Source organism: Marinitoga sp. 1137, from assembly GCF_001941525.1.
In the GTDB taxonomy this organism is placed as follows: domain Bacteria; phylum Thermotogota; class Thermotogae; order Petrotogales; family Petrotogaceae; genus Marinitoga; species Marinitoga piezophila.
In genome coordinates this window covers 2,017,115-2,074,785 of record NZ_CP009471.1, presented here as the reverse complement: position 1 = coordinate 2,074,785, position 57,671 = coordinate 2,017,115, and the positions used below count along the sequence as shown (strand labels likewise).

The following is a 57,671-nucleotide window of genomic DNA, read 5'->3' as shown; positions in this document are numbered from 1 at the left end:
CAGAAGAAATTGCAAATATACTTGGAAAAATACAAAACAGCGCTTCAGAAGTTGATAAAGAAACAGAAAATGTTGTTGAAAGTATAAATGAAGCAAACAAGATGGTATTTGAAATTGCAGAACAATTTGAAAGTATCACACAGGAAATTGAAGGTATTTCAATGATGATTGACAGCACTGCATCATCAGCAGAAGAGCAAACAGCATCAACAGAGGAAATTGCAGCTGCTGTAGATACTGCAAATAAAGCTGTTACAAGCGTTGCTGAAGATGTAATTAACTTCAAGAATGAAATAAAAGCACAGAACGAAGACTTTGCAAAGATTACAAAGGTTGCTAATAGACTTGAAGATTTAAGTGAAGAACTTAATACTCTTATTAAACAATTTAAAATTTAAACGTTATAAAAATAAATCCCCTGTTTAACAGGGGATTTATTTTTATTATTTTGCGTATAAATGACAGCTTACTTCATGTTGATCATCAATCTTTATTACTGGTGGTTCTTCTGTTCTACATTTTTCTGTTGCATATGGGCATCTTGGATGAAATCTACAACCTTTTGGCGGATTTACAGCATTTGGCACTTCACCTTTTGGTATAATCTTTTCTTTGTTTAATTTTGGATCTGGTTCTGGCACCGCTGAAATTAACGCTTTTGTGTAAGGATGCGCAGGATTTCTATAAATATCCTCAAATGTTCCTATCTCTACGATTTTTCCAAGATACATAACAGCAATCCTATCACAAATATATTTTGTAGTTGCTAAATCATGTGTAATGAATAAATATGTGAGATTAAATTCTTCTTTAAGATCTATCATTAATTTTAAAAGCTGTGATCTAACAGAAACATCAAGCATGGCAATTGCTTCATCTGCAACAACAAATTCAGGCTTTAATGCCAATGCCCTTGCAATAACAACTCTCTGTCTTTGACCACCTGATAAATCACGAGGATATCTGTCATAATATTCCTCAGCTGGCTTTAAATTAACCCTTTCCATTATATTATATACAATTTCTTTCTGTTCTTTATATGTTTTTCCTATTTTATGTATTTGCAATCCATGCCGTATTGCTTCACCTATTTTCATATACGGATTTAATGCTGCCATTGGATCCTGAAAAATTATCTGAATTTTTTTTCTGAATTTTCTTAATTCTTCCTGAGATAATGATGTGATATCAACACCATCTATTTTTATTATTCCATCTGTTGGATCGAGCAATCTTAAAACTAAACGCCCTGTGGTTGTTTTTCCAGAACCGGACTCACCAACTAATCCCAATGTCTCTCCTTTATTTATAACAAAAGAAATATCATCAACAGCCTTTACAAATTTCTGCGGTTTTCTCGTTATAACCTCTGATATAGACCGTTTTAATGGAAAATATTTTTTTAAATTCTTTACTTCTATTAATGGAGTACTCATGCTTTCACCTTCTCATATAACCAACATTTTACTCTTGTTCCATCAACTTCAAAATCTGGTGGAACTTCATTATGACATTTTTCTGTAGCATATGGACATCTATTTGCAAATCTGCATCCTTTTGGTGGTTTAACAAGATTCGGTAAATCTCCAGGAATATACCTTAATTCTCTATCATCAATGTTAGTATTTGGAATTGATTTTAATAATGCCTGTGTATATGGATGTTTAGGCTCATAATATATCTTTTCTGCTGTGGATAATTCAACAAGATGACCTGCATACATTACACCTATTCTATCTGCCAGTTCAGCAACAACACCTAAATCATGTGTAATAAGAATCATGGACATATTGTGTTCATCTTTAAGCTTTTTTAAAACTTCCATAATTTGAGCCTGAACAATAACATCCAGAGATGTTGTAGGTTCATCTGCTATAACAAGATCTGGTTTTAAGACCAAAGACAATGCAATCATAACCCTTTGTCGCATACCACCAGAAAACTGGAATGAATATTCATTCATTCTTACAGGATCTATACCAACCTCTTCAAGTATTTTTGCTGACATTTTAAATGCTTCATCTTCCGGAATCTTAGGATAATGCGCCTTTATAGTTTCCAAAAATAAATCTTTTACCTTCATAATTGGATTTAATGAAGTCATTGGATCCTGAAAGATCATGGATATATTTTTCCCTCTTATTTTTCTCATCTGACGTTCATTATATGGAGCTATATTTTCTCCTTTAAATAAAATTTCACCATCAATTCTGGCATTTTTAGGCAATATTTTCAGTAAAGATTTACCCAATGTGGATTTTCCACAACCAGATTCTCCAACTAATCCTACAGTTTCATTTTCTTTAATAGATAAATTTACATTTTGAACGGCACTTACCCAGCCATTTCTTACTTCATAATTTATATTGAGATTTTTTATTTGTAATATCACAATGCTTCACCTTCTCTCACGAATAGTAGGATTGAGATATTCATTTAATCCTTCACTAAATAATGAGAATCCCAAAACTATTGTAATAATTGCCATACCGGGATATAATATTCCCCACCATGCTCTTGATAATACAAATCTCTGTCCATTACTTAAATCATAACCCCAATCTGGTGTTGGTGGAGCAATTCCCAAACCCAAAAAACTCAATCCTGCTTCTGTCATTATTGCATCAGCAAGATTCATAGATAAAACAACTACAACAGATGGTAAAACATTAGGAAGTATATATTTAAACAATATTTCCCAATTTTTTGCTCCTAATGCTCTTGCTCCTTCTACATATAACTCATTTTTTATAGCTGTTACCTGATTCCTGATCACCCTATAATATGTTGGTGTATATACAACAGCTATGGATAACGCTATATTTATCATACCTGGTCCAAGCACTGCTGCTATTGCAATAGCAAGTATAAGTCCTGGAAATGAATATATTGCATCCATAATTAATGTTAAAACTCTGTCCAATGGCCCTCCTATATATCCTGATAATAACCCCAGAGGAATTCCAAATAATGATGCAAAACCAACAGAAATAAATGCTATGGATAATGCTATTCTTGCACCATATAATATTCTGCTGAATATATCTCTACCAAGATTATCTGTTCCAAATATAAATTGACTGTTTGGAGCGCTTAAAGCCCTTCCAACTCTTTGTATTGGATTATATGGAGCTAATTGAGGTGCAAAAATTGCCATTAAAATATAAAATATTAATATCATTGCACCTATAAATGTAATCCATCCTGTTCCACTTTTGAATAATTCCTTAAAAAAAGATGCTATTTTATGTGAATAAAATTCTTTATCCATATTATCACCTCAATATCTAACTCTTGGATCTATAAGTGCATTGATAATATCAACTATTATACTAATAATGACAACAAACAATGCAAAAAATGCTATTGTTCCCTGAATAGCAGGAAAATCTCTATACCTTATTTTCATTACCAGATAGCTTCCAAGTCCCGGCCATGAAAATGTTGTTTCTGTTAAAACAGCACCTGCTAATAATATAGCAAGCTGTAATCCCATAACTGTTAAAATAGGCACCATGGCATTTCTTAAAGCGTGTTTGTATAAAACCCTTCTCTGACTGATTCCTCTTGCTCTTGCCGCTGTTGAAAAATCCTGGGATAACATTAAAATTGTATTATTTCTAACCATTCTTAAAAATATACTTGAAATAACCAATCCTAACGTTATACCAGGCATTAATAAATGTTTTAATACATCTATTAATGCTTCCCAATTGCCTGTTATTATAGAATCTATTATAAAAAATCCTGTTTTGGTATCAAGAGATACTATTGGAGATAATCTACCGGCAACTGGTAACCATCTTAAGATCATTCCAAAATAATATTGCATCATTAAACCAAACCAGAAAACAGGAATGGCGTATATAAATACTGAATATACTCTTGCTGTAATATCTATAAATCCATCTCTATGTGCCGCCGCTTCACTTCCCCAGAATATACCTATTAACACTGCAATTAAAAAGGCAAATAAGGTTAACTCAACTGTTGCAGGAAATCTATCTTTTATTTCGTTCCATACCGGTCTTGAGGTTAATGTTGAAGTTCCTAAATCACCTCTCAATAATCCACCAAGATAATCAAAAAATTGTACTACAATGGGTTTATCAAGACCAAGTTCATGTCTTTTTTGATCAATTACGCTTTGGGGTGCTTTACCACCCATCATAGCCATAACTGGATCCCCCGGAATAATCCTCAAAACAAAAAAGATAACTGCAAGAAGTATAAAAATCATAGGTATTGCAAGTAATATTCTTGTAAGTATATAATCTTTTAAGGACAAAACTATCACCTCTCTAAAAACCCCGCCGCATGGCGGGGAGTTTTAATTAATGATTATTTTTTGTAGATTAAATAATATCTGAAGATCTGAGTTGGTTCAAGCAATACACCTTTTACATTCTTTTGTGATGCAACAACTGCTACTCCCTGCCATAATGGGATATTTGGAACATCAACAACAAGATGATTCTGTACCTGTTCATAAAGATCTGATCTTGTGTTTTGATCTACACAAACCCTTGCTGCTCTCATGAGATCTTCTGTTATTTTGCTTTCATAGAAACTACCCATTGATTTTGCACCGTTTATACTTAAGAATGGCCATAAGTAATCATCAGGATCAATATAATCTGGATACCAACCAAGTAAGAATAATCCCATTGCACCATTTAAGAAGTAATCAACATATGTTGACCATTCTGCATATTTAATATTTACCTTAATTATTCCTGTTTCTTCAAGAGCTTCTTTAAGAACCTGTGCAACATCTGCTTCTGTTGTACCATAATGTGTTGGTGAATACCATAAGTCTATTGTCAATGGTTTATCAAACCAATAACCAGCCTGCTGTAATAATCTCTTGGCTGCATTTAAATTTCTTTTTGGGAATATATCTTTATGACTCCACATTCCCATTGGAACCATTGAATATAATGGCTGTGCAAGTCCTACAAATACATCATCTACTAATCTTTCTCTATCAACAGCATACATTATAGCTTTTCTTACCAATGGATTATCAAATGGTTTTTGTTTTGTATTTAAAACAAGATATCTAATCTGTGGACTGCTACCTTTTAATACTGTGATATTTGGATTTGCTTCAAGATCACTAATATCCCTTGGATCAAGATGTCTAAATGCAATATCAATCTGTCCTGTTTCAAGAGCCAATCTTAATGTTGCTGCACTTTCATAGAATGTAATTATGATTTTATCTGTTTTTGGTGCTGGACCGTAATATTTGTCATTCTTTTCAAGAACAATTCTTACATCTCTAATCCATTCTGTTATCTTATATGGACCTGATGCTGATGGTGCTCCTTCATAGAATGAATTTTCTGGATACAATTTTGGATTTACCGGCCATGCTACTGTATATCCTAAAACTGATACAAATGCTGAGAATGGGTATTTTAATTTAATCTGGAATGTATAGTCATCAACAACCTTTGTGCTGTCAACTATATCTGTTAATAAGAATGCAGGATCACCATTTAATTTCATTGCCCTATCAATTGAGTATTTCATAACCTTTGCATCAATTGGTGTTCCATCTTCGAATTTTGCATCTTTTCTTAAATGGAATGTATAAGTAAGACTATCACTTGAAACTTCCCATTTTTCTGCAAGTGATGGAATAAGGTTTGAAGTATTCACTTCATAATCAACAAGACCTACCAATACATTTTGAAGAATGTTGCTTGAAAAATAATCATAACATTTTGCCGGATCAAGTGTTCTAATCTTATCAGTAGTTCCTACTACCACAACACTTTTAGCAAAAGTAAATACAACAAATAACGTAATCAAAACAAATAACAATACTTTCTTCATACTATCCCTCCCTTTAAAATATGATGAATTTAATCTTAAATAAAACAAATAGACATTTTTTGATAATATTATTATAACATAAAATAAAGAATATTTACAAGTTTTTATAAAAAAAATTTGCCCGCTTTTTAAAAAGCGGGCAAATTAAGTTTTTTACTGATTTGATATATCTATTTTTATATTTGTGATATCTTCACCGGATACGATTATTTTTTCTGTTGCATCTGGAGTGTATTCACTAAGGTCTTTAGTTACATCAATATTTGAATATACTTCTATTGTATAGTTACCGTCTTCATATTTCCCAAGACAGAATACACCATTATCATCTGTTAATGTTGCTCTTAAAATTGTGGAATCATCACTAATTGTTACAACAGCCATAGAAACTGGATCTGTTCCATTAACAACTTCTCCTTTTATTAAATAATGATTGTCTGCTAAACCTCTTCTATATGTTGGTTTTAATACAGGGGATAATAAAATTTCTGGAGAAGTTAAATTTCCTTGCACATGTAATGATCTTACAACATCAAAATCAAGAACTAATTCTCCACCTTCTCCAATTTCAATGTCAACATTTTGAATTTTTATCTCGTTGAGTTTTAATTCAACAGGGTATTCCTGATCATTAATTGTTACTGTTGCATCTTTTACTGTCAATGTTATCTGAGAAAGTACTGCGCTTGCCGGTAATTCTATTGAAAATAATGATGTTTCAGTGCCTGCTAATGATAAAATGTCATATGCCTTATTAATTTCAACTGGTGTTCCATCATAACTTGTTCCATTTATTGAATATTTATAACCAAAACTTTCAATATAAACGTCTAATTTATCAATGGTGTTTAAAGGCATATCTGTTAATAATACTTTTACCGTAGATGTTTCTTCTGTTTTTAATTCTTCCTGTGTATTTACACATCCCACCAACGCAAAACTTAATATAAGCAATGCCACTAAAAGATATGATACTTTTCTCATATCAATCCCTCCTTCTGAATAAAATTCTTTTCAATTCTACTATACACCTCAAACCTTAAAAAAACCTTAGAATTTATCTGGAGGGATATCTTAACCCAAAGAAAGTTATTATTGAATTTGCAAATAAAACAATGAAAGATATTGTAAATACCATATCATATGAATATTGAGAAGCTATATACCCAGCTGCAACAGGTGTAAAGATTTTTGAAAATAATTGAATTCCATTAAAAAGACCTTCATATCTACCAAAATTAACAGGTGCATATTCCTGTTTTAACGGTTCTTTCGACGAAATCCATAATACAAAACCTATACCCAATAACACATGTGAGAAATAAAATGGTATCCATCCTTTTACCAGTAACATAGCATAAAACAATGACATTATAAATGTTCCAATTACAATGGCATCTTCATTTTTTAATTTTATATATTTTTTCCACAAAACAGATGTCAATACTGTGAGAGAAAATGCAACCTCATAAGTTAACATAACCTTTGCATCAGCATTTAGTATATCTTTGATATAATATGATATGATTAAGTAACTTCCAAAACCGAAATTTGCAAAAAAGATTATCTGGTTTAAAAGGACTGTTATATATTTTTTTATATTGGGTTTATGAATTTCCATATGTTCTTCGTGTAAATCACTTCCGCTTTTTACAAAAGGAAGATATTTAACCATTAAAACAGCATATAATATATTTAACGCCGAAACAGATAAAAAGACATTTCTATAAAAATTAAGAGATGTTTTATCGTAATCCATAAAGAATATTATTGGAACAAATAATAAAACCTTTACAAATTCTGATATAAGAGGCAATAGAAAATAGAATTTTTCTCTTTTATTTGGTGGAACAATAGCCCTTTCATACATGCTAACAAGAGGCCAGAATATATCTATACTTCCAATAACTATTTGTGCAATTAAATATATATAAGAATTAAATGCAAAAGCGAGAATTATATTACCAATTGCAAATAGTAGTCTTCCAGCTGCAAGACCATAATTAGGAGATTTTTTTTCAAAAAAATGTCCAAGAGCAAAGGTGAGTATTGCCTGTATTCCATATACTACAGAGAATACTATACTTGCTTCATATACGTTCAGGCCTATTTTGCTCGCATACATTGGCGAAAGCAATATTGTTATAAATGAAAATGCTGGTATTGAGTTTATTATGAGATATTTTCTTAAATTTGAATCCACAGGTATCACCTCATAAAAATTAGTTTTCCGAATTATTATATATTAAAAATTATTAAAAATCAAGGATTTTTTTATTATTTTCCTGGAAATAATAATATGTATGTTCGTCCTTTTGTGTTGTTGATTGAGAAAAATAAAAACAATGAAGACCAAAAATTTCTTATTAAGAAAACATTCATAAAAAGGTTCATTCAGGCGGTGAAATTTCTTATTCCTCACTCCAATATTGCTTGCCGCCGCCGCTCAGACATCACCTCCTGTGCTGCTTCGCTAAAAATCACATCCATGTGATTTTTACGGCTCACGCAATATCTCCGTTCGGGAAATTTCAAGCCTTCATTCACCTTTTTATTCATGTTTTCTTTCGAGTATATAAATGAAAGTAGAAAAATAATATGAACGAAGACTAAGAATTTTCCGAAATGGAGATTATAGGACAGTTGGAAAAAATAAAAGTAAATGAAGAGATGTAAAAGAAAATAGAAATAATAATATGAGCGAAAACTTGAAAATTCCCAAGGAGAAACAATGATGATTGAAAAAAATAAAAGTGAATGAATACTCGCAGAGCACCCGAAAAAAACTGCGAATGAAGAGAGTCAAAAAAACAGGATGTTTTTTTGAGCGAAGCTTCCCCAGGGATGGGGAATCTGAGCGACTCCGCGGATATGAGCAGTTTTTGAGGATTAGTGCTCAAGTCGTATGAATGAACTTTTATTTTTTTCAATCTACAACAGAAAGGACGAACATGGACGTGAGTCTGCAACGGCCGTAAAAATGAAAATTTTTTCTAATTTCGCTATGGAGGGAATTATATGAATATAGATAGAAGATTAAAAAATTCTTATGAGAAACTGGCAAATCATTATGAGAAGGATGTAGATACTAAAAGTTTTAATGCTTATTATGAAAGACCTGCTATGACCAGATTAATTGGTAATGTGAATGGGTTGAAGATTCTCGATGCCGGTTGCGGTGCAGGTTATTATATGGAATTAATGATAAATAAAGGTGCAAAAGAGGTTGTTGGGATTGATTTTTCAGAAAATATGGTTGCTGCTGCGAAAAGAAGGATTAAAGATAACGGAAAAGTATTTCTTCATAATTTAAACGAAGATTTGCCTTTTGAAGATAATTATTTTGATTTAATAATCTCATCGCTTACTCTACATTATGTAAAGGATTTAAATAAGGTTTTCATGGAATTATCAAGGGTTTTGAAAAAAGATGGACATATTGTTATTTCTATACATCATCCTATGATGACTTACCTTTATTTTCAAATAGAAAATTATTTTGAAGAAGTTTTGCTGGAAGATAGGATTAATGGTATTCCTGTATTTTTTTATCATAGACCGCTTGAAATGATTATAAATGCTTTTGCTAAAAATAATTTATTTATTGAAAGAATTATTGAACCAAAACCCATAAAAAAATTCATGGAACAGGATGAAAAGAATTATAAAAAACTTATGAAAAAACCACAATTTATCCTTATTAAAGGAATAAAAAAATAGCCAGCTAAATTGCTGGCTTAATTTGTTTCGTACTGTAATCTATAAAGGTCATAATATATGCCTCTTTTTTCCATTAAATCATTATGTGTTCCTTCTTCAACTACTCTTCCTTTATGGACAACAAGTATTCTATTGGCTGTTTTTATTGTGGATAATCTATGCGCAATGGATAATATTGTAACTTTTCCTATGAGATTTTCCATGGCTTTTTGTATTAAATATTCCGTTTCAACGTCTATATTAGCTGTTGCTTCGTCTAAGATAATTATTTTTGATTTGAATATTACTGCTCTTGCAAGTGCTATTAATTGTCTTTCACCTGCTGATAATGTGCTACCTCTTTCAAGTATTTTTGTATAGTATTTATCCGGAAATTTTTCTATCATTTCATGAGCATGTACCTGTTTCGCTGCATTTATTACTTCTTCCTCACTAATACTTTCATCGAACATTCGTATGTTATCAAGTATTGTTCCTGTAAATAAAAATACATCCTGTGGAACAACAGCTATTTGCCTTCTTAATGCCTTTATATCGTAATCTTCAAGTTTTGTATTTCCTATGAATATATCTCCCATTTGCGGTCTGTATAGGCCATTTATTAATTTTATAATTGTTGTTTTTCCTGAACCTGTTTCACCAACTATTGCTATATTTTCATGTTCTTCAATTTCAAATGAAACATTTTTAAGTATATAATTGTCCTTTTCATATGCAAATGAGACATTGTGAAATTTTATACTGGCTTTATCAATCTCTTTTTTTAAACCTTTGCCATAATCCTCTTCTTCAAGTTCATTTAATTTGAATATTTTTTCTGCTGATGCAAATGCATTTTGCATAATATCGTATTTTTCTGCAATATCAAATAAAGGTCTAAAGAACATATCTATATATGAGGTAAATGCCACAAGAACACCAAATGAAACGAGATTTTGTTTAAATAATCCTGCACCAAACCAGAATAATAAAGATATGGTTATATAATACATAACGTTCATAAATGGTCTGAATAATCCGTTTAATATTATTTGCTGCATTCTTGCCTTATATAGTTTATGGCTTAAATCATAAAATTCCTTTCTTTTTCTTTCTTCCTGATTAAAGGCCTTGGTTACTGCTGCACCAGAAATATTTTCTGCAAGGAATGAGTTTGTAGCTGAAATCCTCGTTCTTGCTTTTACATATATCTTTTTATCCAGAACACCAAAAATCCATGTAACCAAAATTATAGCTGGAAACATTATGGTTACATATAAAGATAATCTAACATTCATTTTAAACATTACTATTATTACACCAATTATTATTGCAACGTCTTTTGTTAAACTGGTAAGAACGTCTGTGAAAAATTGCGATAGATTTTGAGTATCGTTTACAGTTCTAGTTGTTATTTTTCCTGTTGGATTTTTTGTAAAGAAGTCAAGAGGAACATGTAGCATATGTATATAGAGTTTTTCCCTGATATCATATATTACCTTTTGCCCCAGCAAATTGGAAAATATTACCTGCCCGTAATTAAAAAGGAATTGAAAAAAGAAAAGGGTTATTATTATTATAGAATATTTGGAAATTTCACTTAATGCACCTGTTTTAACGTTTTTTACAAATTCATCTTTAACGGGTATCTTTTCATTTGTTTTATCGTTTATCATGTAATATGAATCATTTTCATGTTTTAAAACATATTCACCGTTTGGTGTGCTTTTAAATGTATCATCGACTTTTTCAAATTTATATGCAGCATTTATAACATTATCAATTACATATCTCATTATTGTTGGTATGGTTAAATCAACTACTGTAGAGGCAACAAGAAAGATTAACGCAGCTATAAGTATTGCATAATATTTTCTTATATATTGCCATAAATCTTTGAATATCTTTCTATTTGAATAACTTCTTTGCTGTTCTTCTTTTAATATATCTGTATGAGCTGTTCGCATATTATTCCTCCTCTAACTTTTCTTCAATGAGCTGTTTCATATACATACCATAATATACGCCTTCAAGTGCCATTAATTCCTGATGAGTTCCTGATTCAATTATTTCACCATCATCAAATACAAATATTTTATCTGCGTTTCGAACAGCTTTTAGTCTATGGGATATAACTATCATTGTTTTGTTAATTACATTATTTCTTAAATTGTTTATTATTGCTTCTTCTGTTTCTGTATCAACAGCAGAAAGACAATCGTCCAGAATTATAAAGGAGGCATCTTTAGCCAATGCTCTTGCAATACTTACCCTTTGTTTCTGACCGCCGGATAATGTTACTCCTCTTTCGCCAACAAGCGTTTTATATTTTTCAGGTAATTCAAGTATATCTTCATGAACATTAGCTATTTTTGCAAATTCCGGCGCTTTTTCTACCTGTTCAGGATGGGCAAAACTTATATTATCTTCTATTGGCATTGAAAATAAAAATGATTCCTGAGGAACATATGCGATATTATCTCTTATTACCTTAGAATGTAATTTGTTAATGTCTATACCATCAATAAATATTTTCCCGTCTTCCACAGGATAGAATTTTAAAAGCAGTTTAGCTATTGTGGATTTTCCAGAACCTATCTTTCCAACAAAAGCTACCATTTCTCCCGGTTCTATATTCATATTTATATTTTTTAAGACTATTTTATCTGTTCCTGGATATTTAAAGTTTAAATTCTTTATTTCAATTTTCCCTTTAAATTTATAATTTTCATCTATTTTTTCTGGTTCAGGAACATTTGATTTTGATTTCATTATTTCCATTAATCGCTGGTAGGAAGCTTTACCTCTTTGTAATACATTTACTACCCATCCTATTGCCATCATAGGCCATACTAACATACCAATATATGAGTAAAACATTATTAACTGTCCAAATGTAATTTCTTCATTTATTACCATTTTCCCACCAAGATATATGGCAATTACACCAGACATTGAAGCTAAAAACTGAATTAATGGAAACATTAATCCCCATGTTTTTATTAAGCTCATCTGGGCATCATAGTATTTTTGAGATCTGTCATTAAATCTTTTTAACATTGTTTTTTCAAGAGAAAATACCTTTACAACATGAATACCCGCATAACTTTCTTCTGTATGGTCTGATAAATCAGAAATTGTTTTTTGTAAATGTTTAAATAATTTTCTTATTGTTTTTCCAAAGAATAGTGTAATTAAACCTATTATTGGCAATGGCAATAATGAATATATTGTAAGCTTTAAATTGACAAAGTTTATCATTGCATATATGGTTATAGAAGACATAAATAATGTGTCTATCATCATTACTATTGACGGCCCCATTGCCATTCTTACAGAATTTAAATCTTCTGTAAATCTGGTCATTAAATCTCCTGTTCTCCATTTGTCATAAAAGTCATATGACTGGTCCAATATATGACCAAACATTTTGTTTGCTGTTTTGAATTCAAATAATCTTGAAGTTCCAAATATAAAAAATCTCCATATAAATCTTCCTATCATTATTGAAACAGCAAGTGTAAGCATTGAAATAATATAGGTTTTAATGACATTCATATTTTCAATATTTTTCAGGTTGTCAATTATTCCACCTATTTTTTTAGGAATAAATATTTGAAAATAATCAATCATCAATAAAAAAATTATCCCTATTAAATAACGCCACCAATTTTTTTTCACAAATTCTTTGATTATAATATTCACCCCCTATTGTTTGTCTTACAAACAATTCTAACATTTTTAAGGAAAAAAATCAATATATAAAGAACTATTAAATGAAAATGATTAAGGAGGAGTCTATAATGCTGGAGGTAATTAATAATAAGGTTCTGGTGTTCTGGTTTGAAAATATGGCAAGTAATGTTACAGCTGTAGAATTAAATGAAGAGGTAATTTTAATCGATTCTTCACTTTATCCTGAAAAGTTAGAAAAAATTATAGAGTTAGTTGAATTGAGAACTAAAAAGAAGGTAAAAAAGGTATTTTTAACCCATTATCATCCTGATCATTCATTTGGAGCAATTTTTTATGGAAAATTAGAAATAATCCTATCAGAAAAGACTATGATAAAACTTTTTGATTATGACAATGAAATTCTTGAAAAAATTTCAAAGGAATCTGAATACGATTTTTCTGATTTACAGAAAAAACTTGCTAAATGCAAATTTAATATTTTCAGAAATGATACTTTAAATACCTCTTCAAAATCTGTAATTAGTGGTATTTCATTGGGAGGTCATACTGCAGATTCCACTATTTATAAGATTTATCCGGATAATATTCTTATTGCGGGGGATTTAATTGTTTCAGGAACCCATTCTGAACTTGATGATGGCAATATTGATAACTGGATAAAGATTTTAAATGAATTTAAATCACAGGATATAAATAAAATAATTCCCGGTCATGGAAAACCGGGAGGAAAAGAACTTATTGATTTTCAACTTGATTATCTTAATACATTTAAATCAGGTAATGTTGAAGAATTATTGAAAAAATTCAAAAAACTTAAATATCCTGAATTACTCAACAGAGAATGATAATAATTTTTCTTTTATGAAATCTGTATTCATAGGTGAGAAGTTGAAATATACTTCCACCTTTTTTTTATTATTTGAATTATAAAATTCCATCTTTTCAGCATAATATGTGTTATAAATTTTTTTCATATATATTTTTAACTGTGTATAATCAACACGCATTAATCTGAGAAGATTTTTTGTTTTAGGATAAAAATAATATATATTATAATTATCTGTCTCTATTTTTTTTATTATAAATTTTTCAGGTGTATAAGAAACAGAAAGCACTTTTATAAAATTAATAAATACTTTCAGGTTTTGTTTTATATTATCATAACTATCAGCCGGTTTACCGTTTAATTCTGTATAAAATTTATCTTTATGATAATCATAATAATAGCCTATTCCGGATAGTATTTCCGGTTCATGAATTTCAAAATAATAATATTTATAATTATCCACATATAAATCAAGAAAAATTGAGGTAGGTGTTGCATCTACCTCAAATTTCATTTTTATTGTAACTTTAAATTGCTGCAATTTTGAATATTCTGAAAATTCATCGTATATATTATCAGAAAACGATATTATAGAAATTATTATTATCAGAATTAAAAAGATGCTTTTTCTCATCATTTTAACGCTCTCAACCTTTCTTCTAAAGATACTATTTCTGTGATTCTAACACCAAAGTTTTCATCTATAACAACAACCTCTCCACGTGCAATTAATCTGCCATTTACATATATATCTACAGGTTCACCGGCTAATTTATCCAATTGAATCATTGATCCCTGATGGAAATTAAGAATATCTCTCAATGAATATTTCCTTCGACCAAGTTCAACAGATACATTTAATGGTACATCAAATAATAATTGTAATTTTTCATAGTCTATCTCTTCTGTTGGTTCAACTGTTTTTCCTGAAATATTCCCAAATGTTTTTGGTTGTACATTAACCTGTTGTTCCGGCGGGATATATCCCATTGGTTGTTGCATCGGCATTTGTTGTGGATATTGAGGATACATCATTGGCTGTTGCATTGGCATTTGTTGTTGTGGATATTGAGGATACATTGGTTGTTGCATCGGCATTTGTTGTTGTGGCATCATTGGTTGTTGCATTGGCATCTGTTGTTGCGGCATTGGTTGCTGCATCGGCATCTGTTGCTGCATTGGCATTTGTTGTTGCATTGGTTGTTGAGCTGGCATTTGAGCCGGAGCTCCTGCAGCCTGTTGTGCCTGTGCATTTTCTTCAAGATCAACCTGTTGTGCTGCAAGAACTTTTTCTTTTATATCATGTGCTATATCTATTGGAACAAATTGCCACATTTCCCCATCTTTCATTCCCTGAATCTTTAATATAAATTTAACAGCTATTATTGTATCTGCTGTTCCCTCAAAATCAGGTGGAAAGGTTAAATTGGGATCATCAAAATCCAGAACCTCTACCTGAGGTGGCGTTATATCAACTTTCGTTTGCAAAAAATCCGAAAGCGATGTAGCCGCTGCACCCATCATCTGGTTTATTGCTTCTGCTAATGCGCTTATTGATATTTCATCAAATGTTTCCGGTACATTTTCACCTGTACCACCCATCATTAAGTCTGCAATAATGGAGGAGATTTCAGCAGGGAATAAAAAGAAATTTGTACCCCGTAATCCATCTTTATAGTTTATGGATATCATTAAATATTTCCCACTAAATTGATTTTTTAATTCAGACTTTAATAATTTAAGCGGTGTTGGACTTGATATATCAACCTTTCTTTTTAATAAGGTTGATAATGTTGTTGCTCCAGCACCCATTGCAATATTTCCAACTTCTCCAACAAGGTCTAATAACACATCATCAACCTGTGCATTTTCACTTGAAGTAGTTGGTCCACTTGCTGATGCTGAAGCTGAACTTCCAGAATCAGCTGTATTTCCAGAACTATTTTCTTCCTGAGTTAATCCCTGTAAGAGCGCGTCTAACTCCTCTTGAGATAAAAATTCATCAGACATTTGTTACACCTCCATTATTGCAAACTCTCCAGATATCTTTCCACAAGCACTTTTTCAAGCAATTCAGGATCTTCTTTTTCTATTTTTATAGCATAATGTCCTTTATGTGTTCCAGGAGTTCCCTTGAATACAGGTGTATCCTGAATGGTTACATCAATTGGTTCATCATTAAATGAATCAAGTCTTATAACATCACCTATGTCTATATTTAAAAATTCACCCAACTGAAGCGTTGTTTTTCCCAATACAGCTTTAACATCTGCTTTAGCCATTAACACGGAATTTTTTAATTTTTCCATTTGTTTTGGTGATGTTTTTATATCTGGAGACCATAATCTTGTGGTCAATTTTTCATTTATTGGTTCTAATAACGAAGAAGGCCAACATACATTTATAAATCCCTGTATATCTCTGAAATTTATTGATAATGTAATTAACACTGTCATTTCGTTTGGAGCCGCAATTTGAACAAATTGCGGATTAAACTCTGTTTTTTCCAGAATAGTGTCAAATGGCACTATTGTGGCCCATGCCTTACTTAATGCTTTTATTAAAGATAATCCCTCTTTTCTTAAAATTGCAAGTTCTAATTCAGTAGGGGTTCTTAATGTTTCGAGAGGAATTCCAGGTCCTCCCAATAATTTATCGACTAAAACATAACCAATATCAAGCCCCATCTGAAATACTGCACTTCCTGGCAATATATCTGTTGAGAATACAGATATAAATGTTGGACTTGTTAGAGATTGCTGAAATTCACTAAATGTAATCTGGTCTACACTGGCAAAGGTAACATTTACATATGATCTTGCTCTTGAAGATAAATATGTTGAAACATCCCTTGCATAGTTTTCATGTATTAATTGCAATGTCCTTAGCTGTTCCTTGGAAAATTTCATTGGCCTTCGGAAGTTATACTCCCGAATATTGGCCATTATATCTTCTTCTTCATTTACATTTGAGACAGCTAAAGAACCCGCCTCCATCGCCTGCAATAACGCATCTATTTCCTCTTGTGACAACGTTTCATTTTCTGGAGGCATACTTTCACCACCTTTTTAATAAACTAATAGGCTGAAGTTATAACAACTATATCAATAATAACCTGTATCACTCCATATTTCTCTTTTTCTCCAACAAATCCTGTAATTTCATTTACAGCATTTTTTATCTGATTCTTTAAAATCTCTCTTCCTTCAACCGTAGTTAAATCTTCACGTGTTTTGGTAATAAAGATAAGGCCTATCGCTTCTAAAATTTCAACATTGTATTGGGCTACTGCCTCTCTACATTCATCACTTCCAACCTTTAATTGAAGTGCATTTACTATTGCTATTTCATTTCCACCTTTTAACATAAATTGTCTTTGATTACCAGGCCTTATTATTTCAGCTAATCCAACCTGTACAGCCTTTTCTTCAACTCCCTGAGCCTGCTGTTGTGCCTGTTGTTGTGCCTGCTGAGCAATATTCTTACCAAGCATATTTATTAAAACAAAAGCACCACCAACAGATAAAGCCACTGAAACAACTATTGCAATAATTAAAAGCAATATTATATTGGGACCTTTTTTACCACCCTGTTGCTCTTCTTCCTGGATTTCTTCTTCAGGCACTTAAATCACCTCTCTTATCTCAAGCGCTGTCTTAAAATCAATAAATCAATTCTTCTGTATAGATGTCTTAGTCTATCAAGATCATTTTTGTATTTTTCATCTAATTCTTTTTCTTTTGTTTTCAAGGTTGCAATATCTATTATACCTTTTTCAAATTCCTCTTTTAATTTCATCTTTTCTGCTTCGGTGTTTGATTTTAATTTTTGTATATCTTTTAATATGTCTTTATCTCCTTCTGAGATTGGATAGAATCTTTCAGGATTATAGTAATAATCAGGATCAAATTTCCCGGCTTTTACTTCTGCCAATCTTTCAAGTGTTCTTTTCTTTTTCATTTCTTCTGTAAAGAATTTTGCCACACTTGCTGCACGCGCGGCTCCTAAATGCCAGTTTGATGGATATATTAATTGTTCTTCTGGCGGTCTGTCATCTGTAAATCCATATATTTCTATTGCATTGTTTGAATGTTCTATTAGAATTATACCCAATTTATATAACAACTCTTTTGCATCTTTGGTTAATTGAGCGCTACCAGGCTCGAAAAATGCCATGTCCTGCATTTTTATTATTGTTCCTTTGTCATTTTCTTCTATTGTTATTCTTCCTTTATACTTTGGATTGTCCTGTAGTCTGAAAAGTTCAACTCTAATTCCAGGATTTGATGTAATTAAGCTTTCTTCTGATAGACTTTTTCCACCCGTCAAAACACTTGGTGGCGTTCCGCTAAAGGGACTTCTAAAACTTACTGCTGCCTGCTGGAATTTACCGGGTGAAATTGTTGCCATGGAGAACAACATAACAAAGAATGTCATAAGCAACGAATTTAAATCACTGAATGTTGCCAGCCAACCAGGTGGTGGTGGTGGCCCTTCATCTTTTTTACATTTATCTGCCATTTATATCACCCTTCTTTTTCTGATTCATATTTTTTCTTTTCATCAGGGCTTAAAAATGCTTTTAGTTTTTCTTCCATTAATCTTGGGTTTTCACCTGAAACTATTGATAATATTCCTTCAGTTATCATCCTTAAAAGATTTACCTGTATTGATGTTCTTCTTCCTATTTTTTCTGCTATTGGCAAAGAGAATATATTTGCAACAAGAGCACCGTATAATGTTGTAATAAGAGCAATAGCCATTTTAGGACCTATAGTAGATGGATCGTTCAAACTACCAAGCATCAAAACGAGACCTATCAGCGTTCCAATCATTCCGTATGCTGGAGCTAATGTACCCCATGTGTTTAGGATACCCGACCATTTACTTTGTTCCGCTTCAAATAACTCCATTTTTATTTCAAGGATTTTCCTTATTTCTTCTGGATCAGTACCATCAACTGCAGCCCTTAAACCTTCTTTCATAAATTCGTTATCAAGGCCTTCAAGATCTGCTTCAAGGGATATTAAACCTTCTCTTCTTGCTTTTTCTGCAAATGAATATAATGTTTTTAAAATTTCGACCATATCCATTTTTGGTTCTTTTATTCCCATCATTATTGCACTAACTATTTTAAAGGAGATATCTTTTGGCGCGGCAATCATCATACCCCCAATAGAACCAATAACTGTAATAAAGAAGGAGTTTGTATCCCATAATTGTCCTAATCCTGATCCACCACCAATTAATATAGCAACAAAAGCCAAACCCAATCCTATTAAACTTGAGAGATCCATCTAATCACCCCTTGAGTATGTCCCGGAAAATATCCTGCTTTTAAAGTTTATTATTTCTTCTATTATTTTTTTTACATCTTCTTTTACTATATAGATATGACCATTGTTTAAAATTATTGTTGTATCTGGACGGGACTCTATCTTTTCTATCATATCAGGATTTATATAAAACTCTTTACCTCCAAGATTAGTTACTTTTATCAATTAAATCACCTCATTATCTCTTGAGGTTAACAAGCTCTGTTAAAATCTGATCTGATGTTGTTATTACCCTTGCTGCTGCCTGGAATCCTCTCTGGGCTGTAATCATTTTTGTAAATTCTTCTGATAAATCAACATTTGACATTTCTAACGCTCCTGATACAAGAGTTCCTGCACCTTCCTCACCAAAAGATCCTATTTTGGCAATTCCACTGTTATCACTTTGCATAAACATTGAGTTACCTACATCAAGCAATCCTCCAGGATTGGTGAATTTAGCAACAGCTACCTGAGCAATTAAATCTGATTTTCCATTTGAGAATATTCCCAACACTTCACCTAAATCATTAATTGTGAAATTCTGCAATACGCCTTTTGCATTTCCATCCTGATCTGCAATGTTTACTGAATTTGGTGCTGCAAATTGTGTTAAATCATACATGTTTAAAGATACTTTTACAGGTCCAGCCGCTGCAACTGATGATGGTGCAACCCTTTCATTTGGAGATTCACCTGTGCTTGCAGGATCAAACCAGAATCCAATAGCTCCATTGTTTCCATCTGATGTGTCATAATCAACATATCCAACTGAATCCAATCTCCATCTTGAACTTAAATATTGACCTTTCCCATCAAAGGCTATAACACCTTCTGCAGGGTCAGATGTTGTTGTACCATCTTCTGTTATTTTGTATAATGGCTGTCCGTCTACTGTTTCTGCTTTCCAGTACCATGTGTTGTCAGCAATTTTTGTGTATTTTATATTTATATCGTAATCATTTCCAAGTGAATCATATATTTTTGTTGAAATAACCACATTTGGATTTTCGTATTCTGCTATTTTATAATTCTGAGAATTTTCTGTATCTATTAATCTTAATTCACCTGAAACTGGAGTTTGAATTATTTTTCTTGCTGCAATATATCTAACTGTTCCATCTTCTGATGTTTCACCTGCTGTGTTTCCGGTTGTTGCAACAAATGTGTCTGTAGCATTTGCTTCTATTACTGATAATCCAGCTATTGTGTATTTTCCATCTGTTGATTTCCATCCACTTTCCATTTTTGCATTAAATTCTTCAACTGTATCTGCTGATGCGCTATCTCCATCTGCATCTGTAAAGGTTACTGTTTTTAATGAACCACTTTCTTCCACTTTTAATGTTATAGTTACATTTCCATTATTATCTACACTAAATGATATATCCCTTGGATCATAATATACTTCATTGTTCTGACTGTCTTTTAATGAAATACCGCCTAAGAATTTCACATTCCTTGTATTTGTACCATCTGTTAATTGTAATCTATTATCTTCATCCTGATATTTTGGAATTAATTCTCCTTTTGTATCTGTCATGTATATACCATCAAGTCCCCACTCAGTGGCATCATCAGATGAAGATTGATATAATTCTATGGATAATGCGTTTGTAGAACCTACTGGTAATAATGCAACTGATTCTGAAACACCTGAATCTAAAATAAGATTTTTTAATGTTATTTCATTACCTCCACTATCGGTAAGAGTAACTCCCTGTGCAAAATTTCTGTTTAAATCATAAAATGTTCCGTCTGTAGAAATTGTTCCTGTATATTGTGTTCCTCCAGAATCTGTAACCTGGATTGTTACCTGATTTGGATTTGTTGCATCTCTATATATCGCTATATCAGGTCTGCTATCTCTTGTTGAATCCTGAGAACTTAATGTAACAGGATTACCGTTAGAATCTGTTACAGAAATATCTCCATATGCTCTTAATGGCCAATCTATTCCATTTTTACCTATATCTATTCTTGAATCTGCAGGATATGAAGAGTTAAAATCATTTGTTGCATTGGCTCTAACAACATGTCCTGGATAGTTAGACCATCTTAATACATTACCAACTTCATCAAGTTCAACTTCACCGTAATTACTTCCTCCAAGTAATGTATAGTTTTTATCTGGATCTATACTTTGAGCATGCCATCTATATACAATTCTATCTTTATATTGTTCTGACATTATTCTTTCAAAGGTAAATTTTACCGGAACAACATCACCTGATGAGGATTTTATCGTCATTGTTGTTTCTTTTATTCCAACATCAGAATTTAAATTGTCCGCTAAATTAAGGAATGTTGTTTCTCTTGCTTCCATAACAAGATTTGGAGAAATTGTTATATCCTGAATAGGTTCATTGGAATCTATATATCTTTTTCCTGTTTCTGTTATTTTTGCATTCCATCCCTGTAATTTCATACCACTTGATGGATTTACAAAATGCCCTTCTGAATCTAATGTAAAGTTACCTGCTCTTGAAAAGTATTTTGTTAATCCATCTGATAATACAAAAAATCCATCTCCTTTTATTGCCATATCTGTTTTATTTCCTGTATTCTGAAGTGACCCCTGTGTCATTATTTTATCTATTGATGCTATTTTTGATCCCAATCCAACCTGTGTAGGATTTATTCCACCAAATTGTCCACTTGCTCCTCTACTTTCAGATAATGTTTGTGAAAGTGTATTCTGAAATGTTACTCTTGAAGTTTTATAACCAACGGTGTTTACATTGGAGATATTATTACCTATAACGTCTAATTGTGTCTGAAAGTTTTTCAATCCACTCTGACCACTAAACATTGCTCTTAACATATAATCTCCTCCCAAATTTATTTTATTTTTATATTTCTGATATTTCCACTATTTTGTCTGTGCTATACTTTCTTCCATTTACCAAAACATAAAACTGATTGTCTTCAAATTGTACTGCATCTACCTTTCCTCCATCTAAACCTCCGATTTTTACCTTTTTCCCATCTTTGTACGTATATACGTCATACTTGTATGTTCCATCTGCAACCTGAGAACCATCTGTATTTCTTCCATCCCAGTTAAATGTTTTCATTCCTTCTTCCTGAATACCCAAACTCTTTGTAAAAACAAGATTGTCATTTTCATCATAAATATCCACAAATACCTTGGTTGGTTCTTCAAGATTATAAATTATTGCATCAGAAAATCCATTAACAAGATTTATTTTATTGTTTTCTACCACAACATTTTTACCTATTAAATTGGACGTTTGTACTTTAAATAAACTCATTTGGGAGTTAACCATATCCTGAAACGATTCACTCATATTCATTATTTGTTCTGTCATTGACAGTTCAGACATTTGCGAGATAAATTCTCTATCGTTCATTGTATTGGTTGGATCCTGATACTTTAACTGTGTCATTAAAATCTTTAAAAACGCATCTTTATCCAGTTCTTTTTTGGGTTCTGAACTTTTAGGCTTTGAATACTGTGAAAATACTAAACTTGCTGCTGGATCAACATTATTGATCATTTAGATCACCTCTCAAAAATTCCCAGAATGTATTTCTTTTATCTTTTCTCTTTTTTTCATTTTCGCTGTCATTTTCTTTATATAAATTCTCTTTTTGATTATTTTCTCTTTGCTGATTTTGAGAATTATCCTGATTTTGCTCATTTCTCTGATCTGTCTTTATATTTAATTCCATTTTTTCATAATTTTCCTTAAATACCTGTATAACATTTTCAAGCCGTTTTTCAATTTCTCTTCCGTATCTGTCATTTTCAACTGTAATATCAAGGGATAAATTTTTCATTGATTTTATTATTTTTATTTCAACTTCTCCAAGATCTGGTGGATTAACTTTTACTACAGTTTTTTCAAAGTATTTTGGAACATTTTCTATTTTCTTTATTGTATTAACTATACGATTTTGTAATTCATTTATTGTAATTGTTTTTGGAACATTATTGTTTGTTAACTGCCTTGTTTCCTGCGCTGATGTTTGTTTTAACAAATGCGGATGCAAATATTCCACTTTTTTCTCAAATATTGGAGATTTTAATTCTACTTTTTTATCCCTTTTTAAATTTCTAAAATTTTCTATTTTATTTTCTGGTATATAGGATATTTTGTTATTTTTCTTTATCTTAATATTTTCTACTGTTTTTAGTATTTCCCTTGCTTCATCTATTCCTTCTTTACTGTATTTAATCAGAACTTTTATGTCTTTATAATTTTTAACTAATGTATAATCCATTTTATTTTTCGATAATACTCCTTTTAAATCCTTGATATTATTTCCGGAGATATTGTTTTTTAATATATATCCTTCTGATTTTTCTGAAGAATATATTTTTTCAACATGTTTTTTGTTATTTTCCATAAAAGTCTGTATTTTGTGTTTTAATAGATTTACGTCTATATTATTCTGTGGTTTTTTTATATGAGCTTTGTTTAATTCTATACTTTTTAATAATGCTACGGCCTGTTTATTGTTATTAATTAATATTTTTATATTGATATTTTTATCTTTTATCTGCAATACTTTCTGGTTACTATCAAAGGTATTTTTTATTGAAACTTTATAATTATTACCTTTTTTTAGATTCAACGTATTTTTTAATTTTTTGTATTTTACAGATTTAGCCTTTAAGATTTCTGGAACTTTTTCATTTTTAATAAATTCCGCATTATCCACTTCTTTATTTTCCAGATATTTGAACTTTTCAGTATTATTTCTATTTATACGTATCCTTTCAAACTCATTGTTTTTATTATTTTGATCTATTTTGTTGTTTATACGCTTTTCTATCTTTCCTCCATTTTCTCTTTTTATATTATTTATATTATGAGAGGATTTGATTTTTTCATTTTTTTCAGGCAATTTAAAGAAAACTTTTTGAATATCTTTTATTAATTTTTTAAGTTCTTCTGGATATGTTTCAGGAGTTAATTTAGATTGTTCAACATCATGAAAAATATCTTTTATTAATTTTTCTATTTTATTTTGTAGTTCATTTAAATTATTCTCTCTTCGAGTAATATTACTAAGATCTTTTTCTTTTTTTTGTCCAATTGGTGATTCACCTTTTTTATTCTGATTATCTATAATTATTTTCTTTATTTCCTTTATTTCTTCTCTGGTATCTTTGGATAATATTTCATCTTTTTCTTTATAAGATAATATAAATCTTATAACCTTTTTTACATCTTCTTTTGTAAAATTTAATTTTTCATTATGATTTTCTGTTGTTTTTTTATCTATATTGAGCTCTTTGACATCGCCTTCTTTTATTTGTTTATTTATCTTTTTTATCATGGATTCAATTTCTTTTTCAATTTTTATTTTTAAGTCTTTAGTTTTACCTTCATTTTTCTGGAATGGATTTATGTTTAATTCTTTAATTATACTTTCGGTAATTATCTTTGCCGTTTCCTTTTCTTCTGAATTTTCTTTGTTATTTTTTACCGCTTCTAATATTAAATATTCTATTTTTTTTATGTTTTTATCTTCATATTTTATATTATGATTATTTTTTAATATATTAAATATTTTTCCAGCGGTTTCATTTATTATTTTCTTTATTTCTGGATTTTTTATTTCTTTTTTCACTTTATGAAAATCAAAGAGATTTATTAAGCTTTCTAAAAGCTTTTCATTATCTTCATTTAATTTATTGATATTAAGATTATTTATCCCAGATTCTTTAATTTTTTTATAAACTTTCTCTTTGATTTCATCTTTATTTGATATTTTTGTTTTAGGATAAGATTCTACTGTATTAATTATTTCCTCTGCTATTTTCATTATTTTTTCTTTGTGTTTGGTATCAGGATTTCCTTTATTGATTTCAGTTAATTTCAAATCTGATTTTATTAAAATTTTTCTTATTTTATCTTTTATCTGATTTTCATTAAATTCATTATTATTAATTACCTCTATCTTCTTACTTTCTATTATCTCTGATTTCTTATTTTCAATTTCAATATTTATTAGTTTTATTTTTTCCAATGCTTTGCTTAACTCGTTTTTTATTTCTTTAATTTCATTGGATTTGTTTCTATCAGATATTTTATTTATTAAAGCAACTATAATTCTTTTTACTTCATTAATTTCATTTTTGTCTTCTTTTGAATTCATATTTTGTAATTTTTTGTGTATTTGCTTTAATTCCTTAATTAATTTTTCTTTATTTGCTTCGTTTATTTTACTTTCTTTCTTATTTATTAAATTATTACTCTTGTTTTCAACAATCACTTTGTTCATTTTTTCTGATAATTTATCCAGTTCATCAATTTTATTTTTTAACATTTCAATTGATTTATTTATTACTTCCAGTTTATTATCACTCTTATTGTCACTTTTTAATTCTTCCTTTTTTATATTAATCTCTCTGCTGAATTTCTGAGTTTCTTTATTCTCTGAAAATTTTATTAAATCAGAATCCTTTATATATATTTTTCTTATTTGCTTTGAGTTTTCTATATTTTTTATATCTTTTTCAAATATTTCTACTATCTGTTTTAACTTTTCATTTAATCCACTTTTATCTTCAGTCTTTTTTTCTAAAGAAAATATTGCTTTTTTTATATTATCTATTTCTTTTTTTATCTCTATTAAAGCTTTTTTATTTATTTTTTCTGGTTCTATCTTTAAATATTTTATATTTTCTTCTACACTTTTCAGTATTTCTATTATCTTCTTATAATCAACATTTTCTTTATTTTCTATTTTCAAATTGTCATTTTTTAAGCTTTTCTCCAGTTTTGTTAATTTAACCTTCTTTATGGCAAAAGACTTTAAATGGCTATTTCCAGTTTCATAGCCATTTATTTTTTTTATATTTATCTTTTTTATATTTAATGATTTAAGAATCCTGGATTTTTCATTATCCCGGAAAGCTTCTTTTTTAACGAAAGAATTTATTTTTGAAGCGTGATTTAATGAAGAATTTTTATTTTCCACAAATAGTTTGTAGAAAGTTTTATTTGCGGATTTTATTTCATTATTTTCATTGGCGAATAATGCCTTTTTCTCTTTTTTTATCGAGAATAATAAAGGAAGACCGGATATCATTTTTTCCCTCCTATTGACTTTTCACCTCCCCTATCTTTGAAATAACATTTGCAGCTTTTGTTGGATTTACCTGTGCCAATGCCTGTACTATCTCTGCTGCTGTATCAGAAGGCAGCATTAATAACGCATTGACTATTAAATCTATGCTTACTTCATCTCTGGAAAGCGCTAACGCTATTTGAGATGGTGTAGAGGAGGCGAACCATTCGGATAATTTTTTTATTCTATATTTATAATCTTCAAACATTTCCTTTTCTTTTTCAAATTTCTTTTTTTCTTCTTCCAGCTTTTGTTTTGCAATAGCAAGTTCACTTGCTTCATTGCTAAGTTGAACTGATAATTTATTCAACTCTTCAATTTGTGATTTTAATTTTTCATTTTTTATATCTATTTCTTTCATTCTATCTTCAAGTAATTTTTCTTGGATAACGTATGCATTTCCTACATCTAAATATTCATATTTTACTTTATCTTTTAATACAGGCACTTTTTGTAGCATATATGCTACAAAACTTTTCCAGTCTTCCTTTATACTTAAATTTAATGTTTTTAATCTTCCAAATTCAAAATTTATATATATTATTGTGATTACAATACCTGTTATAAATATTGACCAAAAAAATAAACCGAATAATCTCTTAAATCTACTTGGCTTTTTTACATTTTCTTCTTCTGGCATAATCCATTCCTCCTTTATTATTCTCAAAGTATAGTATATCAAATTTTTTCCTTTTTTAAAACAAATATACAAAAAAAATCACACACGAAAATAAATTCGTGTGTGATTTTTCTACTTTAACTCTATATATTAAATATCATTATATATATACAGCTATTGTTAATGCTGCCATTACCACTAATGAAACTATTATAAGTAATTTCCATACAAATTTGAAGTATATTTCATATGGAACCTTTGCTATAGCCAATGCACCCATTATTACAGCACTTGTTGGGGTAAATAGATTTATAACTCCTGATGCTGATTGATACGCTGTTATAACAAGATCTCTTCCAACACCGGCAAAATCTGCTAATGGTGCCATAATTGGCATTGTTAATGTTGCAAGACCTGAAGTTGATGGAACAAGGAATGACATAGGTAAATAGAATAAATATGCAATATTTACAAATGCTACAGAACCAAGTTTAGCAAGTGTTTCTTCTCCCCAATGCAATATAGTTGCTGTCATTCCACCATCATTCATAACAACTGTAATACCTCTTGAAACACCTATAATTAATGCAACACCCAATAAATCCCTTGCGCCACTTACAAAAATATCTATGTATTCGCTTTCACTCATTTTATAAATCCTTGCAATAATTAAACTTGCTACAAAGAATAACATTGTAATTTCTCCAAACCACCAGTCACCCAATGGTATAGGATGTCCTATTATTTTTCCCAAAACAGGTATATTCATTAAAAAGTTATTAAAGTTTTCAAATATATGGATATCAAATTTCCATGCCCAAGGAATTACACCCAATACCATTACAATAAATGTTAACCCAAATATCCATAATACCTTTTTTCTTTCCTTTGTTAATTCAACTTCAAGATTTGTATTTTCATTATTGAAATGTTCTTCATGCTCTTCTTTTAAATGATATACTAATGATTTTGTTGGATCTTTTTTTACCTTATCCGCATATCTCATTACATATATAATTCCTATAATTTCAGAAGCTATTAAAATAATCAACCTTAATCCTATACCATCTCCAATAGAAATATTGGCAAAGCCGGAAGCTATTCCTGTAGCAAAAGGGTTAACAGTTGAACCGAGAACACCAAGCCCAGCTCCCAAGGCTATTGTCGCAACAGCTGTTAAAGCATCAAAACCCGCTGCAATAAATACCGGTATAATTAAAGGATAAAAGGCTATTGTTTCTTCTGCCATTCCATATGTTGTTCCTCCAAGACCAAATAATACCATTAATATTGGTATTAACAGCTTTTCTCTTCCATTTAATTTTTTCAGTACACTTGCAATTCCAGCATCAATAGCACCTGTTTTCATTACTACAGACAAAAAGCCACCTATTACAATAACAAATAACGCAATATCAACAGCATCATAAAAACCTTTAATAGGTGCATTAAAAATTTCCCATAATCCCTGAGGATTCTGTTCTATTCTATGATACGTTCCAGGAATAGGTTGTGGCTTTGATGCGTTTGGATCAACATAATCATATTGCCCTGCTGGAATAATCCATGTAAATATTGCTACAATAACGATAATGGAGAATAAAATCGTATAAGCAGTTGGCATTTTAAAACCCTTTTTTCTTTCCATTTTATACCTCCTCACAAATTTTATATATTGCTTTTGCATATATTTTTATTGCTTTGAGTAAATCATCTAATTTAATACTTTCATTTGGCTGATGCTCAGTTTTAGCGGAATCTGGAAATGTCGCACCAAAGGCTATACAATTTTTTAACGCTCTTGCATATGTTGCACCACCTGAGGATATTGGCAATGATTTATAATCTCCTGTTTCTTCTCTATATGTATTTAAAAGAATCTGATACAAAAAGTGCTCTTTTGAAAAATATACAGGTGCTAACCAATCAATTTCTTCAATTATTAAATTATATTTCTGTGCTTTTTCCTTTAATTTTTCCATTACAAATTCTTTTTCTACTGTAACGGGAATTCTTATATCAACGCCTATTTCCTGTTTATTTCCTTTAAATTCTATCTTTCCAATATTAAACTTTAAATATCCAGAATCTTCATCTTTACATTCACCAAAAATCTTCGTTGCATATGGATCTTCACCAACTTCATTGACAATAAAATCTATCATATTTGATCTATAACCTATTTTATTTAATGTTATAATTAATCTTATGATAGCATTAACCCCTTTTTCTGTATCTTTGGCATGAGCAGATTTTCCTAATACAACTAATTTTCCATTTTTTACAGTATATTCATATCCTGCATCTTCGAGTTCATTTTGTAATTTTTCCTGATCTTTGCCAGAATATTCCATTTCATCTGGAACTGCATTTAAAGCGCTTCCACCAGATATATTTAAATCACATTTTTCATTTCCAGATATTTTAAGTTGTAATAAACCTTTTTCAGCATATACTAAAGGAAATTGCGAATCAGGAGTAAAGGATATTGTTGGAATTTCTTCTTTTTCTTTATATTTTTCAATACCTCTCCATAACAATTCTTCATCGGTACCAAAAATAAATCTTATTCTCTTCTTAAATTCATAACCCATATTCTTTAAAATCTTAACAGCGTAAATTGCAGCCAGCATAGGACCTTTGTCATCCTGAACTCCACGACCATATAATATACCATCTTTTATTTCAAGAGAAAATGGATCTGTTTCCCAGTTATTTAAATCACCAGCCGGCACTACATCAAGATGCCCCAGAACACCTATTAATTCTTTTCCTTCTCCAATTTCCGCATATCCATAATAAGGATTATAAAATGTTTTAAACCCCATCCTTTCACAAATTTCAAGTGTTTTTTTCAATACATTATCAATATTTTTTCCAAAAGGAAATTCTTCTGATTCTTCTTCATTTACACTTGGAATTTTTATAACCTCCTCCAAGTCGTGAATAAAATCACTTTTGTTTGCAGATATTAATTTTTCAATATTTTCTAACATAACACACCTCCTTTGCCCAGCTTATTATACAATTAATTATAATTAACTCAAAATCCCAAAAAGGAATAAAAATAAACTTATTAAATCAAAAATAATACTCATGGTCATTTATTATATTATTTTATAAGTATGCATGAGTATGCATGAGTATGCACGAGTATGCGTATGATTATCATTTTATTATTCCTGGCGTATTTTATTATTAATATCAGAATACACTTATTAACCTATATTTTTTGTTTCTAATTAATAAAATATAAATATTGATATATTTTTTTATAAAAAAACTGCCCCGAAATTCGGGGCAGTTTTATTTATTTATTAATATGCTGGCATATCTGGCATTTCTGGTGCTTTTTCTTCTTTTGGTTCATCAACTACTAATACTTCTGTTGTTAAGAGCATTGAAGCAATTGATGCTGCATTTTGTACTGCACTTCTTGTAACTTTTGCTGGGTCGATAATTCCTTTATCGAACATATCTACAAATTCATCATTTAATGCATCATAACCGTAAGCTACTTCGTCTTTTGCCAATACTCTATCGATGATTATTGCTCCATCTACTCCAGCATTTTTAGCAATTTGTCTAATTGGTGCTTCTAATGCTTCATATACAACTTTTGCACCGATTTTTTCGTCTCCTTCTAATTCTTCTAATAATGGTTCAATAGCTTTTTTAGCTCTTAATAATGTTACTCCACCACCAGGAACTATACCTTCTTCTACTGCTGCTCTTGTAGCTGATAATGCATCTTCAATTCTGTGTTTCTTTTCTTTTAATTCTGTTTCTGTTGCAGCACCAACTTTAATAACTGCAACTCCACCAGCCATTTTAGCAAGTCTTTCCTGTAATGTTTCTTTTTCATATTCTGAAGTTGTATTTTCAATTTGTGCTTTTATCTGTTTAATTCTTTCTTTGATGTTTTCTTCGTCACCTTTTCCACCAACGATAATTGTGTCATCTTTTCTTACTTTTACCATATCTGCTCTACCAAGGTCGTTTAATGTTACATTTTCCAATGTTAATCCAACTTCTTCACTGATTACAACGCCACCTGTTAAGATAGCTATATCCTGTAACATTGCTTTTCTTCTGTCACCAAAACCAGGTGCTTTAACTGCAACTGATTCTAATGTTCCTCTTAATTTGTTTAATACTAATGTTGATAATGCTTCACCTTCAACATCTTCTGCAATGATTACTAATGGTTTTCCAGCCTGTGCAACTTTTTCTAATACAGGAATTAATGGCTTTACTGTTGAAATCTTTTTATCTGTAATCAAGATATATGGTTCTTTCATTATTGCTTCCATTTTTTCTGTATCTGTTACAAAGTATGGTGAAATATATCCTCTATCAAATTGCATACCTTCTGTGAAATCTACAAATGTTTCCATTGTTTTTGAATCTTCAACTGTGATTACACCATCTTCGCCAACTTTGTCCATTGCATCTGCAATTAAGTTACCTATCTGTTCGTTGTTTGCTGAAATTGATGCAACATGTGCAATATCTTCTTTACTTGATAATTTTTTGCTCATGTTCTTGATTTCTTCAACAGCTTTTTCTGCTGCTTTCTGAATTCCATTTTTCATTAACATTGGATTAGCACCAGCAGCTACATTTTTCAATCCTTCTCTTATCATAGCCTGTGCCAATACTGTTGCTGTTGTTGTACCGTCACCAGCCACATCATTTGTTTTTGAAGCTACTTCTTTTACTAACTGTGCACCTAAGTTTTCAAATTTATCTTTTAATTCGATTTCTTTTGCAATTGATACACCATCATTTGTAATTGTTGGTGAACCCCAGCTCTTTTCCAATACAACATTTCTACCTTTTGGTCCTAAAGTTATTTTAACAGCATCTGCTACCTTATTAACTCCTCTTTCTAATGCTCTTCTTGCTTCTTCTGAGAATAACATTACCTTTGCCATTTCACAACACCTCCTTAGTCTTCATATTTTGCTAAAATATCATCTACGTCGATTATAATATAGTCTTCATCGTCAATTTTTATTTCTGTTCCTGAATATTTAGCAAATACTACGTGATCACCTACGTTTATTTCAACATCATCGTCAATAGTTCCAATAGCAACAACTTCTGCTCTCATTGGTTTTTCTTTTGCTGTATCTGGTAATACTATACCGCCTTCTGTTTTCTTTTCTTCAATAACAGGTTTTATTAATAATCTGTTACCAAGTGGTTTTACTTTCACACCAATCACCCTCCTTGTCCATATTTTTTATTTTTTAGCAGTCAAGTTATCCGAGTGCTAATTTCTATTTGTATGATACTCCTTCTTGAAAAAAATTTCAAGCATTATTATAAGCGTTTATTCTTTTTTATTTCCAATTAATCGTGATTATAATTAAAATTCTAATTATTCTTCCTTTTTCCATAATATTTTATTTGCCCGATCATCAAAAATCTCTTTTATATCCTCTGGTACAGTTAATTCTTCTTTATATGTTTCAATAACCTCTATAATCAAATCCTTTGGCAATGATGAAATTACCCATAAATCACTTATTAAAACCCTGCCTTCATTTTTTACAGGAGCCTTAATAATCGAACTTTCAACTGCTTTTAAAAATATTCTTAAATCTTCTTCTTTATAAAAACCCTTACCTGTATCATTTCCATAATTAATAGGCATTTATACCCCTCCTTAAATTTGTTTTTTGTATTGTTTATTATAACATCTTTTAATTGCTATTAAATTAAAAAAGTTTTTTATATTATTTTATCTTCTTCAACCATACAAAATAACAGGTTATATATACCATTTGTATATATTGAGTATATTATATATAATGATTACTTTTTTGTAAATTACACATGTTTCTAAATCTTTTATTCGATATTCATTAATCATGATTTAACATTTCACAAATAGAAAAACATTTATTTAACACTTTCGTTTTGCTAATGTAATAAAATTGCCTGTAAATTAAATCAAATTATTTTATAATATAGTTGAAGATATTTATTTCTCCATCTTAACTCCGGATTGTGAAAAAAATAATAATATAAGATAATTTTAGTCAGAATTTAATTATTTTTAACTATAACTTAAATATAATTTGTGAAAAAAATAGCTATAAAGTTTATATATATTCATAAAACATATAAATAAAAACTTTATCTTGAGGAGGGAACGGAATGTCCGTAGAACTTGAAAGTAAGTTAAAAGAAGTAGAAGAATATATTGACTCTCTGGAACTCGAAGGGAAGGACAAAGTTACAAAGAGAAGTTATCTAATCCATGTGCTACATAGAGCACAGGAAATAATTGGTTATTTACCAATTGAGGTTCAAAAATTAATCGCTAAAAAATTAGACGTTCATGCTTCTGATGTTTATGGAGTAGTAACGTTTTATAACTTTTTTTCAATGAAACCAAAGGGAAAATATCCTATAAGTGTATGTTTAGGAACAGCATGTTATGTTAGAGGATCAGGAGATATTTTAGAAGAATTTAAAAAACAATTAGGCATTAAAGAAAACGAAACAACAGAAGATGGATTATTCAGTCTTCATGCTGTTAGATGTGTAGGAGCATGTGGTCTTGCACCAGTTGTTATGATTGGTGATGAAGTTCATGGAAGATTAACGAAAAACGATGTAAAGAAATTAATAAAAGAATACCGTGAAAGAGGTTAAGGAGGGAAATATATGCCTAAAATTAAAAGCCTTGAAGATTTATTAAAACAGAAGGAAGCTGCAAAAAATAAATTGAATTTAAGAAAAATTGCTGATAAAGACAATATAATAACTTTAAAGGTTGCAATGGGAACATGCGGAATTGCAGCTGGCGCAAAAGAAACATTTAACAAATTGGTTGAAATTGTTGAGGAAAAAGGACTTGATAATATTAGAATTATTCAAACTGGTTGTATGGGGTATTGTCATGCAGAACCTACTGTTGAAGTTTCTGAACCGGGAAAGGAACCTATATTATATGGAAAAATCAACGAAGAAAGAGCTGTTGAATTAATTGAAAAACATATATTAAACGGAGAATTGCTTCAGGATTCAATAATAGGAGAAACACACAAATCCATTAACGAGTAAGGAGGGAATATAATGCCATCATATAAATATCACATATTAATCTGTGGAGGTACAGGTTGTACATCTTCTAAAAGTGAACTTATAAAGGATAATCTTGAAAAGATTATAAAGGAAAAAAATCTTGAAAATGATGTTCAGGTTGTTAGAACAGGTTGTTTTGGATTCTGTGAACAGGGACCTATTGTAAAGTTCTTACCTGATAATACATTTTATGTTAGAGTTACACCGGAAGATGCAGAAGAATTGGTTAATGAACATATTATAAAAGGTAGAAAAGTTGAAAGATTGTTATACGTGGAACCTACAGAAAAGGAAAAAATCGACGAATCAAAGAAAATGCCATTTTATAAAAAACAAATCAGGGTTGCTTTAAGAAACGCCGGTTTAATTGATCCTGATGATATTGATGAATATATTGCAAATGATGGTTATCAGGCTTTAGCAAAAGCATTATCAATGACTCCAGAAGAAGTTGTTGAAGAAGTTAGAGAATCCGGTCTTAGAGGAAGAGGTGGAGGAGGATTCCCAACAGGATTAAAATGGGGATTTGCCCAAAAAGCAAAAAGCGATGTAAAGTATGTTGTATGTAATGCAGACGAAGGTGACCCGGGAGCATTTATGGATAGATCCGTTTTAGAAGGTGATCCACATTCAGTTATTGAAGGAATGGCTATTGCAGGTTACGCAATAGGAGCAAATCAGGGATATATTTACATAAGAGCAGAATATCCCCTTGCAGTTAAAAGACTTCAAAATGCTATTAATCAGGCAAGAGAATATGGACTATTGGGTGAAAATATTTTAGGAACTGATTTTTCATTTGATCTCGAAATAAGACTTGGTGCTGGAGCTTTTGTTTGTGGTGAAGAAACTGCTTTATTAGCTTCAATTGAAGGATACAGAGGAGAACCAAGAACAAAACCTCCTTTCCCTGCCCAAAAAGGTTTATGGGGCAAACCAACTATTATAAATAATGTTGAAACACTTGCAAATATTGCTCCTATTATTTTAAAGGGTGCAAAATGGTTTAGAAGTCTTGGAACAGAAAAATCTCCTGGAACAAAGGTTTTTGCACTAGCAGGTAAGGTTAACAATGTTGGACTTGTTGAAGTTCCAATGGGTACAACATTAAGAGAGGTTATTTTTGATATTGGTGGTGGAATTAGAGATAACAAGAAATTTAAAGCTGTTCAAACAGGTGGACCATCAGGAGGATGTATTCCTGAAGCATATCTCGATACTCCAATTGATTTTGATACATTAACTGCATTGGGTTCTATGATGGGTTCAGGTGGTATGATTGTTATGGACGAAAATACATGTATGCCTGATGTTGCAAAGTTCTATCTTGAATTCTCCGTTGAAGAATCATGTGGTAAATGTACTCCATGTAGAATAGGTAACGTAAGATTACTTGAAATATTAGAAAAGATTACTTCTGGTAGAGCAACAATAGAAGATTTAAATACACTTGAAACTTTAGGAAAAACTATAAAAGATTCTGCATTATGTGGTTTAGGTCAAACATCACCTAATCCAATATTATCCACTCTGCATTATTTCAGAGATGAATATGAAGCACATGTTCTTGATAAAACATGTCCAGCTGGAGTATGTAAGAATTTAATTACATATGTAATTGATAAGGATAAATGTGTGGGATGTACAGCATGTGCGAGAGTTTGTCCTGTAAATGCAATTAGTGGTGAAATTAAGAAACCACATGAAATAGATCAGGAAAAATGTATTAAATGCGGCGCCTGTTATGCAACATGTAGATTCGGCGCTATAGAAAAGATATAAGGAAGGAGGATGCAATATGCCAAAAATTACTATAAATTGTAAAGAGGTTGAAGTTCCTGAAAATTATACAGTTTTAGATGCTATTAATTCAATAGGTGCATATGTTCCAACATTATGTTATATGAAACTTGAAGATATAGGAATTGAAAATAAACCTGCCTCATGTAGGGTTTGTATGGTTGAAGTAGAAGGAAGAAGAAACCTTGCTCCAGCATGTGCTACTCCAGTTTTTGATGGAATGGTTGTTAAAACACATTCAAGAAGAGCTATTCAGGCAAGAAGAACTGCTGTTCAACTTTTATTATCAGATCATCCTCAGGATTGTTTAAAATGTCCTAAAAATGGTGACTGTGAATTACAGAGCCTTGCTCACGAATTAAATATTGTTTCAAATCCTTTTATGGGTAAGATGTCAACTCACAGAATTGACGAATCAGCTGCTATTATAAGAGATCCAAATAAATGTATTATGTGTAGAAGATGTGAAACTGTATGTAATGAATTCCAGACAGTTGGTGTATTATCAGCAGTTAATAGAGGATTTGATGCTGTTGTGAAACCAACTTTTGACTGGAATTTGGAAAATACCGCATGTACTTTCTGTGGTCAATGTGTTGCAGTATGTCCAACAGGAGCTCTTGTTGAAAAATCATATATTGATCAGGTCTGGGATGTAATTGAGGATCCAACAAAACATGTTGTAGTTCAAACAGCTCCTGCAGTAAGGGTTGCTCTTGGTGAAGAATTTGGTTATGAACCTGGAACAATTTCAACAGGGAAACTTGTTTCTGCATTAAAGGTTTTAGGTTTTGATAAAGTATTTGATACTAATTTTAGTGCTGATTTAACTATAATGGAAGAAGCTTCTGAATTTAAAGAAAGACTTGAAAATGGTGGATATATGCCTATGCTTACAAGTTGTTGTCCAGGCTGGGTTAAATTCTTAGAACATCAGTTCCCTGATTTATTAGAAATGCCATCAAGTGCTAAATCACCTCAGCAAATGTTTGGTGCAATAGCAAAAACATATTATGCACAAAAAGCAGGAATTGATCCAAAGGATATAGTTGTAGTTTCAGTTATGCCATGTCTTGCTAAAAAATATGAAGCAAACAGGGAAGAAATGAGAGATTCAGGTTATAAAGATGTTGATTATGTAATTACTACAAGAGAATTGGCAGATATGATCAGAGAATCAGGTATTAACTTCCAGAATTTACCCGAAGGTGAATACGATAATCCATTAGGCGAGTCAACAGGTGCTGCTGATATATTCGGTAGAACAGGTGGTGTTGCAGAAGCTGCATTAAGAACTGCTTATGAATGGATTACAGGAGAAGAATTAAAAGATGTTGATTTTGAAGCTTTAAGAGGTTATGAAGGAGTAAGAATTGCTGAAGTTGATATTAAAGGTCAAAAAATCAGAATTGGTGTTGCTCATGGTTTAGGTAATGTTAGAAAATTGTTAGAAGATATCAGAGAAGGTAAAGTTGAGGTACATCTTATTGAAGTAATGGCATGTCCTGGCGGATGTGTTGGTGGTGGAGGACAACCTTATCATCACGGAGACTTTAATATCATCAAAAAGAGAATGGAAGCTATTAATAAAATCGATAAAAGCAAACCTATTAGAAAATCACATGAAAATCCATCTATTAAAAAATTATACGATGAATTCCTTGAAAAACCTCTCAGTGAAAAATCACATAAATTATTACATACAAGATATTTTGAAAGAGAATGGTTATGATATAATAAAAGCGGGGATTTCTACCCCGCTTTTTATAAATATTAAGGAGGGATTGGATGTATACTTATAGTCTTATTGTTATTGCAGACTCTGAAGAAGATGCTATTAAAAAAGCTTCTAAATACGCTGGAAGATATGGTGATCATAATGTATCTTCATGTATTTCATATGCAAGTGAAAGCAAATTATTTGAAGATACCGTCCAGGAATTAATTTCTTTATATAAAGGTTTATACAATGCATCTGAAAATATGATTAAGCGTTTTGAAGGAAAGGTCCCTGAAGATGATTTTATTTTTAATACTTTAAAGGAAAATCTTGAAAGATATGAAAGAGGGAGTTATGCTTATCCCGAAGAATGGAAGCTTGTCTTTCATGATGGTAGAGATTTTGAACATATAGACGATTATTCTTTTTTTGAAAATATAAAAAATAATACAAATCATGAAAATTTATATCTTTTAATAATTGATATACCATAATATATAAATAAAAGGGGGATATCCCCCTTTTATTTTATTCTGCGGCAGGTTCATTAAATGTTCTTCCTGCTAATTCTCTATCAAGCATAAATAATCCATTTGGACTATCTTTAATCATTTTTAATTTAGCTATTATTTCTTCATCATTTGCTTCTTCTTCAACCTGTTCATCAATATACCATTGTAAGAAATTAAATGTAGCTCTATCTTTCTCTTTTTCTGCTAAATCAACTAACTCATTTATACATTTTGTTATATGCTTTTCATGTTCCAATGTTTCCTCAAATGCATTTAATGGTGATTCCCAGTCCTTTTTAGGTTCTTTTATAGTATATAATTTTACTTCTCCACCTCTTGAAAGTAAATAATTATAAAACTTCATTGCATGAAACATTTCTTCTTCATACTGAACCTTCATCCAGTTTGCAAAACCTTTTAATCCTATTTTTTCAAAATATGCTGACATTGATAAATATAAATATGCAGAGAACATTTCTTCGTTAATTTGTTTATTTATAGCTTCTTCCATAACTTTTGAAATCATACTATCCCTCCCATTTAGTTTTGAATCCTAATTAATTATACCATGATAATAATATGTATTTATTATTAACCCCATATTTTTTGTTACAATTTTTCATTTTACCGTATAGAAGTGTTACTTTTTTGTATTTTTATGGTATAATATGTAATGAAAAAAATACCTAGGGGGGTATAGGGGCCGCCGCAACGGTAACGTCTGCCGTGCGGCTCTCTTTTTTATTATTACTTTTTATTTTTCTTCTTTTTTCTTTTTACTTTTATCTTTGCATTTGGATATTTCCCTTTTAATTCTTTTTCCATTTCTTCATCTGTTTTATCAACTATTTCAAAATCTATTTCCGCTGTTAATTTATTTGCATTTTTTACCCTTACCTTTATTTTATCTCCTAATTTATAAACTTTCTTTTTTCTATCTCCAACAAGAACATTTAATTTTTCATTATAAACATAATAATCATCCATAGAGGATACATGAACAAGACCCTGTATAAATTTATCCGGTATTTCCACAAACAAACCAAATTTGGTTACATTAGTTATGTATACTTCAAAGATTTCATTCATATGGTCTAAAATATACTCTACCTTTTTCATATCCGCAAGATCCCATTCCGCTTCATTTGCTACTCTTTCTCTTTTTGAACTGTGAGAAGCTATTTCAGGAAGCTTTTCTGTATATTTCTCTATATCTTTTTTTGAAAGCGTTCCTTTTCCTTTTAGATATTTTTTCAATAATCTATGTACAATCAAATCAGGATATCTTCTTATTGGTGATGTAAAATGCGTATAATTTTCAGATGCAAGACCAAAGTGTCCTACATTTAAATCTGAATATACTGCTCTTTTTAAAGAGCGAACCAATAATTTCTGTATACTTTTTTTCAATGGATGATCTTTAAGATGTTCCAATAAATCCTGTAATAATTTTGGATGTATATTCTTTGGAAATCTGTATCTCAAACCTATAATTTCAAGATAATTTTTTAGTTGTAAAAGCATATCCGGATCAGGTTCTTCGTGAATTCTATATATAAACGGCAATCCCTGCGAATCAAATATAGAGGCTATAGTTTCATTAGCTTTAATCATAAATTCTTCAATTATTACTTCTGAAATGCCTCTTTCAATAGGAATTATATCCTTTACGTTGCCATTTTCATCAAATATAAATTTTACTTCTCCACCTTCAATATCAAGAATAGCTCCTCTTCTTCTCCTGTTTTCCCTGATTATCTCCATTAATTCTTTCATCATTTCTAATTGTGGTCTCAACCAGCCTATTTCCTTTTCAAGTTCCTCATCTGCTTCATTTGATAATAGTTTATTTACTTTGCTATATGTAAGCCTTTTTTTACTCCTGATAACTCCGTTATATACATTAAAATCTACAACATCACCATTTTCATCTATTTCCATAAGCAATGACATGGTGAGTCTATCTTCATTTTCAACAAGAGAACATATCCAATCTGAAAGCTCATGAGGCAACATTGGAATTACAGTATCTATTAAATAAACACTTGTTCCTCTTTTAAATGCTTCTTTGTCAAGGTTGGAATTTTCCTTTACATAATGAGAAACATCAGCAATATGAACACCTAATAAATAATTTCCATTATCTAATTTCTTTATTTGAACTGCATCATCAAAGTCTTTTGCAGTATCTCCATCTATTGTAAAGATAATTTCATCTCTAAAATCTTTTCTACCTTTTAAATCCTTATCCTGTACTGTATTTGGTATCTTTAAAGCTTCATTCATTACATTTTTTGGAAATACTCCAGGCTCAGGAAGCTCATGTTTTATAATAACTATTGGTAAATCTACTTTTGGATCATTTGTGTCACCTATTATTTTTGTTATCTTTACCTCAGGATTTTTACCACCATATTTTATTATTTCAGCTTCTACAACCTGTCCTGGTTTAGCATCATTAAAGTTTTCAGGAGCTACATAAAAATCTGTGTTTATTTTTTGATCTATAGGAATAATAAAACCAAATAATTTTTTCTTTTCAAATATTCCTACAACCTTTTTCATTCCTCTTTTTAATACTCTTACAACTTTTCCTTTTGGCAAGTCTCGCCATGTTCCAATTATTTCTACCAACACTGTATCTTTATGCATTGCATCTTTAGCATTTTCAAGAGTTATGGCTATTTCTTCTCCACCTTTTATGGTTACAAATGCCATACTTCCTCTTCTTGTAAATTCTATAATTCCTATTTTCATATTTTTTCCTGGTAAACAATATTTGTTTTTAGAATTTTTGTAGATTTCTCCGTTATCCATCATTTCTTTTAACGCATCTCTTACCTTTTTTCTTTCTTCCTTTGTTTTAGCCTTTAATTTATTATATATTTCTTTTTGTAGTAATGGCTTTTTTTCAATTAACTGTATAACTTTTTTTTGTATATTTTTTACCATTTTCTTTCCTCCTAATACGGTTCGTTATGTAAATTATCTTTTTCATAAAATAATGTTATTTTTGGATCGAACATTAATTTTATTGTCCCAACTGGACCATTTCTCTGTTTTCCTATAATTAACTCTGATTCATGTGGGTGATTTAATATAAGATTTTCTCCATTATCATCCTGATTCTCTTTTTTATTATCCTTCTTTCTTTTATAATATGCATCTCTGTATAAAAACATTACCATATCGGCATCCTGCTCTATAGCCCCTGATTCCCTTAAATCACTTAAACGCGGTCTTTTATCTTCTCTCTGCTCTACTGCTCTTGAAAGCTGAGAAAGAGCAACTATAACTACATTTAATTCTCTTGCCAGCAATTTCAATGAACGTGAAATTTCCGAAATTTCCTGTTGCCTGCTTTCACCACTTCTTGATTTAGATGACATCAATTGAAGATAATCTATAAAGATTGCTTCTATTCCATATTCTCTTTTCATTCTTCTTGCTTTTGCTCTTAATGTTCTTGGATCAAGCCCCGGCTCATCATCAACCACTATTTTTGATTGGGATAATTTATGTGCGGCATTAACCAATTTATTCCAATCTTCATTGTTTAACATACCTGTTCTAACTTTTTGTAAATCCACATGTGCTTCAGCACATAATATTCTTTGCACAAGCTGTTCTTTTGACATTTCAAGGTTAAACATTGCTATTGGGATTTTATATTTTATTGCAAGATTACTTGCCACATTTAATGCAAATGTTGTTTTACCCATTGATGGACGAGCTGCGATAATGATTAAATCAGATTTATGAAATCCCGAGGTAAGGCGATCTAAAGAAATGAACCCTGTAGGTAGACCTGTAACGAGAGCATTTGGTTCAACTGAAGCACGTTTTTTTAATTCATCAAGTTTTTCAAAAACATCGTGAATTATGTTCGGAACTGAATCATATGTTCTCGTTGCTCGTGATTCCGCTATTTCAAATATCTTTTTTTCTGCAAAATCAAGAATTTCTTCCGCTTCACCAATTGTTTTTGTTGCTTCAACTATTTCTGAACTTGCAGTTATAAGGCTTCTTAATAATGACTTATCCTTTACGATTTTTGCATAATATAAAGCATTTGCAGGTGTTGGAACAACTTCAGCCAGATAAATAAGTTTATCTTCTCCACCTGCTCTTTCAAGCAAATTTGCATTTCTTAAACTTTCCATAACAGAAATTGCATCAACAGGCAATCCTCTATCAAATAAATCCTCTATAATTTTAAATATAATTTGATGTTGTTGATTATAAAAATCATGTGAACGTATTTCTTCCAGAATATCCGGTAATATTTGCGGGTCAAGAAAAATACTACCTAAAAGCGCCTCTTCTGCTTCCTGACTATGGGGTGGAGTTAATTCTTTATTCAATGTTAATACCTCCTTTTACAACTCATGATATAATTATAATACTTAATTGTAAAATTTACAAGGAGGAATAAGTGAATGATTGCCAATATATTATTCTACGCTGGTGTAATTTTAATAATTAACTCTATGTATTTATTTAATAGTTCTGCTAAGGAATTAAGAAAAGGTTACTTAAAAAAAGAATCTGTTATACAAAAAAATGATAAACACGCTTTCATCTCACTTGTCATAGCTATTGTATTGTTTATAATTGTTGCTATTTTCTTTTAAAAGAAATATTTTTTTAAAAATAATATGTTAAAATTCTTTGCTATTCATGGCGGTCGCGGCACCCGCCTTAACAAAACAAGGAGGTGTTTTCTTTGAAAACTAAAAACATGGTATTGGCAGGTGTAGTTGCGGCATTATATGTCGCATTAACTGTGGTATTACAACCTATTAGTTACGGCCCTATGCAGGTAAGGATTTCAGAAGCTTTAACCGTTTTACCTTTTTTAAATCCTATTTTTATTCCTGCATTGTATATTGGAGCTATGTTAGCTAATATTTTTGGTGGATTTGGCGCAATTGATATCTTTCTTGGCAGCGCTTTGACTTTAGTAGCCGCATATTTAACCTATAAAATGCCAAATAAATATCTTGCACCATTACCACCTGTAATTGTTAATGCATTTGGTGTTTCTGCTTATGTTGCTCCTCTTGCACATGTTCCATATTGGTCAACTGTATTATGGATCGGTATTGGAGAAGCAATAGCATGTTATGCACTTGGATTACCTCTTTTAATTCTCTTAGAAAAAAGAGGAATATTAAACTTTAATAAAGCTACAGAATAATGCACAAAGGCTCCCGTAAGGGGAGCCTTTGATTTTTAAGCATTATGAGGTGCAACTATGACGGCGTATCAATAGTTGTCAGGCCATTCCAAGATAGGCTTTTTGTACACTTTCATCCTTCAATAATAAATCTGAATCATTTTCAAGTATAATATTTCCTGTTTCAAGCACATACCCATAATGGGATACTCTTAATGCCTGAGCAGCATTTTGCTCAATTAATAAGATAGTTCCTCCATTTTCATTTATAACCTTTATAATATCAAACACTTCAGAAACAAGTACAGGTGCTAATCCTAACGATGGTTCATCCATCATTATAATTTCAGGTTTACTCATAATTGCTCTACTAATAGCAAGCATTTGCTGTTCTCCACCTGATAATGTTCCTCCTAATTGTTTTAAACGTTCCTTTAATCGCGGGAATAAATTATATACCCATTCTAAATCTCTTTCTATACCTTCTTTATCTTTTCTATTATATGCACCCATCATAAGATTTTCATATACTGTTAAATTAGGGAATATTCTACGTCCTTCTGGAACAAGGGCTATACCCATTCTTGTAATTTCATGAGAACTTTTTCCTGCAATATTATTTCCCTTATAGAGTATTTCACCGCTTTTTGGTTTTACAAGCCCGGCAATAGCTGAAAGAGTTGATGTTTTTCCAGCACCATTGGCACCAATAAGGGTTATAATCTTCCCTTTTGGAACCTTTATGTTAATTCCTTTTACAGCATGTATAGCTCCATAATATATGTTTAAATCTTTAATTTCAAGTACTATTTCATTATTATTCTGCTTTTGCATTCTTCCACTCCTCTCCAAGGTATGCCTCAATAACCCTTGGATTCTTTTGAATCTCTTCAGGCTTACCTTCAGCAATTATTGCACCATAATCGAGAACAAGTATTCTTTCACACACTCCCATAACAACCTTCATATCGTGTTCTATTAAAAGTATGGAAAGATTAAACTCATCTCTTATTTTTCTAATAAAATGCATTAATTCTTCAGATTCCTGTGGATTCATACCTGCTGCTGGTTCATCCAATAACAATACTTTTGGATGCGTTGCCAGAGCACGTGCAATTTCTAATTTTCTCTGTAACCCATAAGGTAATGCTGATGCTTTTTCCTCTGCAAGATGTAATAATCCCACCTTTTCTAATAATAACAATCCTTCTTTTATCATTTCTTTTTCTTTACTTAAATATCCAATTTTTGTAAGAGCCTTTATAAACCACATTGGCGAACTACCCTTTGGCTTTTTACCATGCTTTTTCATTATTTTATCCACATCGCTATTTGAAAGCATATGATGTTGAGCAACTATAACATTTTCCAAAACTGTCATATCCTGAAATAATCTGATGTTCTGAAATGTCCTGGCAATTCCAAGATGCGTAATTTCATGTGGTCTAAATGGCGTAATATCAATACCATCAAAAATTACCTTGCCTTTTGTAGGGATATAGATACCTGTAATAACATTAAATGCTGTTGTCTTACCTGCACCATTAGGTCCTATTAAACCTAATAATTCTCCTTCATATAATTGATTATGAAAATCATTAACTGCTATAAGCCCTCCAAATTGCATTGTTATGTGATTCATTTCAAGAATTTTTTTCATCATTCATCACCTTCTTTACCTAAATAAACCTCTGCTAAGGAAGGTTTTTTCACTTCTATTTTCAAGAATTTTAATATTCTCTCCCATGTAAGTTCGCTTCTTCCCATAATACCCTTCTGCCAGAATATCATCAGGAAGATAAATATTGCAGAAATAACAAGCATTCTCATTCCTGGAATACCTGGAACATGCATACCAAAAATATCAAATGGTTCTTCTAAAGCTCTTAAATATTCAAACATAAGAGCAAATACTCCTGCACCTATAACAGAACCTGTAATACTTCCTAAACCTCCAAGAACAACCATTATTAATACATAGAATGTCAATAACGGACCAAATGTTGTAATCCTTGGATCAATTGTTGTAAGCCAATGAGCATATAATGCTCCTGAAATACCTGCAAAGAATGCACCAAAAACAAAGGCCAATAACTCATGTTTAAATACATTTATACCCATTGATTCTGCAGCTATTGAGTCTTCTCTTATAGCAATTAAAGCCCTTCCATATGAACTCTTAACAAGACTGATAATAGCGATTAATGTAACCAATAACCAACCCCATGCCCAATATACATTTGTGTAATTAGGAAGTCCTTTTAATCCAAGAGGACCATTGGTAACGCTAATCATATTATTTGCTGCAACCCTTGCTATTTCAGCAAAACCCAAACTTGCAATTGCAAGGTAATCTCCTGATAATTTCAAAGTAGGCCATCCAATTAGAAATGCAAATACAGCCGCAATTACTCCTCCAGCAATTGTTGCTACCAAAAATCCTGAATGAAGATTCAATAACCATGGCTGAATTGGCATAATTATATAAGACATTTCCTTTTGCATTGGTTCAAGGGTTAATAATGCTGATGTATAAGCACCTAATAACACAAATCCAGCATGTCCCAATGAGAATATACCTGTAATACCATTTATTAAATTCAAACTAACTGCCATTATTGCATAAATAGGTATTAAAGTAATAATTCTTAATGTGTAATCATCAAAGCTATTATTGGCATAAGATAAAAAAAGCGTAAATATAACAATAGCTATTATATTTAATATCCAGTTTAATTTTTTCATACTCATGCTATCACACCTTTACCACAGATTTTTTACCCAATAATCCATCGGGTTTTATTAAAAGAATGATAATAAGGATAATAAAAGCAAAGGCGTCCCTGTAACCTGCTGCAGATGGCATTAATGCAACAAGGAATATTTCCATAATTCCTAATAAAAATCCACCAACAACAGCACCAGGAATAGAACCTATTCCACCAAGAACAGCTGCAATAAATGCTTTAAGACCGGGCATAAATCCCATATATGGAAATACGTTAGGATATCTCATAGCCCACATAATACCTCCGGCTGCTGCCATTGCTGAACCCAATGCAAATGTAAAACCTATTACCATATCTACATTAATACCCATTAATGATGTTGTAGGTATATCTGAGGAAATTGCCCTCATAGCCATACCAATTTTTGTTTTATATACTATCCAGAAAAGGATTAAGAACAATACAGCTGTTATTATGAAAACCATAAAGGTTAAAACTGGTATTCTTGCCCCTCCAATTGTAAATGTTTTATTTAATATCCATTTGTTATTTTCATTAAAAACTGCTGTAAATGATTTTGGAACTGCACCAAAAACAACAACAGCTATACTTTCTAAAAAGAAACTCATACCAATTGCTGTGATTAACGCGGAAATTCTAGGAGCGTTTCTCAAAGGTTTATATGCAATTCTATCTATAAGGAAACCAAGAAATGCAGCTCCTAAAACACCAATAATTACGGAGAGCCATAGGGGAGAACCTACCAATGATGCATAAAACGCAAAATAAACACCCATCATCATAATATCACCATGGGCAAAATTTATAAGTCTTAAAATCCCATAGACCATTGTATATCCAACGGCTAATAATGCATATAATCCTCCAAACATTAAGCCATTAAATAAATTTTGAAGAAAAATTGAACCACTCACAAAAACACCTCCATTTCAATCAATAAAAAACCCCGGAGTGACCGGGGAATTGAAAACATCAAATTATTTTTCAGCTGGATTTACTGTAGTTACATATGTAAATTTGCCATTTTTAACCATATCAACTACAACTGATTTTTCTGCATCACCATTTTTGTTAATAGTAATCATACCTGTTGCACCAGGGAAGTTTTTAACTTCTCTAATTGCTTTAGCAATAGCTTTTGGATCTGCTTTCCCGGCCATCTCAATAGCTTTTCTCATAACTAAGTATGCATCAAATCCCAAAGCATGCATAGCACCTGGTTTTGTTCCGAATTTTTCTATAAACTTTTCAACAAATACCTTTGTCATTTCTGTTGCTGCACCATCTGGATGGAAATGTGTTGTGTAATATAATCCTTCTACTGCATCTCCACCGATTTTTATTAATTCTTCTGCTTCTGCACCGTCACCAGCAAGTATTGGACCATTGTATCCTAACATTCTTGCCTGTCTTGCAAATAATGAAATTTCCGGATAATATCCTGTGATATATAATACATCTGGATTTTTATTTAATGCATCTGTTAATTGTGCACTAAATTCCTGGTCACCTGTTTTAAAGTATTCAATGAAAAAATCTCCACCAAGTTCTTCAAATTTCTTTTTGAAGAAATTAGCCAAACCAACACTGTAATCCTGTTCAACATCAATAAATACTGCTGCTTTCTTTGCTTTTAAATTATCAAATGCGAATATTGCTGCTGCAGCACCTTGATATGGGTCGATAAAACATACACGTGAAACATATTTTTTACCTGTTGTAACTAATGGATTTGTTGATGAAGAAGTTAACATAGGAATATGTTTTCTTTCGGCAACTGCACCACCTGCTAATGAATGAGCACTTGCAACTTCACCAATAATTGCTACAACCTTGTCTTTGTCAATTACCCTACTTACAGCATTTGCAGCTTCTGTTTTTTCGGATCTGTTATCAACAAGTACTAAATCAATTTTCTGACCCAATACTTCTGGATACATTTCATGTGCTAATTCAATTCCCTGCCAGCTCATTTCACCAAATGCTGCAATACCACCGGTCATTGGTAAAACAACACCAATTTTAATGTTTGCAAATACAACGAGACTTAAAACTAAAACCATCGTCAATAAAAACTTCTTCATAGAATCCCTCCCTTAATATTACAAATGTAAAATCTTGGTTATATTTTACCACACTTTAATATAACTGTCAAGTATGAAAAAAATTTCATTTATTTTATTAACAATCAAAATATTTTATTAACATAGCGAACCTTTTTATCCAAAAAAAACACATAATATTCTTTATATATATGTTTTATGTATATACAAACTTCAAAGGAAATCTATTTATTCTAAACAAAGCAGCAAAAAAGTAATATAAAAAATAAAAAGAATTTCATAAACTTTAAAAGATTTATGATATACTTAGTTTTTGAATAGATTAGAGGGAGGATTTATTTTGAATATACAGAAATGGTTATTTTCAAGCGGTGTATTACATAGAGTAAGAAAACCTGCAAGATATATTGGCGGAGAATATAATATTATAAAAAAAGATTTAAATAATAAAATAAGAATAGGTCTTATGTTTCCAGACCTATATGAAGTTGGTATGTCTCACACAGGGTTTCAAATATTATTAAATGAATTTAATTCTTTTGAGAATGTGTATGCTGAAAGGATTTTTTTACCCTGGAAAGATATGATTGAAGAGATGAAAAAACACAATATTCCTTTATATTCTCTTGAAACATTTACTCCTATAAAAGATTTTGATTTAATAGGAATTACCTTGCAATATGAGCTATCTTATACCAATCTATTACATTCGTTAAAACTTGGAAATATACCTGTCTGGTCAAAAGATAGATCCGAAAATGATCCTATAATTATTGCCGGAGGACCGAGCGCTTCAAATCCTGAACCATTAAGGGATTTTATTGATGTTTTTTTTAATGGTGATGGCGAAGAGGTTTCTGAAGATATTATAAAAATAATTTCAAGTGATGTTTCAAGAGAAGAAAAACTTAAAAAATTTCACGAAACGGAAGGATTTTATGTGCCAAAATTTTATCCTGTTGAAGAAAATAATTATGGTTTTTATATTCCAAAATTTAAAGATAGAGTTAAAGTAAGAAAGGTTAGAGATTTAAATACGGTGAAATTTCCGGTTAATCAAATAGTCCCAAAGATTAAAACTATTCACAACAGGGCTATAATAGAGGTTATGCGTGGTTGCGATAGAGGCTGTAGATTCTGTCACGCGGGTTTTTATTATAGACCTGTAAGAGAAAGGACAGCCAAGAGCATAATTGATTTATCCTACAAAACACTTGAAAGTACCGGTTATAATGAAATTTCACTATTATCTTTGAGTACTCTGGATTATAGTGATTTAGAAAGTGTTCTTGATGAATTAAATGATTTTTTAAAAGAAAACAGAATTTCAATTTCTTTACCTTCAAGCAGGGTTGATAGATTTGGTATAGAAATTGGAAGTAAGATTTCTGGAGCCCGAAAAACAGGGTTAACCTTTGCTCCCGAAGCTGGTTCACAGAGATTAAGAGATATAATAAACAAAAATTTAAGTGAAGAAGAAATTATTAATGTCGCTAAATTTGCCAAAGAAGCTGGCTGGAGAAGAATAAAACTATATTTTATGATAGGATTGCCAGGAGAAACCGATGAAGACGTAAAAGCTATTGTTGAATTAGCTCGAAAAATAAAAAAAGAGGCCAAATTAAAGGATATTACTGTTAATGTCTCGATTTTTATTCCAAAACCACATACTCCTTTTGAAAAAGAACGGTTTGTACAACCAAAAGAGGTTAAGGAAAAAATAAAAATATTAAATGAAGTAAGGAAATTCGCAAGATTAAACATCCATGACCCTTACGAAAGTTTAATTGAAGCATTGTTATCTCGTGGAGATAGTAAAATTGGAAAGGTTATTTATGATGCAGCCTTTGAAGAAGGTGCCATTTTCGATGAATGGGAAGAAGAATTCGATTTTAGAAAATGGGCAAGAGCTATAAACAAAAATAATATAAACACATCTCTTTATTTAGATGAAATAAATACAGATGAATTGCCATGGAAAATCGTGGACATTTTAATAACCGAAGAATTTTTAAAATTTGAAGAAAAAAAAGCTGAAGAAGCAAAAACTACTGAAGACTGCAGATGGGATAAATGTTCTTTATGTGGTGTGTGTATAAAGACTGGATTAAATAATATATTAATGAAGCAGGTGAAAAGATGAAAGAGTTTGAATATTTAAAGGATCTTGTCTTTAATGCTGGAAGAAAGCTTTTGGAATGGCGTGAAGAAGAGTTTTCTGTTAATACTAAATCTTCGAAATTTGATCTGGTAACTTCTCTTGATTTTAGAGTTCAGGATTTCTTATATAATGAATTAACTAAAAAATTTCCTGAAATAGGATTTTTGGCTGAAGAAGATGGTTTTGACAAAAAACCTTCAACTAAAGGATACTGGGTTATTGACCCAATAGATGGAACTGTTAATTTTGCAAAAGGAATTCCAAATTTCTGCATTTCCGCTGCATATGTTGAAGATGATGAACCATTATATGGTGTTATATATGCACCTGTTATGAATCAATTAATATATGCTGAAAAAGGAAAAGGAGTATATGAAAATGGCAAAAAGGTAATTCCTCATTGGAATAAAGATATTGAAAGTTCTATGATATCTTTAGGAAATTTACGTGGTCATACATATAAATTTTTCCGTGCTCTTGAAAACAATGTAATGAGAGTGAGACTGTTAGGTACTGCTGCTTTACAAATTGCATATGTGGGAACTGGAAATCTTGATGCATTTATTTCTGTAAAAGGAAATTCATGGGACGTTGCTGCAGGATATATTATTGTAAAAGAAGCTGGAGGAATAATTACAGATTATTCCGGAAACAAAGCTACAATCTTTAATAAAAAAGCTATTTATTCTAATCCATATATACATGAAAGATTATTAAAAATTATACAGGGGGTGCAAATATGAAGGCGTTGATATTGTGTGCTGGTAAAGGTACAAGGTTAAGACCTTTAACATTTACAAATGCAAAACCATTAATTCCTATTGCAAACAAACCAACTATTGTATATAGTCTTGAAATGATTAAGGAAGCTGGTATTACAGAAGTTGGTATTGTTGTAAACCCAGATAATAAAAAGGATTTTGAAGCCACTTTAGGAACTGGAGAACAACTTGGTTTAAACATAACATATATCGTTCAGGAAGAACCTAAAGGATTGGCTCATGCTGTTGCTATCTCAGAAGATTTCTTAAAAGATGATGAATTTTTAATGTATTTAGGTGATAATCTGGTAACTGTAGATTTGAAAAAGTTTGTTGAAGAATTTAATAATGAAAATATGGATTCATTTATTCTTTTAACTCCTGTAGAAGATCCTTCAAGATTTGGTATTGCTGTTTTAAAAGATAATAAGGTTATAAAGGTTGTTGAAAAACCAAAGGATCCTCCATCGGATTTAGCAATTATCGGTGTATATATATTTAAACCTGTTGTTTTTGAAGCTATTAAAAATATTAAACCATCATGGAGAGGCGAATTGGAAATTACAGATGCTATTCAATGGCTACTTGATAATGAAAAAAATGTAGGGGCACATATTATATATGGCTGGTGGAAGGATACAGGAAAACCAGAAGATTTGATTGAAGCCAATAGAAAAATATTAGAACAGTTAAAAGATAGCAGAAATGAAGGTATTGTTTATGAAAACTCTTCAATTCACGGTAATGTGGTAATTGGAAAGGGTGCAAGAATTTTAAATAGCGTTCTTAGAGGTCCAATAATTATAGGAGATAATGTGCTTATTTCAGATTCATATATAGGTCCTTATACAAGTATAGGAACAGGAGTTACAATTGAAAATGCTGAAATAGAAAATTCTATAATACTTGATAATGCAACAATTGCACATCTTGAAACAAGATTGGATTCAAGTATAATTGGAGCAAATGCAACAGTGGTTCACAGCGATAGAAAACCAAAAACTATAAGACTTGTTGTTGGTGATTATTCAAAAATAGAAATACCAAGATAAATATATTCAATTCCCGGCTTTATTGCCGGGAATTTTTATTTCTTGAAAATTATAATAATTGAGAAAAATATAAGTTCATGATTTGATTTCGTTGTAGATTAAAAAAAATAAAAGTTCTTTAAAAATATCATTCTAGAAAACTTCCTGTTTTTTTGTCCCTCTTCATTCGCAGTTTTTTTCGGGCAATCTTCGAGCATTCGTTCATCTTTTTATTCAGTTTTCTTTTATGTTTTACTTATATAATAAAATATAATAAGAAATAAGAAAATAGAAATAATAATATGAGCGAAAACTTGAAAATTCCCGAAAAAATTCGAAGTGGAGCCGGACAAAATCACACGGATGTGATTTTGAGTGAAGACGAACATGGACGTGAGTCTGCAACGGCCGGCGGGAACGAGAATTTTTGAGGATTAGAATTTTCTACCGTTTGAGCGATTATTATTATTTCTATTTTTAAAAAAAGCTTTTGAGGATTAGTGCTCAAATCGTATGAATGAACTTTTATTTTTTTCAAACTATTCTATAATCCACTCGCGAGAAATTTCTATAAAGGCATATATATTCTCAACTACGTAATACCTTCTAAATAAGTAAAAATTAAAAATCGAATAAAAATAGCGTGTAATATTTTATAAATAGCTTTAATAGCCTTGAGTAACTGTTTTAATGATTATGTTTTTTATTAAAGAAGTGATATAGTACACATGGTGAAAATATATTATTGGAGGTGCAGCTATGATTAACTTTTTTAAAGTGGATAAAATTCCTGAAGAGTATGATTTTTTAGATATTATGGTTGTTGATATTTTCGGAAGATTAAAGCACGTTACTCTTCCAAAGAGTTATGTTTCAGAAAAGACTTTTAAAGAAGGTATCGGTTTTGATGCTTCTAACTTCGGTTTTGCCAAGGTTACTGATTCAGATATGGTGGCTATTCCTGATTTATCAAAAATCTTTGTCGAAGAAAATGAAGGAATGAAAATTGTTCATGTTTTATCAGATGTAATCAGTCCTTCAACCGGTAAATTTTTTGCACAATATCCAAGAAGCATTGCTAAAGAAACTTTAAAATATATAAAAGAAAGCGGCATTGCAGATGATGCAAAAATGCTTGTTGAATTGGAATTTCATATATTTGACGGTATAACCTTTAAAACTGGCGAAACAGAATCATATTACTTCCTTGAAAATGATGAAGGACTCGGTTATGAAGACAATCAGCCAAAAACTTATGGTTCATCATATCATTTAAATGAACCTTATGATATTCATTTCACTTTAAGAAATGAAATTGTTAAATCACTTGAAAATGCTGGTATTCCTGTAAAATACCACCATCACGAAGTTGGTATTGCACAACATGAAATTGAATTGAATTTCATGAGTCTCGTTGATGCTGCAGATAACGTTACTTTGGCAAAATATATAATAAGAAAAATAGCTGAAAGATACGGATTATATGTAACCTTTATGCCAAAACCTATGTTTAATATGGCAGGAAATGGTATGCACGTTCATCAATACCTTGAAAAAGATGGAAAGAGTTTGTTTGTTGGTGATGAATTGTATAATTTAAGCGAATTGGCTTTAAATTATACTGCCGGTATTTTAAATCACAGTTTAACAGGTTCGTTGTTATCCTGGTCAAATCCTTCAACTAATTCATACAAAAGACTTGTTCCAGGTTTTGAAGCACCTATTTCAGCTTCATTTTCAAAAGGTAGCAGAAGCGCAGCTGTAAGAATTCCTGGATATTTAAGCAAGGCTGATACAAGAATTGAATTTAGAACTGGCGATGGCTCAGCAAATGTTTATTTCTTCCTTTCTGCAATGGTTTTAGCAGGTATTTCTGGCATAGAAAAGAAGCTTGATCCCGTAGAATTAGGCTTCCATTCTAAAGGAGAAAATGAAAAGGTATTCCCTCTTGATTTAAGATTGGTAATGAAAGGTCTTAAAGATGACAAAGATTATTTAAAAACATTCCCTGAAGAATTAATTAATAAATGGTATGACACTAAAATGAAAGAAGCAAATCTTATTTATTCAATTCCTGTTTCAAAAGAATTTGAAATGTATTTTGAACTTTAATAATAAAATAAGGCTGGCTTAAAGCCAGCCTTATTTTATTGAAAATGCTTTTTTAGCATTGTTTAATAGTATTTCCGATGTTTCATCAATTGATATTTCCTTTATTTCTGCTATTTTTTCAATAACGTATTTTACATATAACGGATTGTTTCTTTTGCCTCTATATGGAACAGGGGTTAAAAATGGGGAATCTGTTTCCGGTAATATCATTTCAATTGGCGTATTTTTTACAACTTCTACAAGCTTATGATTGTTTTTAAATGTAATTGGTCCATCTATTCCAATATAAAATCCCAGATCAAGGAATTTTCTTGCCGTTTTCCAATCTGAAGAGAAGCAATGAACTACACCTAATTTATCTGGAATCCCATTTTCAACTAATAGATTAAATGCATCTTCATATGCTTCCCTGATATGTAAAATAACAGGCAAGCCAATTTCTTTTGCAATTTCTAATTGATTTATAAAAGATTTATACTGATCTTTTTTTGTTGTGTATTCCCTATAATAGTCAAGACCTATTTCACCAATTGCAATAACCTTTTCATTTGATGCAAGAATTTTTATTGTGTCAAAATCTTTATTGCTTAAATTAGATGAATCATTTGGATGAATACCAACAGAGGCATATATTTTTTCATATGTATTTGCGAGCTCTACTGTATTAAATGAATTGTCTATATCTATTCCAACCTCTATAACAAATTCCATATTTTCATTATCAAATTTCTTTATTATTTCATTTCTTTCTTCTATTAAATTTAAATGACAATGTGTATCTACTAATCTCACTTATTATTCTCCTCCACTTTTTGGAATTACACAAATAAATTGACTTTCTCCATCATTTATATTTTTAAATTGATGTTCTACATTTGGTGGAACAAATACAAAATCTCCTTCTTCAGCGATAACTGTTTCTTCGCCATTGAATACCTCTAATTTTCCTTTTACCACAAAAACCTCATGTTCCCAATTGTGTGTATGTTTAGGTGTAAATCCACCTTTTTCTATTGTAAAAAGTCTCATTACAAAGTTAGGTGCACCCAATTTATTACCTATGAGCACTCTTTTGTGAGCACCTTTTACATTCACACCATCATCATATGTAATTGGCTCTACTTCCATAGCTTTTCCTACATAAGCCTTTTCCATTTTATCCCTCCTGTTTATCTTTTTTGGATAATATTATGTATAAAGATATTCCTATTATTATAAATAAAATACTTATTAATACTGCTACCTTCATATTTAAGAACATTAAAGAATCTGTTCTTAATAATTCTATTACTCCACGTCCTGCTGAGTATAATATCAAATACAATGATATTATTTCACCGTCAAACCTTTTTTTATTCCTTGCATAATAGAATAAGAATAAAAATATTAATAAATCCCATGTTGATTCATACAAAAAGGTCGGATGGAAGTATTCATAACTTTCATATCCTGGCATTCTAAATTGTGGCGGTATATACATCTTCCACGGAAGATTTGTGGGAGAACCATATGCTTCATAATTAAAAAAGTTTCCCCATCTTCCTATTGCCTGCCCAAGCGGGAGCACATGTGCCATTAAATCCAATCCCTGTAAGAAATTAAATGTTATATTCTTTTTTATTTTTGTATATAAATATACTGCTATTAACGCCCCCAGAATTCCACCATGAATTGCCATTCCACCATGCCACGTTTTAAATACTTCACTAAAAGGTAATTTCGAATAATAATCCCAATTAAATGTTACATAATATGCACGTGCTCCAATAATGGAAAATATAATCCCTATCATCACAGCATTTGAAAGGTCATCTTCTGAAATATTCCATTTTTTTGCAGTATCATTTGCAAGATAAAAACTTAAAAAAACACCTGTTGCAATTAATAAACCATACCATCTTATTTGTAACGAACCAAAATTCAATATAACCTGATTTAATAAGATTTTTCCTGAAAACACTCCGGGTAATAGAAATATTACAGCTAAAAGATATATTGAAATTGAAATTATAAATACTTTTTTAAATAATCTATCTTTCATAATTACCCCCTTGAAATCATCTTTTAAAAATGGTATAATTTGTATCGGTTGCGGGTGTAGCTCAGCTGGTAGAGCGTCAGCTTCCCAAGCTGAATGTCGCGGGTTCGAATCCCGTCGCCCGCTCCATTTTTTTATTTTTCTTCTATTCTATCATCAGTTCATCTCTATTTCTTTCCGCGAAAATTTCCTTGAATATTGTATGTAAGTCTCCTTTTGAATAAACTCCACCCTTGTTTGCAACTTCCTCATCCAGATTTTCTAAACTTTCTATTCCTTTTACATTTGAAGCTACTATTGCCCCACCTGGTTCTTTCATAATTTTATTATATTTCGCGACAACTTCCATATGTGGTTTTACAGTTTCTATTTCATCTAAGTTTTTTACTTTATCTTTTTCTATAACTTCATCAATTGTATTATCGCCCTCATCAGTATCAGTTTCATTTTCAGCTTCTGTATTTTCTTCTTCACCTGTTTCCTGATTTTTTTCTTCGATTAAATCCTCTATATCTATGTTCTTTTCCTCTACTTGCTCCTCTATATTTTCTTCTATATTTTCCTCTGTCATATTTTCTTCTTCTATATTTTCCTCAACATTTTGAGGCGGTTCGCTTTCTTCAAGCAGATTATCCACATCTAATTCTTCCAGATTTTCCTCTGTATTGTCCTGAATTTGTGGTGCAGGTGGTGGAGGTGGCGGTGGTGGTGCATTTTGCGGTTCAGCTTCTGGCAAAACTGATTCATTGGATATTTCTTCTTCATCAATATCCATTTTTTGTTTCATCTTTTCATATTCCTGCCATAATTCCTCTAATTCATCAACCTTTACTTCAAGTATTTCTTCTACAGGAATTACTTCTTCTTCAACTTCAACTTCTTCAATAGTTTCTTCTTCTTCTTTTTCAACCTTTGCACCTTTAGCACCTAATGAGTATTTTCTAAATACAAAGAAATATGATAAACCTACTAATAATAAAATAATTAAAAGTATAATGGCAGAGGCTATAATATAAGCAGTAATTGGAATTTTTATCTTTTCTTCTTCTGTTCCAGTTGCTTCTTCGGTGGTTATGTTTGCACTTTTAAAATGTAAATCTTCTTCTATATTACCTTCTCTTATACTTTTCAAAGCTAATTGAACTTTTTCATCATTGGGATAATATTTTAAATATTTTTCAGCTTCAGTATATTTTTTTAAATAGAATTTTGTCCATCCAAGCATATATCTAATATCGGGATATTTTATCTCTATTTCAGCTGTTAAACTTAAAGCTTCCTGAAAATATCTTTCTGCAGCTTTGTATTCGCCAGACTGAAAAGAGCTTTTCCCATTA

General features: G+C 30.9%; 51 protein-coding genes and 1 tRNA gene (2 of these 52 running past the window's edge). 15 read left to right on the top strand and 37 right to left on the bottom strand.

Features of this window, described 5'->3' with window-relative positions; translation table 11 throughout:
- A protein-coding gene (locus LN42_RS09905; protein WP_014297375.1) for a methyl-accepting chemotaxis protein crosses the window boundary here: on the top strand, positions 1-398 show its end. The gene continues 1,588 nt to the left of window position 1, outside the view; the window shows 398 of its 1,986 coding nt (coding positions 1,589-1,986); its start codon lies beyond the left edge, outside the window; its stop codon occupies positions 396-398.
- Between the two features lie 45 nt (positions 399-443).
- On the opposite strand, the gene LN42_RS09900 is transcribed toward LN42_RS09905, so the two are convergent.
- The 7 genes from LN42_RS09900 to LN42_RS09870 all read right to left on the bottom strand — a co-directional run bounded on the left by LN42_RS09900 (position 444) and on the right by LN42_RS09870 (position 8,047).
- On the bottom strand, positions 444-1,436 hold the full coding sequence (locus LN42_RS09900; protein WP_014297374.1) for an ABC transporter ATP-binding protein: 993 nt from the start codon (positions 1,434-1,436) through the stop codon (positions 444-446).
- On the bottom strand, positions 1,433-2,395 hold the full coding sequence (locus LN42_RS09895) for an ABC transporter ATP-binding protein (RefSeq protein ID WP_041638620.1): 963 nt from the start codon (positions 2,393-2,395) through the stop codon (positions 1,433-1,435). The genes LN42_RS09900 and LN42_RS09895 overlap by 4 nt, the downstream gene beginning before the upstream one ends.
- A gap of 3 nt (positions 2,396-2,398) precedes the next feature.
- Entirely contained in the window at positions 2,399-3,271 is an 873-nt protein-coding gene (locus LN42_RS09890; protein WP_014297372.1) for an ABC transporter permease, read from the bottom strand.
- Between the two features lie 9 nt (positions 3,272-3,280).
- Complete coding sequence (locus tag LN42_RS09885; protein WP_014297371.1) at positions 3,281-4,288, bottom strand: ABC transporter permease; 1,008 nt, start codon at positions 4,286-4,288, stop codon at positions 3,281-3,283.
- 53 nt (positions 4,289-4,341) lie between these two features.
- Positions 4,342-5,844, bottom strand: coding sequence for an ABC transporter substrate-binding protein (locus tag LN42_RS09880; protein ID WP_014297370.1), 1,503 nt, complete (start codon positions 5,842-5,844; stop codon positions 4,342-4,344).
- 153 nt (positions 5,845-5,997) lie between these two features.
- Complete coding sequence (locus LN42_RS09875; RefSeq protein ID WP_075780751.1) at positions 5,998-6,828, bottom strand: DUF4382 domain-containing protein; 831 nt, start codon at positions 6,826-6,828, stop codon at positions 5,998-6,000.
- A gap of 73 nt (positions 6,829-6,901) precedes the next feature.
- Entirely contained in the window at positions 6,902-8,047 is a 1,146-nt protein-coding gene (locus LN42_RS09870) for an MFS transporter (protein WP_014297368.1), read from the bottom strand.
- 815 nt (positions 8,048-8,862) lie between these two features.
- Here LN42_RS09870 and LN42_RS09865 point away from each other — a divergent pair.
- Positions 8,863-9,564 (top strand): class I SAM-dependent methyltransferase, encoded by a 702-nt coding sequence (locus tag LN42_RS09865; RefSeq protein ID WP_075780750.1) that lies wholly within the window; start codon positions 8,863-8,865, stop codon positions 9,562-9,564.
- A 17-nt stretch (positions 9,565-9,581) separates the two neighbouring features.
- Here LN42_RS09865 and LN42_RS09860 read toward each other — a convergent pair whose 3' ends face one another.
- Together LN42_RS09860 and LN42_RS09855 are read right to left on the bottom strand one after the other, a co-directional pair.
- Positions 9,582-11,510 carry an ABC transporter ATP-binding protein gene (locus LN42_RS09860; RefSeq protein WP_014297366.1) on the bottom strand — a complete coding sequence of 643 codons (1,929 nt, stop codon included), beginning with the start codon at positions 11,508-11,510 and terminating at the stop codon, positions 9,582-9,584.
- A 1-nt stretch (position 11,511) separates the two neighbouring features.
- Positions 11,512-13,224 carry an ABC transporter ATP-binding protein gene (locus LN42_RS09855; RefSeq protein ID WP_255370598.1) on the bottom strand — a complete coding sequence of 571 codons (1,713 nt, stop codon included), beginning with the start codon at positions 13,222-13,224 and terminating at the stop codon, positions 11,512-11,514.
- Positions 13,225-13,346: 122 nt separating this feature from the next.
- Here LN42_RS09855 and LN42_RS09850 point away from each other — a divergent pair, with 122 nt between their 5' ends.
- Positions 13,347-14,084, top strand: coding sequence for an MBL fold metallo-hydrolase (locus tag LN42_RS09850; RefSeq protein ID WP_014297364.1), 738 nt, complete (start codon positions 13,347-13,349; stop codon positions 14,082-14,084).
- Here the strand turns inward: LN42_RS09850 and LN42_RS09845 are convergent.
- The 16 genes from LN42_RS09845 to LN42_RS09770 all read right to left on the bottom strand — a co-directional run bounded on the left by LN42_RS09845 (position 14,067) and on the right by LN42_RS09770 (position 32,768).
- Entirely contained in the window at positions 14,067-14,702 is a 636-nt protein-coding gene (locus LN42_RS09845) for a hypothetical protein (protein WP_014297363.1), read from the bottom strand. The genes LN42_RS09850 and LN42_RS09845 overlap by 18 nt on opposite strands.
- Positions 14,699-16,075: a flagellar motor switch phosphatase FliY gene (gene fliY, locus LN42_RS09840; RefSeq protein WP_075780749.1), complete on the bottom strand. Its 1,377-nt coding sequence runs from the start codon at positions 16,073-16,075 to the stop codon at positions 14,699-14,701. The genes LN42_RS09845 and fliY overlap by 4 nt, the downstream gene beginning before the upstream one ends.
- 14 nt (positions 16,076-16,089) lie before the next feature.
- Positions 16,090-17,118 carry a flagellar motor switch protein FliM gene (gene fliM / locus LN42_RS09835; protein WP_014297361.1) on the bottom strand — a complete coding sequence of 343 codons (1,029 nt, stop codon included), beginning with the start codon at positions 17,116-17,118 and terminating at the stop codon, positions 16,090-16,092.
- A 23-nt stretch (positions 17,119-17,141) separates the two neighbouring features.
- Positions 17,142-17,690, bottom strand: a complete 549-nt coding sequence (fliL, locus tag LN42_RS09830; protein WP_014297360.1) for a flagellar basal body-associated protein FliL — start codon at positions 17,688-17,690, stop codon at positions 17,142-17,144.
- A 14-nt stretch (positions 17,691-17,704) separates the two neighbouring features.
- On the bottom strand, positions 17,705-18,586 hold the full coding sequence (locus LN42_RS09825) for a flagellar motor protein MotB (protein WP_075780748.1): 882 nt from the start codon (positions 18,584-18,586) through the stop codon (positions 17,705-17,707).
- 5 nt (positions 18,587-18,591) lie between these two features.
- Positions 18,592-19,362 (bottom strand): motility protein A, encoded by a 771-nt coding sequence (locus LN42_RS09820; RefSeq protein WP_014297359.1) that lies wholly within the window; start codon positions 19,360-19,362, stop codon positions 18,592-18,594.
- A complete protein-coding gene (locus LN42_RS09815) occupies positions 19,363-19,566 on the bottom strand; it encodes a flagellar FlbD family protein (protein WP_014297358.1) in 204 nt (67 codons plus the stop codon). It lies immediately after the preceding gene.
- Positions 19,567-19,579: 13 nt separating this feature from the next.
- Entirely contained in the window at positions 19,580-22,204 is a 2,625-nt protein-coding gene (locus LN42_RS09810) for a flagellar hook-basal body complex protein (protein ID WP_014297357.1), read from the bottom strand.
- 28 nt (positions 22,205-22,232) lie between these two features.
- On the bottom strand, positions 22,233-22,901 hold the full coding sequence (locus tag LN42_RS09805) for a flagellar hook assembly protein FlgD (RefSeq protein WP_014297356.1): 669 nt from the start codon (positions 22,899-22,901) through the stop codon (positions 22,233-22,235).
- A complete protein-coding gene (locus tag LN42_RS09800; protein ID WP_075780747.1) occupies positions 22,891-26,448 on the bottom strand; it encodes a hypothetical protein in 3,558 nt (1,185 codons plus the stop codon). The genes LN42_RS09805 and LN42_RS09800 overlap by 11 nt, the downstream gene beginning before the upstream one ends.
- 10 nt (positions 26,449-26,458) lie before the next feature.
- Complete coding sequence (locus LN42_RS09795) at positions 26,459-27,127, bottom strand: hypothetical protein (RefSeq protein WP_014297354.1); 669 nt, start codon at positions 27,125-27,127, stop codon at positions 26,459-26,461.
- Between the two features lie 139 nt (positions 27,128-27,266).
- On the bottom strand, positions 27,267-28,754 hold the full coding sequence (locus LN42_RS09790; RefSeq protein ID WP_014297353.1) for a YfcC family protein: 1,488 nt from the start codon (positions 28,752-28,754) through the stop codon (positions 27,267-27,269).
- 1 nt (position 28,755) lies between these two features.
- Positions 28,756-30,102: a M20 family metallopeptidase gene (locus LN42_RS09785; protein ID WP_075780746.1), complete on the bottom strand. Its 1,347-nt coding sequence runs from the start codon at positions 30,100-30,102 to the stop codon at positions 28,756-28,758.
- A 321-nt stretch (positions 30,103-30,423) separates the two neighbouring features.
- Positions 30,424-32,043 (bottom strand): chaperonin GroEL, encoded by a 1,620-nt coding sequence (gene groL / locus LN42_RS09780; RefSeq protein ID WP_014297351.1) that lies wholly within the window; start codon positions 32,041-32,043, stop codon positions 30,424-30,426.
- A gap of 14 nt (positions 32,044-32,057) precedes the next feature.
- On the bottom strand, positions 32,058-32,327 hold the full coding sequence (gene groES / locus LN42_RS09775) for a co-chaperone GroES (RefSeq protein WP_014297350.1): 270 nt from the start codon (positions 32,325-32,327) through the stop codon (positions 32,058-32,060).
- A 165-nt stretch (positions 32,328-32,492) separates the two neighbouring features.
- Entirely contained in the window at positions 32,493-32,768 is a 276-nt protein-coding gene (locus tag LN42_RS09770) for a hypothetical protein (protein WP_014297349.1), read from the bottom strand.
- 506 nt (positions 32,769-33,274) lie between these two features.
- Between LN42_RS09770 and LN42_RS09765 the strand changes: the two genes are divergently transcribed.
- From LN42_RS09765 to LN42_RS09745, 5 genes are read left to right on the top strand one after another with little or no spacing between them, the layout of a single operon-like run.
- Entirely contained in the window at positions 33,275-33,775 is a 501-nt protein-coding gene (locus tag LN42_RS09765; protein ID WP_014297348.1) for an NAD(P)H-dependent oxidoreductase subunit E, read from the top strand.
- Between the two features lie 12 nt (positions 33,776-33,787).
- Complete coding sequence (locus LN42_RS09760) at positions 33,788-34,186, top strand: ferredoxin (protein WP_014297347.1); 399 nt, start codon at positions 33,788-33,790, stop codon at positions 34,184-34,186.
- 12 nt (positions 34,187-34,198) lie between these two features.
- Positions 34,199-35,989, top strand: a complete 1,791-nt coding sequence (nuoF, locus tag LN42_RS09755; RefSeq protein ID WP_014297346.1) for an NADH-quinone oxidoreductase subunit NuoF — start codon at positions 34,199-34,201, stop codon at positions 35,987-35,989.
- A gap of 16 nt (positions 35,990-36,005) precedes the next feature.
- The gene (locus LN42_RS09750; protein WP_014297345.1) at positions 36,006-37,739 is read left to right on the top strand and encodes an NADH-dependent [FeFe] hydrogenase, group A6; all 1,734 of its coding nucleotides are present in this window, start codon (positions 36,006-36,008) and stop codon (positions 37,737-37,739) included.
- Between the two features lie 56 nt (positions 37,740-37,795).
- The gene (locus LN42_RS09745; RefSeq protein ID WP_014297344.1) at positions 37,796-38,221 is read left to right on the top strand and encodes a hypothetical protein; all 426 of its coding nucleotides are present in this window, start codon (positions 37,796-37,798) and stop codon (positions 38,219-38,221) included.
- Positions 38,222-38,255: 34 nt separating this feature from the next.
- Here the strand turns inward: LN42_RS09745 and LN42_RS09740 are convergent, their stop codons facing one another.
- The 3 genes from LN42_RS09740 to dnaB all read right to left on the bottom strand — a co-directional run bounded on the left by LN42_RS09740 (position 38,256) and on the right by dnaB (position 42,603).
- The gene (locus tag LN42_RS09740; RefSeq protein WP_014297343.1) at positions 38,256-38,765 is read right to left on the bottom strand and encodes a ferritin; all 510 of its coding nucleotides are present in this window, start codon (positions 38,763-38,765) and stop codon (positions 38,256-38,258) included.
- Positions 38,766-38,986: 221 nt separating this feature from the next.
- The gene (gene rnr, locus LN42_RS09735; RefSeq protein WP_075780745.1) at positions 38,987-41,191 is read right to left on the bottom strand and encodes a ribonuclease R; all 2,205 of its coding nucleotides are present in this window, start codon (positions 41,189-41,191) and stop codon (positions 38,987-38,989) included.
- 11 nt (positions 41,192-41,202) lie between these two features.
- Positions 41,203-42,603, bottom strand: coding sequence for a replicative DNA helicase (dnaB, locus tag LN42_RS09730; RefSeq protein WP_014297341.1), 1,401 nt, complete (start codon positions 42,601-42,603; stop codon positions 41,203-41,205).
- 75 nt (positions 42,604-42,678) lie between these two features.
- On the opposite strand from dnaB, the gene LN42_RS09725 reads away from it, so the two are divergent.
- Positions 42,679-42,873 (top strand): hypothetical protein, encoded by a 195-nt coding sequence (locus LN42_RS09725; RefSeq protein ID WP_014297340.1) that lies wholly within the window; start codon positions 42,679-42,681, stop codon positions 42,871-42,873.
- A 92-nt stretch (positions 42,874-42,965) separates the two neighbouring features.
- Complete coding sequence (locus LN42_RS09720; RefSeq protein ID WP_014297339.1) at positions 42,966-43,439, top strand: QueT transporter family protein; 474 nt, start codon at positions 42,966-42,968, stop codon at positions 43,437-43,439.
- A 78-nt stretch (positions 43,440-43,517) separates the two neighbouring features.
- Here the strand turns inward: LN42_RS09720 and LN42_RS09715 are convergent, their stop codons facing one another.
- From LN42_RS09715 to LN42_RS09695, 5 genes are all read right to left on the bottom strand, one after another.
- Positions 43,518-44,252, bottom strand: a complete 735-nt coding sequence (locus tag LN42_RS09715; RefSeq protein WP_014297338.1) for an ABC transporter ATP-binding protein — start codon at positions 44,250-44,252, stop codon at positions 43,518-43,520.
- On the bottom strand, positions 44,236-45,081 hold the full coding sequence (locus LN42_RS09710; RefSeq protein WP_014297337.1) for an ABC transporter ATP-binding protein: 846 nt from the start codon (positions 45,079-45,081) through the stop codon (positions 44,236-44,238). The genes LN42_RS09715 and LN42_RS09710 overlap by 17 nt, the downstream gene beginning before the upstream one ends.
- Complete coding sequence (locus tag LN42_RS09705; RefSeq protein ID WP_014297336.1) at positions 45,078-46,169, bottom strand: branched-chain amino acid ABC transporter permease; 1,092 nt, start codon at positions 46,167-46,169, stop codon at positions 45,078-45,080. The genes LN42_RS09710 and LN42_RS09705 overlap by 4 nt, the downstream gene beginning before the upstream one ends.
- A 4-nt stretch (positions 46,170-46,173) precedes the next feature.
- On the bottom strand, positions 46,174-47,082 hold the full coding sequence (locus LN42_RS09700; protein ID WP_014297335.1) for a branched-chain amino acid ABC transporter permease: 909 nt from the start codon (positions 47,080-47,082) through the stop codon (positions 46,174-46,176).
- 63 nt (positions 47,083-47,145) lie between these two features.
- A complete protein-coding gene (locus LN42_RS09695) occupies positions 47,146-48,252 on the bottom strand; it encodes an ABC transporter substrate-binding protein (RefSeq protein WP_075780744.1) in 1,107 nt (368 codons plus the stop codon).
- 319 nt (positions 48,253-48,571) lie between these two features.
- On the opposite strand from LN42_RS09695, the gene LN42_RS09690 reads away from it, so the two are divergent.
- From LN42_RS09690 to LN42_RS09675, 4 genes are all read left to right on the top strand, one after another.
- Positions 48,572-50,374 (top strand): TIGR03960 family B12-binding radical SAM protein, encoded by a 1,803-nt coding sequence (locus LN42_RS09690; protein WP_014297333.1) that lies wholly within the window; start codon positions 48,572-48,574, stop codon positions 50,372-50,374.
- Positions 50,371-51,135, top strand: coding sequence for an inositol monophosphatase family protein (locus tag LN42_RS09685; protein ID WP_014297332.1), 765 nt, complete (start codon positions 50,371-50,373; stop codon positions 51,133-51,135). Before LN42_RS09690 ends, LN42_RS09685 begins: the two co-directional genes overlap by 4 nt.
- Positions 51,132-52,205, top strand: coding sequence for a glucose-1-phosphate thymidylyltransferase (locus LN42_RS09680; RefSeq protein WP_014297331.1), 1,074 nt, complete (start codon positions 51,132-51,134; stop codon positions 52,203-52,205). Before LN42_RS09685 ends, LN42_RS09680 begins: the two co-directional genes overlap by 4 nt.
- Before the next feature lie 738 nt (positions 52,206-52,943).
- Positions 52,944-54,296 carry a glutamine synthetase family protein gene (locus LN42_RS09675; RefSeq protein WP_014297330.1) on the top strand — a complete coding sequence of 451 codons (1,353 nt, stop codon included), beginning with the start codon at positions 52,944-52,946 and terminating at the stop codon, positions 54,294-54,296.
- Between the two features lie 30 nt (positions 54,297-54,326).
- Here LN42_RS09675 and LN42_RS09670 read toward each other — a convergent pair whose 3' ends face one another.
- From LN42_RS09670 to lgt, 3 genes are read right to left on the bottom strand one after another with little or no spacing between them, the layout of a single operon-like run.
- Positions 54,327-55,088, bottom strand: a complete 762-nt coding sequence (locus LN42_RS09670) for a TatD family hydrolase (RefSeq protein WP_014297329.1) — start codon at positions 55,086-55,088, stop codon at positions 54,327-54,329.
- A 3-nt stretch (positions 55,089-55,091) separates the two neighbouring features.
- Positions 55,092-55,451: a cupin domain-containing protein gene (locus tag LN42_RS09665; RefSeq protein WP_014297328.1), complete on the bottom strand. Its 360-nt coding sequence runs from the start codon at positions 55,449-55,451 to the stop codon at positions 55,092-55,094.
- 1 nt (position 55,452) lies between these two features.
- Complete coding sequence (lgt, locus tag LN42_RS09660) at positions 55,453-56,337, bottom strand: prolipoprotein diacylglyceryl transferase (protein ID WP_075780743.1); 885 nt, start codon at positions 56,335-56,337, stop codon at positions 55,453-55,455.
- 50 nt (positions 56,338-56,387) lie between these two features.
- Between lgt and LN42_RS09655 the strand changes: the two genes are divergently transcribed.
- Positions 56,388-56,463: transfer RNA gene (locus LN42_RS09655), tRNA-Gly, on the top strand.
- 16 nt (positions 56,464-56,479) lie between these two features.
- On the opposite strand, the gene LN42_RS09650 is transcribed toward LN42_RS09655, so the two are convergent.
- Positions 56,480-57,671, bottom strand: partial view of a hypothetical protein gene (locus LN42_RS09650; RefSeq protein ID WP_014297326.1) — the 3' portion only. It continues 101 nt past the right edge of the window; the window shows 1,192 of its 1,293 coding nt (coding positions 102-1,293); the start codon falls outside the window, past its right edge — the gene reads right to left on this strand; its stop codon occupies positions 56,480-56,482.

Coding starts and splice junctions, on each gene's coding strand:
- LN42_RS09825 (WP_075780748.1), bottom strand. CDS start 18,586: ATGGCAGATAAATGTAAAAAAGATGAAGGGCCACCACCACCACCTGGT.
- LN42_RS09705 (WP_014297336.1), bottom strand. CDS start 46,169: ATGAGTATGAAAAAATTAAACTGGATATTAAATATAATAGCTATTGTT.
- LN42_RS09880 (WP_014297370.1), bottom strand. CDS start 5,844: ATGAAGAAAGTATTGTTATTTGTTTTGATTACGTTATTTGTTGTATTT.
- LN42_RS09725 (WP_014297340.1), top strand. CDS start 42,679: ATGATTGCCAATATATTATTCTACGCTGGTGTAATTTTAATAATTAAC.
- LN42_RS09860 (WP_014297366.1), bottom strand. CDS start 11,510: ATGCGAACAGCTCATACAGATATATTAAAAGAAGAACAGCAAAGAAGT.
- LN42_RS09900 (WP_014297374.1), bottom strand. CDS start 1,436: ATGAGTACTCCATTAATAGAAGTAAAGAATTTAAAAAAATATTTTCCA.
- LN42_RS09695 (WP_075780744.1), bottom strand. CDS start 48,252: ATGAAGAAGTTTTTATTGACGATGGTTTTAGTTTTAAGTCTCGTTGTA.
- rnr (WP_075780745.1), bottom strand. CDS start 41,191: ATGGTAAAAAATATACAAAAAAAAGTTATACAGTTAATTGAAAAAAAG.
- LN42_RS09770 (WP_014297349.1), bottom strand. CDS start 32,768: ATGCCTATTAATTATGGAAATGATACAGGTAAGGGTTTTTATAAAGAA.
- LN42_RS09800 (WP_075780747.1), bottom strand. CDS start 26,448: ATGATATCCGGTCTTCCTTTATTATTCTCGATAAAAAAAGAGAAAAAG.
- LN42_RS09875 (WP_075780751.1), bottom strand. CDS start 6,828: ATGAGAAAAGTATCATATCTTTTAGTGGCATTGCTTATATTAAGTTTT.
- LN42_RS09765 (WP_014297348.1), top strand. CDS start 33,275: ATGTCCGTAGAACTTGAAAGTAAGTTAAAAGAAGTAGAAGAATATATT.
- LN42_RS09715 (WP_014297338.1), bottom strand. CDS start 44,252: ATGCAAAAGCAGAATAATAATGAAATAGTACTTGAAATTAAAGATTTA.
- groL (WP_014297351.1), bottom strand. CDS start 32,043: ATGGCAAAGGTAATGTTATTCTCAGAAGAAGCAAGAAGAGCATTAGAA.
- LN42_RS09685 (WP_014297332.1), top strand. CDS start 50,371: ATGAAAGAGTTTGAATATTTAAAGGATCTTGTCTTTAATGCTGGAAGA.
- LN42_RS09820 (WP_014297359.1), bottom strand. CDS start 19,362: ATGGATCTCTCAAGTTTAATAGGATTGGGTTTGGCTTTTGTTGCTATA.
- LN42_RS09790 (WP_014297353.1), bottom strand. CDS start 28,754: ATGGAAAGAAAAAAGGGTTTTAAAATGCCAACTGCTTATACGATTTTA.
- LN42_RS09890 (WP_014297372.1), bottom strand. CDS start 3,271: ATGGATAAAGAATTTTATTCACATAAAATAGCATCTTTTTTTAAGGAA.
- LN42_RS09710 (WP_014297337.1), bottom strand. CDS start 45,081: ATGATGAAAAAAATTCTTGAAATGAATCACATAACAATGCAATTTGGA.
- LN42_RS09745 (WP_014297344.1), top strand. CDS start 37,796: ATGTATACTTATAGTCTTATTGTTATTGCAGACTCTGAAGAAGATGCT.
- lgt (WP_075780743.1), bottom strand. CDS start 56,337: ATGAAAGATAGATTATTTAAAAAAGTATTTATAATTTCAATTTCAATA.
- LN42_RS09845 (WP_014297363.1), bottom strand. CDS start 14,702: ATGATGAGAAAAAGCATCTTTTTAATTCTGATAATAATAATTTCTATA.
- nuoF (WP_014297346.1), top strand. CDS start 34,199: ATGCCATCATATAAATATCACATATTAATCTGTGGAGGTACAGGTTGT.
- LN42_RS09805 (WP_014297356.1), bottom strand. CDS start 22,901: ATGATCAATAATGTTGATCCAGCAGCAAGTTTAGTATTTTCACAGTAT.
- LN42_RS09665 (WP_014297328.1), bottom strand. CDS start 55,451: ATGGAAAAGGCTTATGTAGGAAAAGCTATGGAAGTAGAGCCAATTACA.
- LN42_RS09675 (WP_014297330.1), top strand. CDS start 52,944: ATGATTAACTTTTTTAAAGTGGATAAAATTCCTGAAGAGTATGATTTT.
- LN42_RS09750 (WP_014297345.1), top strand. CDS start 36,006: ATGCCAAAAATTACTATAAATTGTAAAGAGGTTGAAGTTCCTGAAAAT.
- fliY (WP_075780749.1), bottom strand. CDS start 16,075: ATGTCTGATGAATTTTTATCTCAAGAGGAGTTAGACGCGCTCTTACAG.
- LN42_RS09865 (WP_075780750.1), top strand. CDS start 8,863: ATGAATATAGATAGAAGATTAAAAAATTCTTATGAGAAACTGGCAAAT.
- LN42_RS09740 (WP_014297343.1), bottom strand. CDS start 38,765: ATGATTTCAAAAGTTATGGAAGAAGCTATAAATAAACAAATTAACGAA.
- LN42_RS09795 (WP_014297354.1), bottom strand. CDS start 27,127: ATGCCAGAAGAAGAAAATGTAAAAAAGCCAAGTAGATTTAAGAGATTA.
- LN42_RS09810 (WP_014297357.1), bottom strand. CDS start 22,204: ATGTTAAGAGCAATGTTTAGTGGTCAGAGTGGATTGAAAAACTTTCAG.
- LN42_RS09785 (WP_075780746.1), bottom strand. CDS start 30,102: ATGTTAGAAAATATTGAAAAATTAATATCTGCAAACAAAAGTGATTTT.
- LN42_RS09850 (WP_014297364.1), top strand. CDS start 13,347: ATGCTGGAGGTAATTAATAATAAGGTTCTGGTGTTCTGGTTTGAAAAT.
- LN42_RS09760 (WP_014297347.1), top strand. CDS start 33,788: ATGCCTAAAATTAAAAGCCTTGAAGATTTATTAAAACAGAAGGAAGCT.
- fliM (WP_014297361.1), bottom strand. CDS start 17,118: ATGCCTCCAGAAAATGAAACGTTGTCACAAGAGGAAATAGATGCGTTA.
- LN42_RS09680 (WP_014297331.1), top strand. CDS start 51,132: ATGAAGGCGTTGATATTGTGTGCTGGTAAAGGTACAAGGTTAAGACCT.